At 60.5% G+C, this 56817-nt stretch carries 55 protein-coding genes (2 of these 55 cut by a window edge); 36 read left to right on the top strand and 19 right to left on the bottom strand.

Annotation, left to right across the window (positions count from 1 at the left end):
• The 23 genes from era to B5F98_RS03115 all read left to right on the top strand — a co-directional run.
• On the top strand, window positions 1-854 hold the 3' portion of the coding sequence (gene era / locus B5F98_RS03225) for a GTPase Era (RefSeq protein ID WP_087369584.1). The gene continues 43 nt to the left of window position 1, outside the view; 854 of the gene's 897 nt are visible here — the last part of the coding sequence; the start codon falls outside the window, past its left edge; the stop codon is at window positions 852-854.
• A gap of 170 nt (window positions 855-1024) precedes the next feature.
• Window positions 1025-1525, top strand: a complete 501-nt coding sequence (locus tag B5F98_RS03220; protein ID WP_087369583.1) for a GNAT family N-acetyltransferase — start codon at window positions 1025-1027, stop codon at window positions 1523-1525.
• Window positions 1516-2292, top strand: coding sequence for a DNA repair protein RecO (gene recO / locus B5F98_RS03215; protein ID WP_087369582.1), 777 nt, complete (start codon window positions 1516-1518; stop codon window positions 2290-2292). Before B5F98_RS03220 ends, recO begins: the two co-directional genes overlap by 10 nt.
• Window positions 2276-4660, top strand: coding sequence for an endonuclease MutS2 (locus B5F98_RS03210; RefSeq protein ID WP_087369581.1), 2385 nt, complete (start codon window positions 2276-2278; stop codon window positions 4658-4660). The genes recO and B5F98_RS03210 overlap by 17 nt, the downstream gene beginning before the upstream one ends.
• Window positions 4661-4828: 168 nt before the next feature.
• Window positions 4829-5092 (top strand): HPr family phosphocarrier protein, encoded by a 264-nt coding sequence (locus B5F98_RS03205; protein WP_087231242.1) that lies wholly within the window; start codon window positions 4829-4831, stop codon window positions 5090-5092.
• A gap of 60 nt (window positions 5093-5152) precedes the next feature.
• A complete protein-coding gene (uvrC, locus tag B5F98_RS03200; RefSeq protein WP_087369580.1) occupies window positions 5153-6973 on the top strand; it encodes an excinuclease ABC subunit UvrC in 1821 nt (606 codons plus the stop codon).
• 9 nt (window positions 6974-6982) lie between these two features.
• Window positions 6983-7528: a 16S rRNA (guanine(966)-N(2))-methyltransferase RsmD gene (gene rsmD, locus B5F98_RS03195; RefSeq protein WP_087369579.1), complete on the top strand. Its 546-nt coding sequence runs from the start codon at window positions 6983-6985 to the stop codon at window positions 7526-7528.
• A 4-nt stretch (window positions 7529-7532) separates the two neighbouring features.
• Window positions 7533-8024: a pantetheine-phosphate adenylyltransferase gene (gene coaD / locus B5F98_RS03190; RefSeq protein ID WP_087231249.1), complete on the top strand. Its 492-nt coding sequence runs from the start codon at window positions 7533-7535 to the stop codon at window positions 8022-8024.
• A gap of 13 nt (window positions 8025-8037) precedes the next feature.
• Entirely contained in the window at window positions 8038-8550 is a 513-nt protein-coding gene (locus B5F98_RS03185) for a hypothetical protein (RefSeq protein WP_087231252.1), read from the top strand.
• A 305-nt stretch (window positions 8551-8855) separates the two neighbouring features.
• Window positions 8856-9272: a division/cell wall cluster transcriptional repressor MraZ gene (locus tag B5F98_RS03180; RefSeq protein WP_087369578.1), complete on the top strand. Its 417-nt coding sequence runs from the start codon at window positions 8856-8858 to the stop codon at window positions 9270-9272.
• Between the two features lie 3 nt (window positions 9273-9275).
• Window positions 9276-10208, top strand: coding sequence for a 16S rRNA (cytosine(1402)-N(4))-methyltransferase RsmH (gene rsmH, locus B5F98_RS03175; protein WP_087369577.1), 933 nt, complete (start codon window positions 9276-9278; stop codon window positions 10206-10208).
• A 26-nt stretch (window positions 10209-10234) separates the two neighbouring features.
• Entirely contained in the window at window positions 10235-10771 is a 537-nt protein-coding gene (locus B5F98_RS03170; protein WP_087231261.1) for a hypothetical protein, read from the top strand.
• A 141-nt stretch (window positions 10772-10912) separates the two neighbouring features.
• Window positions 10913-13333 (top strand): penicillin-binding transpeptidase domain-containing protein, encoded by a 2421-nt coding sequence (locus tag B5F98_RS03165; protein ID WP_087369576.1) that lies wholly within the window; start codon window positions 10913-10915, stop codon window positions 13331-13333.
• The gene (locus B5F98_RS03160) at window positions 13287-13844 is read left to right on the top strand and encodes a hypothetical protein (RefSeq protein ID WP_143482724.1); all 558 of its coding nucleotides are present in this window, start codon (window positions 13287-13289) and stop codon (window positions 13842-13844) included. Before B5F98_RS03165 ends, B5F98_RS03160 begins: the two co-directional genes overlap by 47 nt.
• Before the next feature lie 31 nt (window positions 13845-13875).
• Complete coding sequence (mraY, locus tag B5F98_RS03155) at window positions 13876-14862, top strand: phospho-N-acetylmuramoyl-pentapeptide-transferase (protein WP_087369574.1); 987 nt, start codon at window positions 13876-13878, stop codon at window positions 14860-14862.
• A 66-nt stretch (window positions 14863-14928) separates the two neighbouring features.
• The gene (gene ftsW, locus B5F98_RS03150) at window positions 14929-16155 is read left to right on the top strand and encodes a putative lipid II flippase FtsW (RefSeq protein ID WP_242961584.1); all 1227 of its coding nucleotides are present in this window, start codon (window positions 14929-14931) and stop codon (window positions 16153-16155) included.
• A 10-nt stretch (window positions 16156-16165) separates the two neighbouring features.
• Window positions 16166-17275, top strand: a complete 1110-nt coding sequence (gene murG, locus B5F98_RS03145) for an undecaprenyldiphospho-muramoylpentapeptide beta-N-acetylglucosaminyltransferase (RefSeq protein ID WP_087369573.1) — start codon at window positions 16166-16168, stop codon at window positions 17273-17275.
• Window positions 17276-17331: 56 nt separating this feature from the next.
• Window positions 17332-18585: a UDP-N-acetylglucosamine 1-carboxyvinyltransferase gene (gene murA, locus B5F98_RS03140; protein ID WP_087369572.1), complete on the top strand. Its 1254-nt coding sequence runs from the start codon at window positions 17332-17334 to the stop codon at window positions 18583-18585.
• 23 nt (window positions 18586-18608) lie between these two features.
• Entirely contained in the window at window positions 18609-19529 is a 921-nt protein-coding gene (locus tag B5F98_RS03135; RefSeq protein WP_087369571.1) for an FtsQ-type POTRA domain-containing protein, read from the top strand.
• Between the two features lie 215 nt (window positions 19530-19744).
• Complete coding sequence (gene ftsZ, locus B5F98_RS03130; RefSeq protein WP_087231282.1) at window positions 19745-20797, top strand: cell division protein FtsZ; 1053 nt, start codon at window positions 19745-19747, stop codon at window positions 20795-20797.
• A gap of 70 nt (window positions 20798-20867) precedes the next feature.
• Window positions 20868-21794, top strand: coding sequence for a tRNA glutamyl-Q(34) synthetase GluQRS (gene gluQRS, locus B5F98_RS03125; RefSeq protein WP_087369570.1), 927 nt, complete (start codon window positions 20868-20870; stop codon window positions 21792-21794).
• Between the two features lie 58 nt (window positions 21795-21852).
• Window positions 21853-23328 (top strand): IMP dehydrogenase, encoded by a 1476-nt coding sequence (guaB, locus tag B5F98_RS03120; RefSeq protein ID WP_087231288.1) that lies wholly within the window; start codon window positions 21853-21855, stop codon window positions 23326-23328.
• A 336-nt stretch (window positions 23329-23664) separates the two neighbouring features.
• Window positions 23665-24696 carry a glycoside hydrolase family 25 protein gene (locus B5F98_RS03115; protein ID WP_158099765.1) on the top strand — a complete coding sequence of 344 codons (1032 nt, stop codon included), beginning with the start codon at window positions 23665-23667 and terminating at the stop codon, window positions 24694-24696.
• 68 nt (window positions 24697-24764) lie between these two features.
• Here the strand turns inward: B5F98_RS03115 and B5F98_RS03110 are convergent, their stop codons facing one another.
• Window positions 24765-25826 carry a WYL domain-containing protein gene (locus B5F98_RS03110; protein WP_242961583.1) on the bottom strand — a complete coding sequence of 354 codons (1062 nt, stop codon included), beginning with the start codon at window positions 25824-25826 and terminating at the stop codon, window positions 24765-24767.
• A gap of 172 nt (window positions 25827-25998) precedes the next feature.
• On the opposite strand from B5F98_RS03110, the gene B5F98_RS03105 reads away from it, so the two are divergent.
• The 11 genes from B5F98_RS03105 to B5F98_RS03060 all read left to right on the top strand — a co-directional run bounded on the left by B5F98_RS03105 (window position 25999) and on the right by B5F98_RS03060 (window position 39534).
• Window positions 25999-26688 (top strand): tetratricopeptide repeat protein, encoded by a 690-nt coding sequence (locus B5F98_RS03105; protein WP_087369567.1) that lies wholly within the window; start codon window positions 25999-26001, stop codon window positions 26686-26688.
• 14 nt (window positions 26689-26702) lie between these two features.
• The gene (locus B5F98_RS12655) at window positions 26703-26876 is read left to right on the top strand and encodes a BC1881 family protein (protein ID WP_158099764.1); all 174 of its coding nucleotides are present in this window, start codon (window positions 26703-26705) and stop codon (window positions 26874-26876) included.
• Window positions 26877-27095: 219 nt separating this feature from the next.
• Window positions 27096-28148 carry a reverse transcriptase family protein gene (locus tag B5F98_RS03100; protein WP_087369566.1) on the top strand — a complete coding sequence of 351 codons (1053 nt, stop codon included), beginning with the start codon at window positions 27096-27098 and terminating at the stop codon, window positions 28146-28148.
• Between the two features lie 22 nt (window positions 28149-28170).
• On the top strand, window positions 28171-28743 hold the full coding sequence (locus B5F98_RS03095; RefSeq protein ID WP_087369565.1) for a DNA-3-methyladenine glycosylase: 573 nt from the start codon (window positions 28171-28173) through the stop codon (window positions 28741-28743).
• A gap of 21 nt (window positions 28744-28764) precedes the next feature.
• Window positions 28765-29565: an agmatine deiminase family protein gene (locus tag B5F98_RS03090; protein ID WP_087369564.1), complete on the top strand. Its 801-nt coding sequence runs from the start codon at window positions 28765-28767 to the stop codon at window positions 29563-29565.
• Between the two features lie 73 nt (window positions 29566-29638).
• Window positions 29639-32920, top strand: a complete 3282-nt coding sequence (locus tag B5F98_RS03085) for a PD-(D/E)XK nuclease family protein (RefSeq protein ID WP_087369563.1) — start codon at window positions 29639-29641, stop codon at window positions 32918-32920.
• Window positions 32910-36470, top strand: coding sequence for a helicase-exonuclease AddAB subunit AddA (addA, locus tag B5F98_RS03080; RefSeq protein ID WP_087369562.1), 3561 nt, complete (start codon window positions 32910-32912; stop codon window positions 36468-36470). Before B5F98_RS03085 ends, addA begins: the two co-directional genes overlap by 11 nt.
• Window positions 36471-36578: 108 nt before the next feature.
• Window positions 36579-36779, top strand: coding sequence for a 50S ribosomal protein L31 (gene rpmE / locus B5F98_RS03075; protein ID WP_087231297.1), 201 nt, complete (start codon window positions 36579-36581; stop codon window positions 36777-36779).
• Window positions 36780-36885: 106 nt separating this feature from the next.
• On the top strand, window positions 36886-37392 hold the full coding sequence (locus tag B5F98_RS03070) for a flavin reductase (RefSeq protein WP_087369561.1): 507 nt from the start codon (window positions 36886-36888) through the stop codon (window positions 37390-37392).
• Window positions 37393-37611: 219 nt separating this feature from the next.
• Entirely contained in the window at window positions 37612-38901 is a 1290-nt protein-coding gene (gene hflX / locus B5F98_RS03065) for a GTPase HflX (protein WP_087231303.1), read from the top strand.
• A gap of 6 nt (window positions 38902-38907) precedes the next feature.
• Complete coding sequence (locus B5F98_RS03060) at window positions 38908-39534, top strand: YigZ family protein (protein WP_087369560.1); 627 nt, start codon at window positions 38908-38910, stop codon at window positions 39532-39534.
• Here the strand turns inward: B5F98_RS03060 and B5F98_RS03055 are convergent.
• Window positions 39512-40168 (bottom strand): TIGR01906 family membrane protein, encoded by a 657-nt coding sequence (locus B5F98_RS03055; RefSeq protein WP_158099762.1) that lies wholly within the window; start codon window positions 40166-40168, stop codon window positions 39512-39514. The two genes, B5F98_RS03060 and B5F98_RS03055, sit on opposite strands and share 23 nt — an antisense overlap.
• An 88-nt stretch (window positions 40169-40256) precedes the next feature.
• Between B5F98_RS03055 and B5F98_RS03050 the strand changes: the two genes are divergently transcribed.
• A complete protein-coding gene (locus B5F98_RS03050; RefSeq protein ID WP_158096755.1) occupies window positions 40257-41522 on the top strand; it encodes an MFS transporter in 1266 nt (421 codons plus the stop codon).
• A gap of 39 nt (window positions 41523-41561) precedes the next feature.
• Here B5F98_RS03050 and B5F98_RS03045 read toward each other — a convergent pair whose 3' ends face one another.
• The 8 genes from B5F98_RS03045 to B5F98_RS03015 all read right to left on the bottom strand — a co-directional run bounded on the left by B5F98_RS03045 (window position 41562) and on the right by B5F98_RS03015 (window position 46519).
• Window positions 41562-42137, bottom strand: a complete 576-nt coding sequence (locus B5F98_RS03045) for a hypothetical protein (protein WP_143482181.1) — start codon at window positions 42135-42137, stop codon at window positions 41562-41564.
• Between the two features lie 14 nt (window positions 42138-42151).
• On the bottom strand, window positions 42152-43192 hold the full coding sequence (locus tag B5F98_RS12650) for a hypothetical protein (RefSeq protein WP_143482180.1): 1041 nt from the start codon (window positions 43190-43192) through the stop codon (window positions 42152-42154).
• 161 nt (window positions 43193-43353) lie between these two features.
• Window positions 43354-43833 (bottom strand): hypothetical protein, encoded by a 480-nt coding sequence (locus tag B5F98_RS03040; RefSeq protein ID WP_087369557.1) that lies wholly within the window; start codon window positions 43831-43833, stop codon window positions 43354-43356.
• Window positions 43834-43867: 34 nt separating this feature from the next.
• On the bottom strand, window positions 43868-44323 hold the full coding sequence (locus B5F98_RS03035; RefSeq protein WP_087369556.1) for a helix-turn-helix transcriptional regulator: 456 nt from the start codon (window positions 44321-44323) through the stop codon (window positions 43868-43870).
• 196 nt (window positions 44324-44519) lie between these two features.
• A complete protein-coding gene (locus B5F98_RS03030; RefSeq protein ID WP_087369555.1) occupies window positions 44520-44849 on the bottom strand; it encodes a hypothetical protein in 330 nt (109 codons plus the stop codon).
• A 77-nt stretch (window positions 44850-44926) separates the two neighbouring features.
• Window positions 44927-45265 carry a hypothetical protein gene (locus B5F98_RS03025; protein ID WP_087369554.1) on the bottom strand — a complete coding sequence of 113 codons (339 nt, stop codon included), beginning with the start codon at window positions 45263-45265 and terminating at the stop codon, window positions 44927-44929.
• Between the two features lies 1 nt (window position 45266).
• Window positions 45267-45566, bottom strand: coding sequence for a DUF2089 family protein (locus tag B5F98_RS03020; RefSeq protein ID WP_087231325.1), 300 nt, complete (start codon window positions 45564-45566; stop codon window positions 45267-45269).
• A 101-nt stretch (window positions 45567-45667) separates the two neighbouring features.
• Window positions 45668-46519 (bottom strand): LysR family transcriptional regulator, encoded by an 852-nt coding sequence (locus B5F98_RS03015; RefSeq protein ID WP_087369553.1) that lies wholly within the window; start codon window positions 46517-46519, stop codon window positions 45668-45670.
• A 146-nt stretch (window positions 46520-46665) separates the two neighbouring features.
• On the opposite strand from B5F98_RS03015, the gene B5F98_RS03010 reads away from it, so the two are divergent.
• Entirely contained in the window at window positions 46666-49239 is a 2574-nt protein-coding gene (locus tag B5F98_RS03010; protein ID WP_087369552.1) for an FAD-dependent oxidoreductase, read from the top strand.
• Window positions 49240-49535: 296 nt separating this feature from the next.
• On the opposite strand, the gene B5F98_RS03005 is transcribed toward B5F98_RS03010, so the two are convergent.
• The 9 genes in view from B5F98_RS03005 to B5F98_RS02965 are tightly spaced (at most 19 nt apart) and all read right to left on the bottom strand, a layout consistent with a single transcriptional unit that may run on beyond the window.
• Complete coding sequence (locus B5F98_RS03005) at window positions 49536-49922, bottom strand: NADH-quinone oxidoreductase subunit C (protein WP_087369551.1); 387 nt, start codon at window positions 49920-49922, stop codon at window positions 49536-49538.
• A 19-nt stretch (window positions 49923-49941) separates the two neighbouring features.
• On the bottom strand, window positions 49942-50943 hold the full coding sequence (gene hypE, locus B5F98_RS03000) for a hydrogenase expression/formation protein HypE (RefSeq protein ID WP_087369550.1): 1002 nt from the start codon (window positions 50941-50943) through the stop codon (window positions 49942-49944).
• Between the two features lie 6 nt (window positions 50944-50949).
• A complete protein-coding gene (gene hypD, locus B5F98_RS02995; protein WP_087369549.1) occupies window positions 50950-52041 on the bottom strand; it encodes a hydrogenase formation protein HypD in 1092 nt (363 codons plus the stop codon).
• Window positions 52031-52255, bottom strand: a complete 225-nt coding sequence (locus B5F98_RS02990; protein WP_206418074.1) for a HypC/HybG/HupF family hydrogenase formation chaperone — start codon at window positions 52253-52255, stop codon at window positions 52031-52033. Before B5F98_RS02990 ends, hypD begins: the two co-directional genes overlap by 11 nt.
• The gene (gene hypF, locus B5F98_RS02985) at window positions 52252-54489 is read right to left on the bottom strand and encodes a carbamoyltransferase HypF (protein ID WP_087369547.1); all 2238 of its coding nucleotides are present in this window, start codon (window positions 54487-54489) and stop codon (window positions 52252-52254) included. The genes B5F98_RS02990 and hypF overlap by 4 nt, the downstream gene beginning before the upstream one ends.
• Window positions 54482-54949, bottom strand: a complete 468-nt coding sequence (locus B5F98_RS02980) for a hypothetical protein (RefSeq protein WP_087369546.1) — start codon at window positions 54947-54949, stop codon at window positions 54482-54484. Before B5F98_RS02980 ends, hypF begins: the two co-directional genes overlap by 8 nt.
• Complete coding sequence (locus B5F98_RS02975; RefSeq protein ID WP_087369545.1) at window positions 54946-55395, bottom strand: NADH-quinone oxidoreductase subunit B; 450 nt, start codon at window positions 55393-55395, stop codon at window positions 54946-54948. The genes B5F98_RS02980 and B5F98_RS02975 overlap by 4 nt, the downstream gene beginning before the upstream one ends.
• 14 nt (window positions 55396-55409) lie before the next feature.
• On the bottom strand, window positions 55410-56372 hold the full coding sequence (locus B5F98_RS02970; protein WP_087369544.1) for a complex I subunit 1 family protein: 963 nt from the start codon (window positions 56370-56372) through the stop codon (window positions 55410-55412).
• 14 nt (window positions 56373-56386) lie between these two features.
• On the bottom strand, window positions 56387-56817 hold the 3' portion of the coding sequence (locus B5F98_RS02965; protein ID WP_087369543.1) for a proton-conducting transporter membrane subunit. Its footprint extends 1510 nt past the window's final position; the window shows 431 of its 1941 coding nt (coding positions 1511-1941); its start codon lies off the right edge, out of view; it ends in the stop codon at window positions 56387-56389.

Raw genomic sequence — 56817 nt, 5'->3', positions numbered from 1 at the left:
GCCCCAACGTGGGCAAGTCCACCCTGACCAACACCCTGGTGGGGGAGAAGATCGCCATTGTCTCCTCCAAGCCCCAGACCACCCGTAACCGCATCTGTGCGGTGTTGAACCGGGGAGACACTCAGTTCGTCTTTGTGGACACCCCCGGCCTGCACAAGGCCCGCACCCGCCTAGGCGACTACATGGTGAAGGTGGTGCGCCAGTCCGTGGCGGACGTGGACGGCGTGATGCTGCTGGTGGAGCCGGTGGACCGCATCGGCCCCGCCGAGGAGGAGCTCATCGGCCGCATCAAGGCCCTGGGCGCCCCCGCCGTGCTGGTCATCAATAAGATTGACACCATCGAGAAGGAAAAGCTGCTGTCTGTGATGGCCGTGTATGGCGCCGCCCACAACTGGGACGCCGTCATGCCCATTTCCGCAAAAACCGGGGAGGGTGTGGAAGAACTGCTGGACCTGCTGGCCAAGTGGATTCCCGAGGGACCCCAGCTGTTCCCCGACGATGTGGTCACCGACCAGCCCGAGCGGCAGATCATGGCGGAGATCGTCCGGGAGAAGCTGCTGCGCAACCTGGACCAGGAGATTCCCCACGGCACCGCCGTGGAGGTGACCCGATTCACCCAGCGGGACGACGATATCATCGACTGCCACGTCACCATCTACTGTGAGAAGGACTCCCACAAGGGCATCATCATCGGCAAGAAGGGCTCCATGCTCAAGAAGATCTCCACCCAGGCCCGGGAGGACATGGAGGCCTTTATGGGGGCCAAGGTGTACCTGGAAACTTGGGTGAAGGTGAAAGAAAACTGGAGAGACAATATTAATCTTATCCACAATTTTGGCTATACTGAGGAGTAAAAATTCCCAGTTATAAACGAACACATCCCCTCTCACCCTAAAGGGTAGAAAGGGGATGTGAAGCGTGAAGCCATTGGGGAACTGGGAGCTGTTTTGGAAGACCGGGCTGCCCGAGGCGTGGCTCATGACCCGCTGGGAGCGCCCGGAGACGGAGAAAGAAGGAAAGACCAATGCTCAAACGTGTCACCCAGGTGGAGCCGGAGACGGTGCGCCGTCTGGTGGACCTCTACCGGGAGTCCATGGACCAACTGGCACGCCATTTTGAATCGCCCCAGGCCATGGAACAGGCTTATGAAGAGTTTTTGAAAGAATTTGTCACCCACCACCGCCAGATGGTGCTGGTGGAGGAAGTGGACGGCGTGTGGGTCAGTGCCCTGCGCTGCGTAGAGAGTGCCCCGGGGGTGTGGTTCCTGGAGGCCCTGGAGACCGCTCCCCAGGCCCGAGGCAAGGGCTGGGCCAAACAGCTGATAAAGCACACCCAGGAGCTGCTCACGGGGCAGGGAGCGGGTGAGCTGTTCAGCCTGGTCTCCCCCCGAAATGCCCCCTCCATCGCCACCCATGTGGCCCGCGGCTTTGTGGCCACGGATCGCCAACCCATCAACGGCTGGGGAGAGGAGGAGCCGGGCATGATTGTGTATGCCTGGCAATCGGAGGACACCCCATGTACCTGACCACCACAGCCCTGGTCCTGCGGGAAGTGGAGTACAAGGACTCGGATAAGTTGCTCACCGTGCTCACCCCGGAGCAGGGCAAGCTCACCCTGTCTGCCCGGGGCGTGCGCAAGAAAAAGGATGCCACCGCCGCCGCCTGCCAAGTGCTGACCTGGGCCGAGTTCACCCTCTCCCAGCGCCAGGGCCGCTGGCAGGTGAAGGAGGCGGTGACCCAGCGGGCCTTTCGTGGGGTGCGGGAGGACTTGGACAAGCTGGCCTTGGGCAGCTATTTTGCCCAGGTCACCGAGACTCTGTGCGAGGGGGAGCAGCCCGAGCCGGAGCTGCTGGCCCTCACTCTCAACGCCCTCCATGCCCTGGATGAGATGTCCGTGTCCCTCACCCAGGTGAAGACCGCCTTTGAGTGGAAGGCCATGGCCCTGGCGGGCTATGAGCCCATGGTGGGAGAGTGCGGGGTGTGCGGCTGCGAGACCCCGGAGGCCCCCTGCCTCCACCTGCGGGAAGGGGTACTCCACTGCAAGGGGTGCCGGGAGAAGCTGGGGGAGGGAGTGTCCATGCCTCTGACCGGGGCGGCTCTGGCGGCCCTGCGATACATCATGTGGGGCAACCCCAAGCGGCTGTTCTCCTTTACGCTGGACAAACCGTCCCTTAGAAAGCTGGCGGACGCCTCCGAGGCCTATCTCATGACCCAGTTGGAACGAGGATTTCATACCCTGGACTTCTATAAGTCCTTGCATACGGAGACTATGACATATGACAGAACTACTTGAAAAATCCATACAGACCCTGGAACTGCCGCGGGTGCTGGCCATGCTGGCTGACGAGGCGGTGACCGAGGAGGGCAAGGAGACCTGCCGCAAGGTGCGACCTCAGACGGTGGTGTCCGACGTGTCCCGGCTGCAAAAGCAGACCTCGGCCGCCTTTCAAATGCTGGTCAAGCACGGCACACCCTCCTTTTCCGGGGTGCGCCCGGTGGCCGCTGCCTTGCAGCGGGCGGACCGGGGCGGCGCATTGAACACCCGGGAGCTGCTGGACATCGCCCAGGTGCTGCGCTGCGCCCGCAATGTGCGGGAGTACGGAGTGGGGGAGAGCACGGAAAAGACCGTGTTGGACGGCTATTTCCACAGCTTGTCCCCCAACCGCTTTTTGGAGGAGAAAATCAGCGGCTCCATCCTCAGCGAGGATGAGATCGCCGACTCCGCTTCCCCCGAGCTGGCGGACATCCGCCGCCACATCCGGGCGGCGGCGGGGAAGGTGCGGGACGTGCTCAACCGCCTCATCTCCTCCAACCAGTCCAAGTATTTGCAGGAGTCCATCATCACCATGCGGGGTGGCCGCTACGTGGTGCCGGTGAAGAGCGAGCACAAAAACGAGATTCCCGGCCTGGTCCACGATGTGTCCGGCTCCGGCGGCACCTTCTTCATCGAGCCCATGGGGGTGGTCAACGCCAACAATGAGCTGCGAGAGCTGCAAATGAAGGAGCAGAAGGAGATCGAGCGCATTCTGGCGGAGCTGTCCGCCGACTGTGCCGGGTTCCGGGAGGGCATCGAGGACAACTACCGCACCCTCATCGCCCTGGACGTGATCTTCGCCCGGGCCAAGCTGTCCACCCACATGGGGGGCATGGAGCCGGTGTTGGGGGACTACATTGAGCTGAAAAAAGCCCGCCACCCCCTGCTGGACCCCAAGACTGCCGTGCACAACGACCTGTACTTGGGCCGTGACTTTGACACCCTGGTCATCACCGGTCCCAACACCGGTGGTAAGACGGTGACCTTGAAGACTCTGGGCCTCTTGACCCTCATGGCCCAGTGCGGCCTCCACATCCCCGCCATGGACGGGTCCACCATTCGGGTGTGCTCGGCGGTGCTGGCGGACATTGGCGACGAGCAGTCCATTGACCAGTCCCTGTCCACCTTCTCCTCCCACATGGTGAACATTGTGGCCATGCTGGAGCAGCTGGATGAGGACACCCTGGTGCTCTTCGACGAGTTGGGGGCGGGCACCGACCCGGTGGAGGGCGCCGCTCTGGCCGCCGCCATCATCGAGTCCGCCCGTCAGCTGGGGGCCCGTGTGGCCGCCACCACCCATTACGCCGAGTTGAAGGTGTACGCCATGACCACCCAGGGGGTAGAGAACGCCTCCTGTGAGTTCAACGTGGACACCCTGGCCCCCACCTACCGGGTGCTCATCGGTATCCCCGGCAAGTCCAACGCCTTTGCCATCTCCCGCCGCCTGGGGCTGCCCGACTACATCATCCAGCGGGCCGCCGACCGGATTGATGCGGAAAACGTCCGCTTTGAGGATGTCATCAGCCAGCTGGAGAGCCAGCGCCAGGCCATGGAGCGGGAGAAGGAGAAGGCCCAGGAGCTGCGCCGGGAGATGGAGCGCACCAAGGCCGAGGCGGACCACTACCGGGAGCGCATCGAGGAGGAGCGGCGGAAGGCCACCGAGAAGGCTCAGGCCGAGGCCCGTGCCATCATCCAGGAGGCCCGGGACACCGCCGATGCCGTGTTTAAGGAGCTCAACGCCATGCGCCGCCGCCAGGAGAAGGCCCGCGAGTGGGTGGACGACAACCAGCAGCGCTCCGACCTGCGCCGCACCCTCAACGAGGCGGAGAACGCCCTGGGCGCCAAGGGCGAGGAGCTGGAGGCTCCCGCACCCACCCGCCCGGCGGTGGTGGGAGACATGGTGGAGGTGCTGAAAACCCACACCCAGGCCCAGGTGGTGGGGGTGAACAAGGACGGCACCCTCCAGCTCCAGGCGGGTATTTTGAAGCTCAAGGCCAAGCAGGACGAGGTGCGGGTGCTGGAAGAGGCCACCGCCCGCCACAAGCAGAGCCAGAAGGACAAGGCCCGCAAAGCCACCGTCACCCGCCCCTTCCGGGCCGCTGCCGCCAAGGCGGAGCTGGACCTGCGGGGTATGATGGTGGACGAGGCCCTGGCCGCTGTGGACATGTTCCTGGACAACGCCCTCATGGGCAAGCTGGAGACGGTAACCATCATCCACGGCAAGGGCACCGGCGCTTTGCGCAAGGCAGTGCGGGAGCACCTCAAGCACAGCCGATATGTGAAATCTGCCCGCCCTGGTGCATATGGTGAAGGAGAGGACGGCGTCACCGTGGTGACCATGAAATAACCAAGGAACGGGTGAATCGTACTTTTCACCAAACGGACCGCTGCGATTTGTACAAAATGCTGTTGACGTTACTTGCCAAATTTGGTATGCTAGGAATGCAAAATATTTTCGGGGAAAGCGCGGGATAGTACTCCCCCAATCCAAGCAAGAATATGGAGGGAATCTCTTATGGTAACGAAAGAGACTGTTGTGAACAACCAGGTTGGCCTGCACGCTCGTCCGGCCACCTTCTTTATCCAGAAAGCCAATGAATTCAAGAGCTCCGTGTGGGTGGAAAAGGAAGAGCGCCGTGTCAACGCCAAGAGCCTGCTGGGCGTGCTCTCTCTGGGCATCGTGAAGGGCACCGCCATCACCCTCATCGCCGACGGCCCCGACGAGGAGGAGGCTGTCAACGCTCTGGTGGAGCTGATCAACTCCGATTTTTCTGAGTAAGCCAGACAAATAGATGAAAGCGCCGCAATTTGCGGCGCTTTTTTCGTGGGGAGGGTATCTATGACCTTTGAAGAGCTGCGGGACAAGGCCCACGCACTGCCGTTAAAGCCCGGGGTGTATATCATGCAAAACGCCGCCAGTGAAGTGATCTACGTGGGCAAGGCCAAGGCGCTGAAAAACCGGGTGAGCCAGTATTTCCAGGACCAGAGCCGCCACAATGAAAAGACCCGGGCCATGGTCTCCCAGATCCACCACTTTGACGTCATTGTGGTGGCCACGGAGTTCGAGGCCCTGGTGCTGGAGTGCGCCCTCATCAAGCGCCACCAGCCCCGGTACAACATTCTGCTCAAGGACAGCAAGGGCTACCCCTATATCCGCCTCAGCGTTCAGGAGGAGTACCCCCAGTTCTCCCTCACCTCCAAGGTGGCCCGGGACGGGGCCCGATATTTCGGTCCCTACGGCACCCGGGGGGCCAGCCAGGGCATCATCGACGCCCTGCTCTCCGCCCTGCGCCTGCCTACCTGCAAGCGGAAGTTCCCCCGGGACATCGGCAAGGAGCGCCCCTGCCTGAACTTCCACATGGGCACCTGTGACGGCTATTGCCGCGCCGATATGGACCAGAGCCAGTACCGGGCCAACATGGACAAGGCGGTGCAGCTGCTGGAGGGCAAGCTGGACCAGGTGGTGGCGGAGTGGACCGGGGAGATGGAACAGGCCGCCGAGGACCTGCGCTTTGAAAAGGCCGCCCAGTACCGGGACCGCATCCGGGCGGTGCAGCTGCTGGCCAAGCGGCAGAAGGCGGTGGTGGGCTCTCTGGCGGACACCGACGTGGTGGGCTACCACCGGGGCGAGGCCAAGAGCTGTTTTGTGGTGCTCCACTATGTGGACGGCGAGCTGGCGGCCAAGGACTGGCAGCTGCTGCCCCTGCCCATGGAGGAGGACGAGGGGGAGAGCGTGGCCACATTGACCGCCCAGTATTACCAGGGCCGCCAGGCCCTGCCCCGGCAGATTCTCCTCCCCCTGGACTTTGACGGCCAGGTGGAGCTGGCCCGGATGCTCACCCAGGCGGTGGGCCGGAAGGTGGAGCTGCTCACCCCCCAGCGAGGGGCCAAAACCGAGCTGGTGGCCATGGCCAACCAAAACGCCGCCGAGGAGGTGCAGCGGGCCACCTCCGCCCAGGAGCGCACCTCCAAACTCATGGAGGCCCTGGGGCGGCTGTTGGGGCTGGCAAAGCCTCCACACCGCATGGAGGCCTTTGACATCTCCAACAGCGGTAACGCGGACATCGTGGCCTCCATGACGGTGCACGTGGACGGCAGGCCTCTGAAACGGGACTACCGCCACTTCACCCTCAAGGGGCTGGAGCACGCCGACGACTACGCCTCCATGGAGCAGGTCATTTCCCGCCGCTTCCGGCGGTATCTGGACGGGGACGAGAAGTTTGGGGAGATGCCCGACGTGCTGCTCATAGACGGCGGCGTGGGACAGGTGCGGGCGGCGGCCTCTGCCCTGAAAGAGCTGGGCCTCAGCATCCCCATCTTCGGCATGGTCAAAGACGACCGACACCGCACCCGGGCCCTGGTGGACGGGGAGGGGCAGGAGATCGGCTTGCAGCAAAACCAGGCCCTCTTTGCCCTCATTGGCCGCATCCAGGAGGAGACCCACCGCTTTGCCATAGAATTTATGCGCTCTAGGCAGGGCAAGCGGATGAAGGGCTCGGTGCTGGACGAGATTGCCGGGGTGGGCCCCACCCGCAAGACCGCTTTGCTCCGCCATTTTAAAAGCATTAAGGCCATTCGAGGAGCCTCGGTGGAGCAGCTGCGAGAAGTGGTGCCTCAAAACGCCGCCCAGGCGGTATATGACTATTTTCATAAGGAGTGAGACGTTACCATGCGTGTCATCACGGGAACGGCCCGGGGAAAGCGGCTCAAGGAGCTGCCCGGCATGGACACCCGCCCCACCACCGACCGGGTGAAAGAGGGGCTTTTCAACATCATTCAGTTTGACATTCCTGGCAGACGGGTGCTGGACCTGTTTGCCGGCACCGGACAGCTGGGCATTGAGTGCCTGTCCCGGGGGGCGGCCTGGTGCGACTTTGTGGACCACTCGCCCGCCGCCATGAAGATCGTGCGGGACAATGTGAAGGCCTGCAACCTCACCGACCGGGCGGCTTTCCACCAAACCGAGTTCGACGCCTTCCTGGCCAGCGCCAAGGGGCCCTATGATCTGGTGTTTCTCGACCCGCCCTATGCCTCTGACTGCATAAAACAGGCCCTGGAACGCATGACGGCAATTGACATTGTGTCGAGAAATGGTATAATAGTATGCGAGTCTCCAGTGGAAGCCCAGCTTCCGGAGCTTGCGGCCCCCTATGAGAAGGGGCGTGACTACCGGTACGGGAAGATCAAGCTGACCTTGTACCGCAGGAGTGTGTGACCCAATGAAACGAGCCATCTACCCCGGCAGCTTTGACCCGGTGACGCTGGGGCATTTGAACATCATCAAGCGGGCGGCCGCCATCTTTGACGAGCTCATCGTGTGTGTGATGGTCAATTCCAGCAAAAACGGCCTGTTCACCCCGGAAGAGCGGGTGGAACTCATTGAGAAAGTGACGGAAGGACTACCAAATGTGAAGGTGGACTGTTCCCGCCAGCTGCTGGCCGACTACGCCAGACAGCATGGGGCCAAGGTGCTGGTGAAGGGTTTGCGGGCCGTGTCCGACTATGAGTCTGAGATTCAAATGGCCATGATCAATGCCAAGCTGTATGAGGAGCTGGACACCGTGTTTTTGTACACCAGTCCCAAGTACGCCTATCTCAGCTCCACCGTCGTGAAAGAAATGGCGAGATACGGGGCAGACCTATCGGAATTTGTCCCGAGACAGATTATTACCCAGGTACAGAATCGGGTCAATGGGGCCCAGGAACAATAAGGAGGAATTACCTATGGCAACTTCTGTGGAAGAATTGCTGAATATGCTGTTTGATATGGTGGACGAGGCCCGCAATGCGCCTTTGAGCTCGGAAAAGTGCGTCATCGAGCGGGACAAGGCCCTGGACCTCATCGAGGACGCCAAGGCCCAGCTGCCCGTGGAGCTGGCTGAGGCCCGCAAGGTGCTCAACAACCGCAACGAGCTGCTCTCCAGCGCCAAGCGTGAGGCCGAGGAGCTGCAGAAGCGGGCGGAGAACGAGGCCCGCCGCCTGGTCAGCGAGACCGAGGTGATGGCAGTGGCCCGCCAGAAGGCCAGCGAGATGATGGCCCAGGCCGACCAGAAGTCCAAGGAGATGCGCACCGTTGCCAACCAGTACTGTGAGGACGTGATGCGCCGGGCGGAGGAGGCTCTGGGCGAGGCCCACGCCGAGATGCGCCGGGTGCAGAGCAAGTTCCACGAGGCCCTGGGAATTCCCAGCAGCACAACCTCTGCCAACCGCGCCTACGACGCCGAGGCAGATCAATAAGAGAGATTTGAATGGAGGACCGCAGGATGGCGCACATTCTGCGGTCCTTTCCAATTTTAAACCCTTCGTTGGGAGGCACATGCTCTGTGGTCCTCCATTTTACTCCACCACCCGGGGCGCCCGGGAGGTATGGAACGAATAAGTGACCCAATTCCCGGCGTTTGGCAGAATAAACAGTGGAATCCGTGATTTTATTCAAGAAAACTTCATATTTTTCCAGGAAAAAAGTCCTTGCAATTTCCACCAGGGGGATGTATACTAGGGATAACTTGGAGTGAAATGGAGTGAAATGGAGGGGACGCGGGATGACTGGCACCTACGAGCATAGTCTTGACAGCGCCGGGCGTCTCATTGTGCCGTCCAAACTCCGGGAGAAATTGGGCTCCCAGTTTTACCTGGCTGTGGGGGTCAAGGAGAACTTGACCCTGTACCCCATGGCGGCGTGGAACAAGCTCCAAGAGCGGGTGGCCAACCTGACCACCGCGCAGGCAGCCTCCATGGATGTCTTCTTTGCCTCGGCTCAGTTGTGTGAGCCGGACAAGCAGTGGCGCTTTCAGGTGCCCTCTTATTTGAAGGACTACGCCAAGATTGATCGGGATGTGGTGATCACCGGCAACAACGACCGGGCCCAGATCTGGAGTGCGGAGAACTGGAAGGCCAAGACCGCACAGCAGCTCAACCCCGAGCACATTGCGGCACTGTTGGAAGGACTGGGGATTTAATCCATGGAATATACACACAAGTCTGTGCTGCTCCAGGAGTGTCTGGACGGCTTGAACATCAAGCCCGACGGCATCTATGTGGACGGCACGTTGGGCCGGGCGGGGCACTCGCGAGAGATTGCCAAGCGCCTGACCACTGGCCGACTCATCGGCATTGACCGGGACGCCGCCGCTCTGGAAGCCGCGCCGGCCCGATTGGAAGGGCTCATGGATCGGGTGACCCTGGTGCGTGGGAACTTCAGCCAGGTGGGGGAGATTCTCCGCAAGTTGGATATCCCCGCCGTGGATGGTATGTTGTTTGACCTGGGTGTGTCCTCGCCCCAGCTGGACGAGGCGGCCCGAGGTTTTTCCTATTTACAGGATGCCCCTCTGGACATGCGGATGGACCAGTCCGCCGCCCTCACCGCCTATGAGGTGGTCAACGAGTGGTCTCAGGAGGAGCTGAAACGAATCTTGTGGCAGTACGGGGAGGAGCGTTACGCCGGCCCCATCGCCGCAGCCATTGTACGCCACCGGGCCCAGGCTCCGGTGCGCACCACCCTGGAGTTGGCGGATTTGATCCGCAGCGCCATGCCCGCCAAGGCGTGCCGGGAGAAACAGCACCCGGCCAAGCGGTCCTTCCAGGCCATTCGCATTGCCGTCAACGACGAGTTGGGGGAAGTGGAGCGGATGCTGGATACCGCCCTGGACCTCTTGAATCCCGGCGGACGGCTGGCCATCATTTCCTTCCACTCCCTGGAAGACCGCCTGGTGAAGACGGCCTATGCAGGGTGGGCCAAGGGTTGTACCTGCCCCCCGGACTTCCCCGTGTGCGTGTGCGGGAAGACCCCCAAGGTGCGCCTGGTGGGGAAAAAGCCCATTGTTTCCACCCCCCAGGAACTTGAAGAGAATCCAAGGGCTCGCAGTGCCAAGTTGCGTGTGGCAGAGAAGCTGTGAGTGAGATAATAAAAGGAGACATCACTATGGCAACCCAGCGCAAAGTTAGACAGTACGCCACCTATGGCAACGTAGCTTATAAAGTAGACAACACCGCCCCCGCCCGGGAGCGGAGAAGAGAGGTGGAGCAGCCCCGGCGGCCCAGAGTCAGACCCCGGGAGCGGGTGGCCACCCGGCCTCAGGTACAGGTCCGGGCCCAGAGCGCTGTGGCGCCCTTCACCATTGTGGGATTTGTGGCAGCCATCGCCTGTGCCCTGTTGCTGGTGGTGTGCAGCGCCCAGCTGGCCATGGTCAACGCGGAGACGGTAGAACTGCGTTCTACCCTGTCCGAGTTGCAGGACGAGAAAAAAACACTGATGGCCCAGTATGAAAAGACCTTTGACCTGACGGCGTTGGAGCAGCAGCTCACCGCTGACGGTTCCATGGTGGAGGCGGGCGCAGGCCAGACCGTCTACCTGGACTTGTCCCAGGACGACAGTGTGGTGTACTACCAGGAGGCTCGGGAGGGAGTCTCCGGCCTGATTCGCCAAATTGAGGAATTTCTGAGCGGCATGCTGTCATAATGGCCGCCCCAGAACACATACAATGAAATGCGGACATAAGAGAGAATGAGGGGCGTAAGAAAACTTTGACCGGTTTCTTACGCCCTTCTTGTCCCGATATGCCGCCACGCCAAACCGGAATATATATAGGAGCGAAGACATATGCAAAAACCCAAATCCAACCCACGCCGCTCCCCTGGGCGGGGAAACCGCAGCCTCTTCCACCGCACGGTGTTTTTGCTGGCGGTGGTGGGGGTGCTGGCCTTTGTGCCCCTGGTGGTCCAGCTGGTGAAGCTGCAAATCTTCCAGCACAACGAATGGGAGCAGCGGGCGGCCAACCAACAGACCCTGGACGTGGCGGTCAACGCCGGACGGGGTGCCATCTACGACGCCCAGGGCCGCACCCTGGCCCGGTCCGGCACCGTCTATCAGCTGATCCTCTCCCCCCGGGACGTGGTGGTCTCGGTGAACAAGAGCAGCTATGAGGACGAGGACGGCAACCTGAAGCAGGGGGAGTACGAGCAGGCCATCGAGGACAAGCGGGACCTGATCGTGGACGGCCTGGTGGACCTGCTGGGGCTCAACGAGGACCGGCTGCGCCAGCGCATCGAGAACACCGACTCCGCCTATGAGCCTCTGGCCTACGAGCTGGAGGAGGAGGAGACCACCGCGGTGCGGGAGTTTATTAAGGAGAACAAACTCTCCTCCATGCTCTACTTCGAGCCCTCCAGCAAGCGCTATTACCCCTACTCCTCGGTGGGCGCCCATATCCTGGGCTTCATGGCCTATACCGAGAACAGCGGCAGCGTGAAGGTGGGGGCCCAGGGTGTGGAGGCCCTGTACCAGGATGTGCTGTCCGGGGCCACCGGACGAGTGGTCACCTCCAAGACCGGAGCCGGCACTGAGATGCTCTCCACCTATGAGGAGTACATCGACGCCGAGAACGGCGGCAACCTCCACCTGACCATTGATGCCACCATCCAGTCCATGCTGGAGCAGACCCTGGAGGAGGGCATCCAGACCTATAACGTGAAAAAAGGCGGCTTTGCCATTGCCCTGGACCCCTCCACCGGGGCGATTCTGGGCATGGCCAGCAGCCCCAACTTTGACCCCAACGAGTACGCCAGCGTCTTCGACCAGGAGCTGCTGGATGAGCTGAAAGCCCTGGCCGAGGAGTACGGCGAGGACAGCGACGAGTACAACCAGGCCGTCAGCGACGCCCTTAACCTCCAGTGGAGAAACAAAGCCCTGTCTGACACCTATGAGCCCGGTTCTACCTTTAAACCTCTGGTGGTGGCGGCAGCCCTGGAGGAGGGGGTCATCTCTCCCAACGACCACTTTTACTGTGACGGCGGCCAACAAGTGGCCGACTGGTTCATTACCTGTCATAAGCGGGCAGGACATGGAGATCAAACATTGACCCAGGTGCTGGAGAACTCCTGCAACGACGGTATGATGCAGATTGTCCAGAAGTTGGGAGCAGACACCTTCTGGGACTACCTGGAGAATTATGGCCTGTTTGACTCCACCGGTATCGACCTATTTGGCGAGGGAACCAGTGTCTTCTGGCCCGGCGGCAAGGACTTTTTCACCAGCATCTACGGTGAGACTTCCGTGGCCACCGCCTCCTTCGGTCAGACCTTTAAGATTACCCCCATTCAGATGGCCACTGCATTTGCCTCTATGATCAACGGCGGCCATTTGTTGGAGCCCTACGTGGTGCAGTCGGTGAGCGACGACGACGGCAACAGCACCTACTACCACCAGGTGCAGGAGGTGCGCCAGGTCATCAGCGAGGAGACCTCTTCCACCCTCCGCGGTATGCTGGAGAGCGTGGTGGCTGGCCCCTCCGCCTCTGGCCGCAACGCCTATATGGCAGGCTACCGCATCGGCGGTAAGACCGGTACCTCCCAGAAGCGAGATGAAAAGACCGGCGACCTGATCTGTTCCTTCATGGGCTTTGCCCCTGTGGATAACCCCAAGGTGCTGGTGCTGCTGGCCTACGACTCCCCCGAGCAGTCGGCCTCCAACTCCAACTACACCCCCTCCGGCACCTACATCAGCGGCGGTAACATCGCCGCCCCCATGGCCGGACAGCTGCTGGCCGACATTCTGGACTACATGGGTGTGGAGAAGCAGTATACCACCGACGAGCTGGAAGCTTCGGACACCACCATGATCAACGTCACCGGCTATGAGCTCACCGTGGCCAAGGGCCTGCTCACCGACCGTGGCATCCGCTGCCGCACTGTAGGCAGTGGCAACACCGTCACCGGGCAGCTGCCCGCCTCCGGTGTGACCATCCCCGGCAGCTCCACCGTGATCTTGTATCTGGGCGAAGAGGTGCCAAAGGACAAGGTGAAGGTGCCCGACCTGGAGGGGTTGAGCCCCTCGGAGGCCAAAAATACCCTGGAAGAGATGGGCCTATTCCTGCGAGCCACAGGTGTTACTGACGACGGCGGCAACCTGGAGGCCATCAACCAGAGCATCGCCGCCAATACCCAGGTATCACCGGGCACCGTGGTGGAAGTGAGGTTTGTCAGCAGTGTTATCGACTACGCCGATCAAGAACTCCCAGATTGATGACCCCATTGCCGTGGTGGGGCGGGGCAACACCGCCACGGCCTACCTGCTGCGCCGTTTGACCGGGGCACCGGTGGTGGAATTGACCCCCTATGAGGCCGCCATGGCTGGGGACGACACGTCCCGCTACCAGGCTGTGGTGGTGGAAAACTTCGAGCCCCGGGACCGCCGCACCCTATCCCCCTGTGCGGTGGCCCGGTGGGAGCTATCCCGGCGGGCCGGGGTCACCGTGGTGGCCCTGGACGACGGGGAGGGGCGGCGGACGGCCCGGGCCATGAGAGGCCGGGTGTTCGCCTACTCCGACGGCAGGCCCCAGGCGGACCTCACCGCCAAAAATGTCTGTCTGCGCCGCCAGCGGGTGGAGTTTGAGGCTCTCACCCGAGACGATTTGCTCCGGGTGCGGGTACCCCGGGGTCAGGGCGGCCTCTATGAGAGCCTGGCTGCCTTGGCGGCGGCTGTGGCGCTGGGCGTGCCGCTGGAGCAGGCGGCCCAGCGTTTGAACCAATCCTAGATACAAAAGAGAGAGTGGAGGTTTATAAACCATGATGAGTTTCGCAGCGGCGGCAACCGCCTTTCTGGTCACTGCGGTGGTGGGTAAGTTTCTGATTCCCGTCCTCCGGGCCATGAAGGCCGGCCAATCCATCAAAGAGATTGGCCCCAACTGGCACATGACCAAGCAGGGCACCCCCACCATGGGCGGTATTATGTTTATGGTGGGCATCACAGTGGCGGTGCTGATCTTCTGTTGGAAGGACATGATGAGCGGAGACTATTCCGCCCTCATCGTGCTGGGCCTGGCCCTGGTGTACGGGGGCATTGGCTTCATCGACGACTTTGCCAAGGTGCGCAAGCACGAGAACACCGGCCTCACCGCCGGGTGGAAGCTGCTGCTGCAGCTGGCCGTGTCCGTGGCCTTCCTGGCCCTGATGCGTAATTTCGGCTATCTCTCCCCCAACCTGTACGTCCCCTTTGCCAACATCGACATCCCTCTGCCCTGGGCGGTGTACCTGGTGTTTGCCGCCTTCGTGCTGGTGGGCTGTGTCAACTCGGTGAACCTCACCGACGGCCTGGACGGCCTGGCGGGCTCTGTGACCCTGCCCGTGGCCATCTTCTTCTCCCTGCTGGCTGCCTGGTGGGATAAGGGCAGCGTGGGGGCCTTTGCCGCCGCTCTGGCCGGAGGCATTCTGGGCTTCCTCATTTACAATTTCTATCCCGCCAAGGTGTTCATGGGGGATACCGGCTCCCTGTTTTTGGGCGGCGCCGTGTGCGGCATGGCTTTCGCTGTGGACGCACCCCTCATCCTCATCCCCGTGGGTATCATCTACATCGCTGAGACCATGAGCGATATCATCCAGGTGACCTACTTCAAGCTCACCCACGGCAAGCGTATTTTCCGTATGGCCCCCCTCCACCACCACCTGGAGCTGGGTGGGTGGAGCGAGGTGCGCATTGTGCTCACCTTTACCGCCATCACCGTGGCCTTCTGTCTGCTGGCCTTTGCTGGCGCGATGTACCGCTACGGGATATAACAGCCCCTCTGGCCCGGTTAGACGGGCTCTACTTCGCATTTTTCGTTCCGGGAAGGAGGCGCACCCGTGCGCAAAATAGCCAAACGAGATCTCACCATAGAGCAGCAGCTGGCCCGGGGGCCGCTGGACCTGCCCTATCTGGCCCTGGTGCTGTTGTTGACGGCCATCGGCCTGATCATGCTGCTCTCGGCCTCCTATGCTTCTGCCTACTACAACTTGGACCCCAGCGTGGACACCGGCGGCAACCCCTATTACTACTTTTTAGGACAGCTGAAGTTTGCCGTGGCAGGTGTGGTCGGCATGTATATCGTGTCGAAAATGGACTACCAGTGGTGGCGGGGGCTGTCGGTACCCGCCCTGGCGGGAAGTATCTTCCTGCTGATTCTGGTCTTTACCCCTCTGGGACGGGCCAGTAACGGCGCACGGCGCTGGCTCTGGCTGGGATTTTCCTTCCAGCCCTCCGAGCTGGTGAAGGTGGCGGTGATCCTCTTCTTTGCCGCCCGCCTGTCCAAGCGGAAGGACCAGATCAAAGCGCCCCCCAAGAAGTGGGATCGGCGCACCCTCCGAGGCCGCATGGGGGAGTTTGCGGAGAACATCGGCCTGCTGGAGCTGGTCCCCTACGGCATCATTTTGCTGATCATCCTCTTTTTGCTCTACAAGCAGCCCCACATGTCGGGTATGATCCTGGTGTGTTCGGGGGCGGCGGCGGTGCTGTTCGCCTCAGGCATCCGGCTGTACTGGTTCGTGGGGGGCGGGGCCATCGTGGGCAGCGCCCTGTTCTTCCTCATCACTCAGACCGAGTACATGACCGCCCGGATGCAGTCCTGGCTCAACCCCGGCAGCGACCTGCAAGGGGACGGCTACCAGCTGTGGCAGTCCCAGATCGCCATCGGCTCCGGCGGCCTGCTGGGCACCGGGCTGGGCAACAGCCGCCAGAAGTACATGTTCCTCCCCGAGGAGCACAACGACTTTGTGTTCGCCATTGTCTGTGAGGAGCTGGGGCTCATCGGCGCCTGCCTCATCATCGTCCTCTTCGCCCTGCTCATCATCCGGGGCTATTGGCTGGCCCTCCACGCCCGGGACCGCTTCGGCAGCCTGATGATCGTGGGCATCAACACCCAGCTGGCTGCCCAGGTCATCCTGAACATCGGCGTGGTCACCGGCGCTCTGCCCACCACCGGCATCTCGCTGCCCTTCTTCAGCTACGGCGGCACCGCTCTGATGGTGCAGCTGGCGGAAGTGGGGCTGATCTTGGCGGTGTCCAGGCAGATCGTGGCGCCAAAGGAAGAGTAGGAGGGGGAGCATGAAGATACTGTTTACCTGCGGCGGCACGGCAGGGCACGTCAACCCGGCCCTGGCCGTGGCCCAGACCTTTGAGAAATACCATCCCGGCTGTCAGATCCTCTTTGTGGGGGCCGAGAAGGGGATGGAGAAACGGCTGGTGGAGCAGGCGGGCTATCCCATTCGCTGCGTGAAGGTGTCCACCTTTGAGCGGCAGCTGAGTTGGAAGATCATCCGCCACAACTTCAAAAGCGTGTTTAAAGTGCCGGTGGGGCAGTGGCAGGCCGCCCGGCTCTTGAGGCAGTTCAAGCCTGACCTGGTGATGGGAACCGGAGGCTACGCCTCCTTCCCGGCCGTGCGGGAGGCCACCCGCATGGGTATTCCCACCGCCATTCACGAGTCCAATGCCTTCCCTGGCCTCACCACTCGGGTGCTGGCCAAGCGGGTGGACCTGGTGATGGTGGGCTTCCCCGAGGCGGCGGAGTACTATACCCACGCCAAAAAAGTGGCGGTGACAGGTACCCCGGTGCGGGGTGCCTTTTTCCGCCTGGACCGGGCCCAGGCCCGGCGGGAGCTGAGGCTGGACGACGACAAGCCCCTGGTGGTGTCCTTCTGGGGCTCCCAGGGGGCTCGGGACATGAACCTCATGACCGAGGACTTTGTGCAGCGGTGGGTGGAGGAGGGCAGACCCTTCCACTACATCCACAGCGGTGGCCGGGACTATGAGACCATGGCCCAGCACCTCAAAGAACGCGGGGTGTCGGTGACCGACCAGGAGGTCCGTCCCTACATTGACAACATGCCCACGGTGATGGCAGCCGCCGACCTGGTGATCTGCCGGGCTGGGGCCTCCACCCTGGGCGAACTCACCGCCATGGGCAAGCCTGCGGTGCTGGTGCCCTCTCCCTATGTGGCTGCCAACCACCAGTTCAAAAACGCCAAGGTGTTGGCGGACCGTGGGGCGGCGGAGTTGCTGGAGGAAAAAAACTGCTCCGGCCAGAGCTTGTACGACACTGCGGTATCCCTGCTGGCCAACGCCGACAAACGCCGGGAGATGAGCCGGGCCATGAAGGAACTGGCTACTCCCCGGGCCGCCGAGGACATCTACAAGGCTCTGATGGAGCTTCTTTAACCCTTTTCCCTTTTCTTTCATAGAATGTGCCAATGGAAGAAAAGGGAGGCATTTTCATGAGCGTCATGTACATACAGGGCGGCGCCCCACTGGAGGGGGCATGGCGGGTCCAAGGGGCGAAAAACAGTGTGCTCCCGGTTTTGGCGGGGTGCCTGCTGGCCCCCCAGCCGGTGGTGATTCGCAACTGTCCCCGCCTGTCCGACGTGGACGCCGCCGTGGACATCCTCCAACACCTGGGGGCCAGCTGCCGCTGGGAGGGGGAGGAACTGGTGGTGGACGCCGGGCAAGCCTCGGGCACTGCCATTGACGAGGGCCGTATGCGGGCCATGCGGTCCTCCATTATGTTTCTGGGCCCTCTGGCCGCCCGGATGGGGGAGGCCACCCTCACCTATCCCGGCGGCTGTGAGCTGGGCCCCCGGCCCATTGACCTGCACCTGGAGGCCCTGCGGGCCATGGGGTGCCAGGTGGAGGAGCAGGACGGCACCATCACCTGCCGGGGCCGTCCCCGGGGCGGGGTGGTGACCTTGAAGTTCCCCAGTGTGGGAGCCACGGAAAATGCCATGCTGTGCGGGGCAGGGGCGGCGGAGGACACCACCATTGTCAACGCCGCCCGGGAGCCGGAGATTGTCCAGCTCCAGCAGTTTCTCAACGCCCTGGGCGGTGAGGTGACGGGTGCCGGAGGCAGCGTCATCACCGTCCGGGGCGGGCGACCCCTCCACGGCGGAGCGATCTCCATTTTGGGCGACCGCATTGTGGCGGCCACTCTGCTGTCCGGGGTGGCGGCGGCAGGGGGCGAGGTGGAGCTCCAGGGCGTGGACTGGCGGCACCTGTCCACGGTGCTCCAGCTGTTCGAGCAGGGGGGATGCCGGGTGCGCAGCGCACCGGGCCGCATCTGGTTTTGCCGTAGGGGAGATATCCCCATGAAGTCGGTGGGACCGGTGGCCACCGCCCCCTATCCCGGCTTTCCCACCGACGCCCAGGCTCCGGTGATGGCGGCCTTTGCCACCGCCCGGGGCACCACCATTTTTCAAGAGACCATGTTCTCCCGCCGCTTCGGCCACGTGCCGGAACTGCGGGAGATGGGAGCGGATATCTCCCTCCACGGCCAAGGGGCGTGGGTGCGGGGAGTGAAGCGGCTCCACGGGGCCCAAGTGTCCGCCACCGACCTGCGGGGCGGGGGCGCACTGGCCGTGGCCGCCCTGGGGGCCCAGGGTGAGACCCAGCTGCGGGGCGTGGAACACATCGACCGGGGCTATGAGCGCCTGGAGGAGATGTTCAACCGCCTGGGGGCCCAGATACAGCGCAGATAAATTTACCACAGAGGTGATTTGGCATGGCACGTGAGCGGAAGCACCCCCGGCGCACCAGGCGCCGAGGCCGGTTTCGGTTTTTCTATAAATTGATCTCTCTGGTGGCAGTGGTAGCAGCCATTGTCACCGCCTGCGTCATCTTCTTCCGCGTCAATGAGGTGAAGGTAGAGGGCAACTCCCACTACACCGCCCAGGAGATCATTGACGCCTCGGAGATCGAGATGGGGGATAACTTGGTGACCCTGTGGACCTGGCAGATCAACCAGCTGGTGGGCAGCAAGCTGCCCTATGTCCAGCGGGTGGTGGTGGGCCACACCTTCCCGGACAAGGTGACCCTCCAGGTGGTGGAGCGCACGGTGGCCGCCACCGTGGAAGGCAATGGCCGCCAGTGGCTCATGGCCTCTGACGGCTATCTGCTGGAGACCACCAACCAAAACCAGGGCATTGCCATTGTGGGCCTGGAGGTGGTGGACCCCCAGGCGGGCCAGCCCATGCAGGTCAGCGAAGCGGACCAGTCCAAGGGGGAGGCCATCGTCCCTCTGATGGAGGCCTTGGACCAGGCGGGGAAGCTGAGCCAGTGTACCCAGTTTGACTGCTCGGCGGCCTCCTCCATCCTGGTCAGCTACGGCATCCATCAGCTGCGGTTCCCCCTCCACGGGGACTATGCCCAGATGCTCAACCTGTTCCAGGCGGCCTTGGACAGCGGCAAGCTGCCCCAGGGTGAGGTCCGGGTGTTTGACTTCACCGTTTCCGACAACAAGGTGTTTGTCCAAAACCCCAAGCAGTCTGCTCAGCCCGAGCCCAGTGCCAGCCCGGACCCGGACGCCACAGCTTCGGACGCTCCGGACCCCGCGGCCTCCCAGTCTCCGGACCCTGAGCCTTCGGCCTCCACAGAGCCCGCAGCCTCGGCGTCCCCGGAGCCCTCTGCCACCCCGGAAGCGTGAGACCCATGAGTCCCCATCCCGCCCATGTGTGCGGGGTGGGGCTTTTTTCGTTTTATTGGCTGGAACTGCCAAAAGGACGCGACAAAATTCTGCAAAAAAACTTGCATTTCACTATTGACCCCGTGAGGAAAAGCCGCTAAAATAAAATGTGATTTGTAGTCTGGATTATTGCAGGCATTGACACAAACTGTTTTGGATATAGGAGGGTCATATTTATGGCTTTTGTCATGGATTCTGAGGTAAAAAGTGGCGACACCTTGAAGGTCATCGGTGTCGGCGGCGGCGGTTGTAACGTGGTCAACCGCATGGTGCGTGTGGGCATGCAGGGTGTGGAGTTCATTGCTGTGAACACCGACCGTCAGTGCCTGGCCGCCTCCGAGGCCACCCAGAAGCTGCCCATCGGCGAGAAGCTCACCGCCGGTAAGGGCGCTGGCGCCAACCCCGAGGTGGGCCGTGAGTCTGCCAAGGAGAGCAAGGACCAGATTTCCGCTCTGCTGGACAACACCGACATGGTGTTCGTCACCGCCGGTATGGGCGGCGGTACCGGCACCGGCGCTGCTCCCGTGGTGGCTGAGATCGCCAAGTCCCGTGGTATCCTCACTGTGGGCGTGGTCACCAAGCCCTTCAGCTTTGAGGGCCGCCGCCGTATGGACCAGGCCATGAAGGGCATTGAGGAGCTGCAGTCCAAGGTGGACTCCCTGGTCATCATCCCCAACGACCGCCTCCAGTACGCCACCGATGAGAAGATCACCTTCGCCAACGCCTTCGCCATCGCCGACGACGTGCTGCGTCAGGCTGTGCAGTCCATCTCCGACCTGATCACCACCACTGGTCTGATCAACCTGGACTTCGCCGACGTCACCGCCGTCATGAAGGACGCCGGTCTGGCTCACATGGGCGTGGGCCGTGCCGCTGGCAAGAACCGCGCGGAGGAGGCCACCCGTCTGGCCATCAACAGCCCCCTGCTGGAGACCTCCATCCAGGGCGCCAAGGGCATCATCGTCAACATCACCGGTCCCATGGACATCGGTCTGGACGAGGTGGAAGTGGCCGCCGAGATGGTCAAGGAAGTGGCCGATCCCGACGCCCTGTTCATGATGGGTGCCGCCTTTGACGACTCCCTCCAGGATGAGATTCGGGTCACCGTCATCGCCACCGGCTTCGGCGGCGTGAGCAACCCCACTCCCGGCAAGGAGGAGGCTGAGCAGCCCAAGGAGAAGGAGAAGGACCCCTTCGACGACATCTTCCAGATTTTCCAGAATAAGTAATCCATATTCACTCGTGCCGCTGCTTTTTGCAGCGGCACGAGCGCTATTTTATCAACAGGAGAGATGGACCATGACGGTACGGGGACGGTTTGCCCCCAGTCCCAGCGGGCGGATGCACCTGGGCAACCTGCTGGCGGCGCTGCTGGCCTGGCTGGATGTGCGCAGCCAGGGCGGGGTGATGGTGCTGCGCATGGAAGACCTGGACCCCCAGCGGTGCTCTCTGGATAAGGCAGCCCAGCTGGTGGAGGATTTGCAGTGGCTGGGCCTGGACTGGGACGAGGGCGGCTTAGAGCCGGAGTATTGCCAGTCCCGCCGCTGGGACCACTATGAGGCGGCGTTCCGCCGCCTGGAGGAGTTGGGACTCATCTACCCCTGCTACTGCACCCGGGCGGAGCGCCTGGCCGCCTCGGCCCCTCACGCCTCGGATGGGGCGGTGGTGTATTCAGGCCGCTGCGCCCACCTCACGGCCCAGCAGCGGCAGGACCTGGAGGCAGCGGGGAGACGCCCGGCCTTCCGGGTGCGGGTGCCCCGAGAGGAGATTACCATAGAGGACGGCCACATGGGCCCCTACACCCAGCAGCTGGACCGGGACTGCGGGGACTTCATCGTCCGACGCTCCGACGGGGTGTGGGCCTATCAGCTGGCCGTGGTGGTGGACGACGCCCTCATGGGAGTGAGTCACGTGGTGCGGGGCTGTGATCTGCTCTCTTCGTCCCCGGCCCAGGCGTGGCTCCACCGGACCCTGGGGTATGAGCCACCCCAGTTTTACCACCTGCCTCTGATGGTGGACACCCAGGGGCGGCGGCTATCCAAGCGGGACCGGGACCTGGATATGGGGGTGCTGAGAGAGAAATACACGCCCCAGGAGTTGGTGGGCTGGCTGGGCTGGCTGGCGGGTTTGCAAGATACGCCAAAAAGTGCCACACCGGACCAGCTGATTTCCCGGTTCCACTGGTCAAAAGTGCCGAAAACGTCCATTGTTGTCGGTTCAACTTGACACCCTTTTTTCCAGAGCGTAAAATAAAATATCAATACAATTTTGGAGGAGTGGTAAAATGTCGCAGATTCAATACAATGACAAATTTGTAAAAATGGGTCTGACCTTCGACGACGTGCTGCTGATTCCTGCCGAGAGCAACGTGCTCCCCGCAGACATCGACCTGCACACCCGTCTCACCCGCAAGATCACCCTGAATATCCCTGTGGTGAGTGCCGCCATGGACACGGTCACCGAGTCCCGGATGGCCATCGCCCTGGCCCGGGAAGGCGGTCTGGGTATCATCCACAAGAATATGTCCATCGGCGCTCAGGCCGAGCAGGTGGACATGGTCAAGCGCAGTGAGAACGGCGTTATCACCAACCCCTTCTTCCTCGGCCCAGGCCACACCCTGGCTGAGGCAGACGAGCTGATGGCGAAGTACCGCATCTCTGGTGTGCCCATCTGCGACAACGGCAAGCTCATTGGTATTATCACCAACCGTGATATGAAGTTTGAGACCGACATGTCTCAGCTCATTGACAACGTGATGACCAAGGACAACCTGGTCACCGCTCCCGAGGGAACCACCCTCCAGGAGGCCCGTGAGATCCTCCGCCGCCACAAGATTGAGAAGCTGCCCATCGTGGACAGCGAGAACCACCTGAAGGGCCTGATCACCATCAAGGACATCGACAAGGCCCAGGTGTACCCCAACTCCGCCCGTGATGAGAAGGGCCGCCTGATGGTGGGTGCCGCCATCGGCGTCACCGCCGACGTGCTGGACCGTGTGGCCGCCCTGGTGGAGGCTGGCGCCGACGTGCTGTGCCTGGACTCCGCTCACGGCCACTCCCAGAACATCCTCAACTGCGTCAAGCGCATCAAGAGCCTGTACCCCGACGTGCAGCTCATCGCCGGCAACGTGGCCACCGCCGAGGGCACTCGCGCCCTCATCGAGGCTGGTGCCGACTGCGTGAAGATCGGTATCGGCCCCGGCTCCATCTGCACCACCCGTGTGGTGGCTGGTATCGGCGTGCCTCAGATCACCGCCGTGTACGACGCCGCCCGTGTGGCTGCTGAGTACGACGTGCCCATCATCGCCGACGGCGGCATCAAGTTCTCCGGCGACATCGCCAAGGCCATTGCCGCTGGCGGCAACGTGGTTATGCTGGGCTCCCTGCTGGCTGGCTGCGAGGAGTCCCCCGGCGACACCGAGGTCTACCAGGGCCGTCAGTTCAAGGTCTACCGTGGCATGGGCTCTCTGGGCGCCATGGCCTGCGGCTCCAAGGACCGTTACTTCCAGCAGAACAACAAGAAGCTGGTGCCCGAAGGCGTGGAAGGCCGCGTGCCTTACAAGGGACCTGTGGCCGACACCATCTATCAGATGATGGGCGGCCTGAAGGCCGGTATGGGCTACTGCGGCTGCGGCACCATCGACGAGCTGCGCACCAAGGCCCAGTTCACCCAGATCACTGCCGCCGGTCTCCGGGAGTCTCACCCCCACGATATCTACATCACCAAGGAAGCTCCCAACTACACCGTCAATCCCCAATAATTACTTCTCGAAAATGCGAGCATTTTCTCGAGGGGATGCAGCCCGCTGCATGCATAATCGGGTCAAAGGGCGACCCGATTCCACACTGGCGGGCTGAGAAGTGTTTTTCCCGATGCGCATGTCCTCGGAAAAAACGCCATTCCAATTTATTTTCCTGCCAGCGGGCGGGAAAACTCTGCCGAGGGCTTTGGCCTATGCAAGCAAGTCCGAACTTCTTGTGTGGACGTTGGCTTTTTGACAGTCTTCATCTGCCACAGAGGGAAACCTCTGTGGCAGATTTTTTCATTGCATTCACAGGGGAAAATCCATATAATGTGGGGAAAGGAGGGATACCCGTTGGAACATCAGATGTTAGACCAGGAGAGAGAGACAGCGGAGGAGACCTCTAAACGGCTGGGGCGGGCACCTCAGCGAACCCCACAGAAACAGAAATGGCCGGGGAAGAAATGGGCGTTGGCTTTGTGTGTGGCGGTGGCCATCTTCGGCGGCCTGTGCCTGAAGGTATATCAGCTCCACAACCGGGTGGAGTGGCTGCTGGAGAACACTGTGGCCAAGAGCACCATCCGGGACCTGGCCTACCAGTACGGCCTCACCACCACCTTTCTCCAAAAGCTGTTCCCCCAGTCCTATGTATATATGGGGGCCAACGGCATCACCATTTCGCCCCTCAAGAACGACCTGACCCAGCACAGCTACGACTGGAGCGGGCTGAGCGAGGAGAATGGCCGATACCAGTACACCGCCCCAGACGGCACCCAGGCCCTGGCAGGGGTGGACGTGTCCACCTACAACGGGGACATCGACTGGGCGGCAGTGAAGGCCGACGGCATCTCCTTTGCCATGATACGCCTGGGCTTCCGGGGCTACGGGGAGACGGGCAACTTGGTGCTGGATGACAAGTTCCAGCAAAACATCCAGGGAGCCACCCAGGCAGGGCTGGACGTGGGGGTGTACTTCTTCTCCCAGGCCGTCACCGTGGACGAGGCGGTGGAGGAGGCGGAGTATGTGCTGGACGCCCTGGAGGGGGATTCCATCACCTACCCCGTGGTATTTGACCTGGAGCAGGTGGCCCATGACGAGGCCCGCACCGACGATCTGAGCGTGGAGACTGCCACGGAAATCACCCAGGCCTTTTGCCAAACCATTGCCCAGGCGGGCTATCAGCCTATGATCTACGGCAACGTGACGTGGCTCATGGACCGCATTGACCTGACCCAGCTCACTGAGTACCAGCTGTGGCTGGCCCAGTACCAGAGCACCCCCACCTTTCCCTATCAGTTTACCATGTGGCAGTACAGCCACCAGGGCAGCGTGGCGGGAATTGAGGGGAATGTGGACCTGAATCTACTGCTGACGACCTTGTCCTGAGATGCGTACAACAACCAAAACCACCCATCTGACCTTGCTCGGATGGGTGGTTTTCTTCGTTATAGTGATCAATCGAAGGAGGGAATGGCGTGGTAGTTGGATAGGGCTTGTTCCAGACTTTCCGCCACACGCTGTGCAAGGGGGAGGGGCTTTAAGACGGTTACATCTGGGGAATAGGTTTTGGCAAAGTGTTCAATGGCCATTTCGTTGGCATAAACGGTCATTGTGACATGGGAGTCTGTCTCATCGTGAAAATCCACCTGGTGGCCGAACAGGTCGATCACATCGCTGACCATGAATTTGGAAATACGCAGACTTGCATGAATGTTTTCACTGGAATACATGTAGGGGTGTTGTCTCATGTAGGTGGCCAAATCCAGAGAATCACCATTGGCCCATTTTAGTTGAGAAAACGGCTTTGCTGCCTCATCCAGAATGCGCAGGTTTAGAATACGATCCAGACGGTAGTTGGAGATGTCATCGTATTTGTCATGATTGCATATGAGGTAGTACTTGCCCTCTCTGGCGGCCATTTGATAGGGGCTGATGACATATTCCCGAGCTGACCCATCGGGACGTTTGCGCACGTGTACTTTTTTATCCGTTCCATATTCGGTATACTGGAAGGAGACCTTTCGGTGCTTGCTGATGGCCTCATCCAAGAGCTCAATGGTGTAGAACAGCTGCTTGTTATGTCCAACATCCTGGGGCATCCGGGCAATATGCTTGACCCGGGAGCGAAAGTAGACGTTGGACAACCCTTCCAGCTTGCCAATCAGGTCTTTGCACTGGTTGTGTGGAATGTGGCCGGAAAACAGGAGGCTGTCAATGAGCAGCCGGAGTTCTCCGGCGGTAAAGTCCCGTTTTAGGTAGAAATCGGACCAGAGATAGCTCTCTTCCTGGGTGGTTTGCCCGGTTTTAGGATTGGTGACCGGAACCATGCGGACGGTTTCGGTGTACTCGATGTCATAGCCGCAGTCCATCAGGTTGAGCAGATTGCGCCGAATGGATTTTCGATCGGCACGCATGGAATATTCCCGTTCCAGGATATCGGCAATCTGCTTTTGGCTGAGTCGATGCTCTTCATCGGTGTATCGCTTAAGAATGTCCAGAATATTGAGAATCAGCATTTTTTTCGGCTGCTTGGAGTACATGGTAGCCCCACCTCTCAAGGTATATGAGTTTATTATATCGCATATGCCAGGTTTGACAAGGAGATGGGTGGGGAGAAAATGCCCCACGGTATGAGGTATTCTGTTCGTAAGCTTAAACCAGCACACGTTGGAATAGGAGTGGTATGTCATGGATGTGGAGATTTCTCAGCAGGTTCAAGATTGGGTGGAGTTGTGGCAGGATGCCAACCGAAAGAATGACCCCAGGGCGCAGTATCGGTTGGCCACGTTGTATGCGGCTTCCGCCGATGTGGAGGCAGAGAAGAAGGCGTTTGAGTGGTACAAAAAGTCAGCCGCTCAGGGATTTACAGATGCCTGCTTTTTCCTAGGAAAATGCTACGAGGATGGGAAAGGGACGAGAAAGAACTATCGTCAGGCCGTCCGATGGTACAAAGCAGCCCAGCGGGGTGTATCCGACGATTTAATGGAACATCCGGCGCCCATGGACCGCATTGAGGACGCTATGGTACAGCGATATATGGAATATGAGGCATATGCCCAGAGCGTGGACGAAGTGCTGGAGGCCCAAGGTAGTCCATGGGAGGATTCCTTTCAGAGAGATCTAGAGGAGGCTGAGAATGGGGATGCGGAGGCCCAGAATCGACTTGGACATCGGTATCGGTATGGACAAGGAGTGGAGCCGGACATGGAACAGGCGGTGTACTGGCTCTGGAAATCCGCTCAACAGGGGTGTGAAGCGGGAATCTCTCATTATGCGACGTGCATGGAAGAGAGAAAAGAGTACAAAGAGGCGGCAAAATGGCACCGCAAATATGCACAGATACTCATCAAGTGGAGAAAACGGCGATTGGGCTGGTAAATGAAAAGAAGGGAATGAGCTACATGGATTTATCCAAGGTGTCCACTCAGGAGCTGGTGGAAGAGTTGAGAAAACGGGAGGCGGTGGAGGTGGTGCAGATACTGCCCTATCAGGAGTATCGCATTTTGGTGGGAGACCGAGAGACCCGCGACAGCGGTCCCGCCCTTCTTCTGCGGGTCTGGGATTAACTTTGTGTTGCTGGACTTGGGGGGCAGTGGTAGAATAAACCTACAAGCAGGATGCTTTGCGGTAGAGTACAGGGAACGAAAGGTTCAAGGGGCGGCGAGTCGCCGTCTGGGGTTTCGATGCAGTGTTCGACTTTGACTGGGCAAAGTCGGTGGCTTGAATGGATATTCAAGTATTTTGGTACCGCAAGGAATCATGGTTTGTGAGTGGTGGGGAAATGTATGTATATCCGAGAGAATGGCACCATTTATTTTCATGAATGGGATAGACCGTTTGTCGCCAAGTTTGGGGAGCACACAGCCACTCAAATGGTGCTGGCGTTCCAAGCCGAACACCGTGGCCTACCATTTCTCTATGACACTCACCAGCTGGCTGCGTTCTTACAGATGAACCGCAAACGGCTGTTCGATCTAGTAAAGCAAGTGGATGAGCATTATGACCAGGTGAAAATAGTCCAAAAGAACGGAAAAATGCGAGTGCTCCATGTTCCGGATGGAGCATTGAAGGCGGTGCAGCGTCAAATTCAACGAAACATCCTGATGCACTTTTTGCCCTCCCCGCATGCCACGGCGTACATCCGCCGGAGAACTCTGGTGGACAATGCGGCACCTCATGTGGGGAAAAAGTACCTATTAAAGTTGGATATCACCGACTTTTTTGGCAGTATCCAATTTGCGCAGGTGTACCGCAGTGCCTTTTGCAGCCCCTATTTTCCTAAGCAGGTGGGGGTGTTGCTCACACGTCTGTGTTGTTGGCAGGGAGCTTTGCCCCAAGGCGCACCCACATCTCCGGCCCTTTCCAATTTGGTGATGAAATCCTTTGATGTATACCTGGGAGATTGGTGCCAGAAGCATGCCATTGCCTATACCCGTTATTGCGATGACATGACCTTTTCCGCAGACCGTCCCCTGTACATGGTCTACCAGAAGGTACAAATCATGTTGGAGCATATGGGGTTTTCCCTCCACGAGGACAAAACCTGTTTTGTCACCCGAGCTTCCCGGCAGTGTGTCACCGGACTTACCGTCAATGAAACCGTGTCGGTGTCCAGGGTGTACAAACGTCGACTTCGCCAGGAGCTGTATTACGCCCAAAAGTTTGGTTTGGCGGACAGTCTGAGGCACACCCAAAGAGGGGGGTTCTTCACAGGTGATACGCCAGATGTGGAGAGATATCGGAATCACCTGCTGGGTCAGGTGGGATTTGTCCTCCAAGTGGAGCCGGAAAACCGTTGGTTTCAACACGCAAGGAATGCGTTGAAAACAATGAGATAAACGAAAAAGGAGTGACCATAACATGAGCAAACCGGAGTGGATGACGCAGAAGGACTTTGACAAAAAGATGAAGGAGAAGGATCGAGATTTCTTCAAATGTCCCGCAGAAGAGTTGGCCCAAAAGCTGATCGGTAAGAATCTGTGCCACGTTGTCGATAAAGACAACAAGGACGAAGGACCCTTTGTGATTAAGGCTCGGATTCGGATCGCAGAGGCCTATCCAGAAAAGGACAAATTCACAGACGGGAATCGGGAAAAGAACAAGACCTCCCAGGCGTTGGAGGGTGGGCATTTGCACCTACATACCAAATGCTGCGAGGGTCGAAAGCGGTTGGATGTGGTAGCCAATAAGGTTGATGTATCCGAAGGGGTTTTGATCTGTGGCCTCGACCCCTATGAGGATGGACCTCAAAGAGTGGTATGGGCAATGGAAATTCTGGACAGTGCCGATGGCATGGATATGCTGAAAGATGACGCCGAAATCTGGATCGAGGACGATGGCACCCAGGCGGAGTTGAAGGAGCCGACGAAACGAAAGAACATCCCCGACGACAAGCCCCTGCGCTTCGAGGCAAAGCGGTTTATCTTCAAGTGAGGGGGAGGGGGGAGAAACCGAATGCTCTATCTTTCTTCTTTGCTCCAAACAACCCCCATTTATCAAGCTGCGGCGGACAGATTGTCCGCCGCACTTGCGTCTCAACAGATTCCATATCGGTTTTTGACCGGGACCAAGGACATCTGGCTGCGAGATTTCATGCCGGTCCAAATTCGAGATGGCACCTTTGTCTCCTTTCGCTATGACCCGGGGTATCTCCAAGACACTCCCGAGCTGAAAACCGATTATGAGAAGGACATTGCCCCCCAGCTTTCTTTGGCTGCGACGTATTCCTCCATCAACCTGGACGGCGGAAATGTGGTGTTCTCCCCATCCAGGGAACAGGTGGTCATCAGCGATCGGGTGCTGGGAGAAAATCCTGCATATGCGCCCCAAGAGCTGGTGAAGGCACTAGAGGAGCAGCTGATGGCCCAGGTGATTTTGATTCCATCCCTACCCAGTGATATGACCGGTCATGCGGACGGAATGGTTCGGTTTGTGGATGAGAACACCGTGGTGGGTAATCGTGTTCCCTCCAAATATGGCCTGGAGCAGCGCATCAAGCGGGCGTTGCGCACCTACCACATAGAGGTCATTGACTTTCCCTACTTCTCCTCTCCCAAAGACAGCGCCGTGGGGTGCTATCTCAATTTTCTGGAGACGGACACTTGCATCTTCCTACCTGTGTTCGACGTTGCCATGGACGAGGAAGCGGTGGCACAGGCACAAGATATCTTTTCCAAGCCCGTGGTACCGGTGTGTATCAATGAAATTGCAAAACAAGGCGGTGTCCTCAACTGCATCAGCTGGGAGATGCCGTAAGGTTTCACGGATTGCTTTCCCGGTACAAATCCGGTAGAATGAAACCCATCAACCCACGAGAGGAGGGTGCGCCATGCTCACCCTATTGTATGCCCGGGCGGGGCAGGAAATACGAAGAGAATTGCTGGAGCGGCTGGGGGCGTCCCCGGCCCAGCGTCGGCTGCTGCTGGTGCCTGAGCAGTACTCCCACGAGAGCGAGCGGGCCATGTGCCAGGTGCTGGGCAACGGGGCTTCCCGCACCTGTGAGGTACTCTCCTTCACCCGGCTGGCCGGACGGCTGCGGGAGGTGGCAGGGGGCGGGGCCGCCCCGGTGCTGGACGGGGGCGGGCGGATGCTGCTGATGTATGCCGCCCTGCGCCAGTGCGCGCCTCAGCTGCGCATCTACCGCTCCCCCTCCCGCAAGCCCGCCTTCCTCACCCACGTGCTGGCCACCATCGACGAGTGCAAAAGCTGCTGTGTGCAGCCTCAGCAGCTCTTGGAGGCCGGGGAGGAGCTGGGCGGCCAGCAGGGGGACAAGTGGCGGGACATTGGCCTACTCTACGCCGCCTATGAGGCCCTGGCGGCTCAGGGAGCCGCCGACCCCCGCAGCCGCCTGGACGTGCTGGCCCAGCAGCTCACCGAGACGGGCTGGGCCCAGGGCAAAGAAATCGCCGTATTCGGCTTCACCGACTTCACCCCCCAGGAGGAGCAGGTGCTGGAGCAGCTCATGCACCAGGCCCATGTCACCGTGGCCCTGGTATGTGACCCGGACAACGACCCGGAGGGCATCTTTGAGCCCGCTTTGCGGGCGGCCTCCCGGCTCAAGCGTCTGGCCCGGCGGGGCAGGGCAGGGGTGGAGGAGCATAGCCTCCACCGCCCCCAGCCCAGCCACTCCGCCCTCTCCTGGATGGAGGGGCACCTGTACGGCCCTTTACCTGACCCTTGGACAGTGGAATGCCCTGTGACCCTGGCCCAGGCCGCCACCCCTCGGCAGGAGGTGGAGTGGGCCGCCAGTGAGATCGTGGCGTTGCTGCGCACGGGAGACGTGCGGTGCCGGGACATTGTGGTGTGTCCCCGGCGGCTGGAGGGGTACGGGGAGCTGGTGGAGAGCGTCTTTGCCCAGTACGGCATCCCCGTCTACCTCAGCGCCATGGAGGACGTGCTGCGCCACCCGGTGCTGGCCCTGGTCACCTCCGCCTTGGCGGCCGCTGCCCAGGACTACCCCTATGAGGAGCTGTTCCGCTACCTGAAAACCGACCTCACCCCCCTGACCCAGGACCAGCGGGACATCCTGGAAAACTACGTCCTCACCTGGAACATTAAGGGGAGCCTGTGGACCAGGAAAAAGCCCTGGAACATGCACCCCCAGGGGTACGGCCTCCCCTTCTCGGAGGAGGACACCGCCCTGGTGCAGCGGCTGGACAATCTGCGCCGCCAGGTGATCGCCCCTCTGGAGCGGATGCGTAAGTGCCCCGATCAGACGGGAGCGGGGCGAGCCCAGGCCCTCTATCAGGTGTTGGAGGACATCGACCTGCCCAAACGTCTGGAGGAGCGGGCGGCTAGCCTGGAGCGCCGGGGCGACCTGAACACCGCCGCCCAGTACCGCCAGCTGTGGGACATTGTGGTGGGTGGCCTGGAGCAGTGCGCCCTGCTGCTGGGGGATACCCAGCTGGAGATGGAGGAGTTTGCCCGCCTCTTCGCCCTGGTGCTCAGCCAGTACGACGTGGGAGCCATCCCCGTGTCCCTGGACCGGGTCACGGTGGGCGAGGCCCCCCGCATGGCCCACAAGGAGTGCAAATACCTGTTTTTCCTGGGGGCGGACTCCACCGCCATTCCCAGCTGTGCTCCCGCCGCGGGCCTCTTCTCCGACCAGGACCGGGACGCTCTGGCGGCCTTGGAGGTGGAGCTGGCCTCTCGGCAGGAAGAGCAGCTGCGGCGAGAATTGACCATCGTGTACGAGACCTGTGCCCGCCCCACCCAGGGGCTGTACGTCAGCTACGCCCAGCAGGACGGGGCGGGGCAGGAGCGGGGGCCCAGCTTCCTCTATGAGCGGCTCACCCAGCTGTTTCCCACTGCCCGACACGGCGACCCCGCCGACGTGGCCTGTCGTCTGGCCGCCCCCGGCCCCGCCTTAGAGGCGGCGGGACGAGTGGGGCAGGTGCGGACGGTGTTGTCCCAGCTGCCCGACATGCGGGACCGGGTGCAGCGGCTCCAGGAGGCGGGACAGTGGCGGCGCGGCCGCCTGTCCCCCCAGGGGGTGCGCACCCTGTACGGCAAGGCGGTGCCCATGTCCGCCACCCGACTGGATTTGTACCAGTCCTGTCACTTCTGCCACTTTCTCCGGTTTGGCCTCAAGGCCCAGCCCCGGAAGCGGGCCAAGTTCGCCCCCTCCGACTACGGCACCTTTGTCCATGCGGTGCTGGAGGAAGTGCTGGGCCAGCACCCCGCCCCGGAGCAGTGCCGGGCTCTGGCCAAGGAGGCGGCGGACCGCTATGAAACCGAGGTGCTCCAGGGCCTGGAGGATGAGACCGCCCGGTTCCGCTGGCTCTTCGACCGCATGAAACAGTCGGTGCTCACGGTGGTGGACAGCGTGGCCGGGGAGCTGTCCGCCTCCCAGTTCGTCCCCGTGTGGCTGGAGCTGGGCTTCGGCAAAGGGGAGCAGCTGCCCCCGGTGGAGGTGGAGCAGGACGGCATTACCCTGCGTCTGTCCGGCTTTGTGGACCGGGTGGACAGCTGGGAGCACGAAGGAAAGCGCTACCTGCGGGTGGTGGACTATAAAACCGGAAAGAAGGCCTTCGACTTTGCGGAGGTGGAGGACGGGCGGGGCTTACAGATGCTCCTCTACCTCTTCGCCCTCAGCCGCAACGGTGAGGCACTGTTTGGAGACCAGACCCTTATCCCCGCCGGGGTGCTGTATGTGCCTGCCCGCACCGCCCTGGTGGATGGCAGCCGCAACACCGACCCTCAAGCGGTGGCCCAGGAGCAGGAGAAACAGCTGCGCCGCCAGGGGTTGGTGCTGGATGACCCGGCGGTGATCGACGCCATGGAGGAGGCTCCAGACGGCAAATACCGCTATCTGCCCATCAACTCCCGCAACCGGGACTGCCTGGTGAACGAAGAGCAGATGCGGGAGCTGGACGAGTATGTCACCCAGGTACTGCGCCAGGCTGCCAGCCAGGTGGCGGTGGGCAACATTGACGCTGACCCCTATTGGCGGGACGCCCAGCACAACGCCTGTCAGTGGTGTGAGTTCCGCTCTGCCTGCCACTTTGAGGAGTGCCTGGGGGACACCCTGCGCCGGAGACGGAGCAAGCGGGCGGTGGAATTTTGGAATTGGATGAAGGACCGAATGGGAGGTGGAGACCATGGCAATTGAACTCACCCGCCAGCAGCAGGCGGTGGTGGATAATCGGGGGGGCGACCTGCTGGTGTCCGCGGCCGCCGGGTCCGGCAAGACCCGGGTGCTGGTGGAGCGGCTGATGCAGCGGATTGAGCAGGGGGAGGACGTGGACCGGTTTTTGGTCATCACCTTCACCAACGCCGCCGCCGCCGAGCTGCGGGACCGCATTGCCGCCGCCATCCACGCACGGCTGGCCCAAAGACCCAACGACCGGCACCTGCGCCGAAATGCCACCTTGGTGTATCAGGCCCAGATCTGCACCATTGACGCCTTCTGTCTGGACTTTTTGCGCCAGTGGGGCCACCTGGCGGGGCTGGACCCGGACTTCCGCCTGTGTGACCAGGGCACCGGGGAGGAGTTGCGGAGGGAGGCCCTGGAGGAGGTGCTGGAGAGGCGGTATGCCAACATTGCAAACGATCCGGGCTTCCAGGCCCTGGCCGACAGCATGGCCGGGGACCGGGACGACCAGACCCTGGAGTCGGTGATTCTGGATATCCACGCAAAGGTCCAGAGCCAGGCAAGCCCTCTGGACTGGCTCATGGAGCGCAAGGCGGACTTTAATTTGAGCGGGGAGACCGCCCCGGAGGACACCCCCTGGGGCAAGCTGCTCCTCTCCGATGCCCAGGAGCTGGCCCAGTATTGGGCCCACACCCTGCAAGGGGTGTTGCAGGAGCTGGAGGAGGACCCCATTTTGTGGAACAACTATGGAGGCACCTTGGGTACCACCATTTACGGCCTGGAGCGGGTGCGGGAGGCCCAGGGCTGGGACGAGCTGGCCCAGGCCTTGCAGCAAGTGGCCTTTGAGCGCCCCAAGGCCAAGCGGGGGGACTGCGACGAGGCTCTAAAGGAGCGGGCCAAGGGATTGCGGGAGAGTTGCAAAAAGCAGCTGGAGAAGCTGAAACAGCGCTTCCAGGTGTCCGCAGCGGAGGCCATGGAGGACCTGCGGGCCATTGCCCCCGCCATGACCGCCCTGTTGGACGTGGTGGCGGAGTTTAACCAGGCCTTTGTGGCCCTCAAGGGCCGACACCGCCTCATTGATTTTGCCGACGGGGAGCACCTCACCGCTGCCCTCCTCACCGACGGGGAGGGGAACCCATCCCCCCTGGCCCTGGAGTGGCGCAAGCGGTATGTGGAGATCATGGTGGACGAGTACCAGGACACCAACGGGGTGCAAAACGCCATCTTTGACGCCCTGTCCCAGGGGGACAACCTATTTTTAGTGGGGGACGTGAAGCAGTCCATCTACCGCTTCCGCCTGGCAGACCCCACCATCTTCCTGGACAAGTACCGCCGCTTTGCCCCCTGGGAGGAGGCGGAGAAGGGACAGGGCCGTACCATCCCCCTGTCCGCCAACTTCCGCTCCCGCCCGGAGGTGCTGGACGCTACCAACTTTGTCTTCCGCAACGTGATGACCCAGGCGGTGGGAGAGCTGGACTACGATGAGGACCAGGCCCTGCGCCACGGGCGGCAGGATTTGCAGCCCGACCCCCAGTACGCTACCGAGCTGTGCTGTGTGGACCTATCCCAGCTGCCCGACCAGGAGGACAAGGTGAACAAGGACCTGGTGCAGGCCAGGCTGGTGGCCAAACGCATGAAGGAGCTGCTGGCCTCGGGGCTGCCCATCGGGGACCGACCCCTGCGCCCCGATGACATGGTGATCTTGCTCCGCTCCCCCGGCTCCACCCTGCGGTGGTATGCCGCCGCTCTGGACGAGGCGGGCATCCCCTGGAGCGCCGAAGGGGGGAGGGAGTTCTTCGGCACCACCGAGATCTCGGTGGCCATCTCCCTGTTGCAGGTGGTGGACAACCCCCGGCAGGACGTGCCCCTGCTGGCCGTCCTCCGCTCCCCAGTGTTGGGATTCTCCCCGGACCGTCTGGCCCAGCTGCGGGCCGGGTGCTCTGGCTGGGTGTATGAGGCGGTGGAGGCGGGAGCCCAGCGGGAGGAGGCGGACTGCGTGGCCTTCCTGGCCCTCTTGGGGGAACTGCGGGCCCTGGCCGCCGAAGAGAGCAGCCACAAGCTGCTGTGGTACATCTACCAGCGCACCGACCTGCCCGCCATCTTTGCCGCCATGCCCCAGGGCGGGGCTCGCAGAGCCAACCTCATGGCCCTGTACGAGGAGGCCAGGCGGTTTGAATCTGGAGGCCACAAGGGCCTCATGGCCTTTCTCATCCACCTCACCCGCCTGGCGGAAAACGGCCTGCCCGTCCCCGTGGAGGGGGAGAGCGTGGGGGGCGTGCGCATTCTGTCCATCCACCGCTCCAAGGGCCTGGAGTTCCCCGTGGTGTTCCTGTGCGGCTTAGAGCACCAGTTCAACACCGAGGACACCCGGTCCACCATCCTCTTCCACCCGGACTTAGGCCTGGGGCCCAAGCGGGTGGACCGGCAGCGGATGCTCCGCTACTCCACCATTGCCCGGGACGGGGTGGCCCTGCGTTTGAGCCAGCAGCTCATCGCCGAGGAGATGCGCCTTTTGTACGTGGCCATGACCCGGGCCGAGCACAAGCTCATTCTATTCACCAGCGTCAACGGCAAGAATTTGAAGCTGGACAAGCTGGCGGCCCAGGCCCAGTGCCCGCCGCCGCCCCGGCAGGTGGCGGGGGCCTCCTGCATGGCCGAGTGGGTGCTCACCCCCGCTTTGTGCCGGGAGGACAGCCAGCCCCTGTGGGATGAGCTGGGGCTCCAGCGTCCGTGCAGTGCCCCCCAGCAGGGGTACCGCTGGGACGTGAAGCTACTCACCCCTACCCAGGAGGACGCGGCCCGGGTGGGCCCCCTGGAGATGGGTGGGGAGGCAGAGCAGGGGGTGGAACTGCCCGCCGGGTGGCAGGAGGCTCTCACCTGGAGCTATCCACACCAGGTATCTGCCCAGATGCCCTCCAAGCTTACCGCCACCCAGCTCAAGGGCCGGGATAAGGATGCGGAAGCGGCCCAGGACGGGGTGGAATATGCCCCCGCCAAGCCCACAGTGACCCTGCGCCGCCCCGTGTTCCAGGGCCAGCGGCCTCTCACCCCCGCCCAGCAGGGTACCGCCCTGCATATGGTGATGCAGTATCTGAACTTTGACCGCACCCATACCCTGGAGGAGATTCAGGAAGAGATTGCCCGATTGGTAGCTCTGCAGTTTATCACACCCCAGCAGGGGGAGGCAGTGGAGCCAGGGCGGGTGCTGGCCTTCTTCCGGTCTCCGCTGGGCCAGCGGCTGGTGGCCTCGCCCCAGATGGAGCGGGAATTTAAATTTTCCATGCTGGTGCCCGCCGCCGACTACTACCCCAACGCCGAGGCGGGGGAGGAGGTGCTGCTCCAGGGCGTGGTGGACTGCTGGTTTGTGGAGGAAGACGGCACCGTGACGGTGCTGGACTTCAAGACCGACCGGGTCAGCGAGGCCACGGTGGAGCAGCGAGCCAAGGAATACCGCCCCCAGCTGGAGGCCTACAGCCGGGCTCTATCTCAGGCTTTGGAGCTGCCCGTGGGCCGTTGTACCCTGTGGTTTTTCAGCCTGGGGGAAGAAATCAGCTGGAAAATAAAATAATTTGAAAAAGCCCTTGCTTTTTTCCCCTAAGCGTGGTAAGATACATGTTGCGTTTACATGGAGTCATTGGGCTCCTGGACTTATTTTCGAAAGAAAGAGGTGAATTCCATGAAGGAAGGCATCCATCCCAACTATCAGCAGACCACTATTACTTGCGCCTGTGGCAACGTGATCGAGACTGGTTCTACTAAGAAGGACATTAAGGTGGAAGTCTGCTCCAAGTGTCACCCCTTCTACACCGGTAAGCAGAAGATGGTGGACACCGGCGGACGTGTCAGCCGCTTCAACAAGAAGTTCGGTTTGGGCTAATCTTATGGTTTCTTTCAAGGAGACGTTGCAGTGTGCAACGTCTCCTTGTCTTTTTATGCAAAGGTGCATATAATGAAACTATCAAAGATACAAGGAGGCTACCATCATGTTGAAAAAAGTGGAACCCAAGGAGTTGGACTTTAACGTGTTTTCCGCCATTGGTGACCAGTGGATGCTCATTACCGCCGGGGACAAGGAGGACTGCAACACCATGACCGCCTCCTGGGGTGGCCTGGGCATCCTGTGGGGCAGCCCCATTGCCATTGCCTATATCCGGCCCCAGCGGTACACCAAGGAGTTTGTGGACCGTGAGGAGTATTTCACCCTTTCTTTCTTTGGCCCTGAGTACCGTCCTCAGCTGGCCCTGTGCGGGTCCAAGAGCGGCAGATATGTGGACAAGGTGGCGGAGTGCGGCTTCACCGTGGCCACAGCAGCGGGGGACGCCCCGTATTTTGAAGAAGCGGACATGGTGCTGGTGTGCCGCAAGCGCATGGCCCAGCGCATGAATCCCTCCTACATCCCGGAGGACGTGCGGGAGAAGTGGTACCCGGAGGGAGATTACCACACCATGTACATCGGGGAGATTGTGGAGGCCCTGGTCAAACACCATTGAACGGACACCATGTGCCCGTTCAATGGTGGAGTGTTGCAGCCCACTGCGCGCAAGGCTTGCCCAAAGGACGGGCAAGCCTCACACTTGCGGGCTGAGAAGTGTTTTTCCCGATGCGCATGTCCTCGGGAAAAACGGGATTTCAATTGATTTCCCCGCCTGGGGGCGGGGAAACTCTGCCGAGGGCACGGTCCGAGCAAGACGAATGTTAGAGGAGTTTCTATGTTCGAAGATACACAAGTAAAAGAAATTAACCGCGCCATCCTGGTGGGGCTCAACGCTCCCAGCCTCACCAGGGAGGAGAACGCCACCGAGGAGACCCTGGAGGAGCTGGCGGCTCTGTTGGACACTGCTGGGGGCACCTGCCTGGGCACCGTGCTGCAAAATCGGCCCAATCCCGAGCCCCGCACCTTCATCGGCGAGGGCAAAACCGCCGAAATTAAGGAGCTGGTGGGGACCCTGGGAGCGGACATTGTCATCTTTGACAACCCCCTCTCGCCCTCTCAGCAGCGGGTGCTCACCGAGGAGCTGGGGGTGACGGTGATGGACCGGGCTGCCCTCATTCTGGACATCTTCGCCAAGCGGGCCCGCACCAGCGAGGGCCGCTTGCAGGTGGAGCTGGCCCAGTACAAGTATCTATTGCCCCGCCTGACCGGCATGTGGAAGCACCTGGAGCGGCAGGAGGGCGCCATCGGTACCCGTGGCCCTGGTGAGACCCAGCTGGAGAGCGACCGCCGCCACATCCACCGGAAAATTGCCAAGCTGGAGGATGAGCTCAAGGACGTGCGCCGGGTGCGGGCCACCCAGCGGGAGCGCCGGGAGAAAAACGAGGTGCCGGTGGTGGCCATCGTGGGCTACACCAACGCCGGAAAGTCCACCTTGCTCAATGCTCTCACCGGGGCGGACATTCCCGCCAACAACCGCCTCTTTGACACCTTGGACACCACCACCCGGATGCTGGAGATCTCGGACACCTGCACCGTGCTCATCTCCGACACCGTGGGCTTTATCTCCAAGCTGCCCCACCAGCTGGTGGACGCCTTCAAGGCCACCCTGGAGGAGCTGACCTTTGCAGACCTGCTGCTCCACGTCATCGACACCTCCGACCCCCTGTGGCGGGAGCAGGCGGACGTGGTGGACCGGCTCATTCTGGAGCTGGGCGCTGCGGAGACCCCCCGCCTGGAGGTCTTTAACAAGTGCGACCTGGCCCCGGCGGAGATTCTCCCCCACGGGGAGGACATTGTGTCCATCTCCGCCCGCACGGGAGCAGGACTGCCCCAGTTGCTGGAGGCCATTGGCCGCCGCCTGGACACCGGGGCACGCCGGGTCACCATCCACCTGCCCTACGACCAGGGCGGCCTGCTGGACACCCTGTACCGGGAGAGCAAGGTGGAGAAAGTGGACTACACCGAGACCATCGACGTGGTGGCGGTGTGTACCCCCAAGACCATCGGACGGCTGGGCCCTCTGGTGGAGGGGTGGAAGCCCCACAAAGAGGACTGGGAGGACTGAAGCAACATGAGTGAATACCTCATCCCCACCCGGGAGGCCCAGGCCACCCTGGTGGAAAAGCGCTCGGAGTTCATCGGCCACGTGTGGCCCATCGAGACCGAGGAGGAGGCCCGGGCCTGCATCGAGTGGGCCAAGAAGAAATATCACGACGCCCGGCACAACTGCTGGTGCTACATCGTCAAGGACGGCGCTGTGCGCTACTCCGACGACGGCGAGCCCCAGGGCACGGCGGGCCAGCCCATGCTGGGGGTATTCCAAAAAGAAGGAGTGACCAACGTCTGCTGTGTGGTCACTCGCTACTTTGGCGGTATTCTGTTGGGGGCCGGGGGCCTGGTGCGGGCCTATACCCAGGCCTCGAAAATGGCCCTGGATGAGTCGGGCATCTCGGTGGTGCGCCGCTGGGTGGAAGTCACTGTGGACTGCCCCTATAACTTCTTCGAGCGGGTGAAGCTGGAGGTCACCGCCCTCAATGGGGTGGTGGGGGATGTGGACTATACCGACCACGTCACCGTCCACGCTCTACTGCCGGAGGGCCAGGAGGTGCCCTTCGGGGCTAGAATCACCGAGATTTCCGCAGGAGGCTTTTCCGCTGTGGAAGTGGGGGAAGTTTTTAAACCCGTGCCTTTGGCCTGACGAAATCCCAGACAATCATCCCGATACATCCCACCAGCAACAGCCCTAAAATCAAGAGGGCACAGTTGCGGAAAAACACCTGGGGAAGAATGAAAATAATGGGGTCGGTGTTGGGGTTGAAGAGCCAGTTGTCTTTGCCGGGGAAGAACAGGTGGTGAAAGACCACAAAGGCCCGGTCAAAGTCCAGGGCGGCCAGGCCGCCGATCACGGCGAAGCTGACCCCCAGCCCGGCGCCTGCCCAGAATCCGGGCCCACGGCCCAAAATGGGCGCACATCGGCGTTTTAGAAGGCGGGTGAGGACGAAGAGCACCACACACGCCGCCACACTCCCAGCCAACAATCCCAGGTCCAGCAAAAACAGGCCCCGCACGTCGGCAAAGTGGCTGGCCCCTTCCTGGGAATGGGGGAGGATGCCGGTGGAAAAGGTGTCGCCGCCGGTACAGTAGTCCATCATCTCGTTATAGGCCCGGCGGATTTCGGTCTCAGATAGTCCGATCTGCTCGGTGAGGTCCAGCGCGTCGATGTGGGCATAGTAGAAGGAGCGGCACAAAATAGGGGCGGCAATGGCTCCGGTGAGCACCACCACAGCCGCCAGCACCGCCCACAAGAGAGTGAGGATTTTACTTCGTTTCATGGGAGGACCCCTCCTTGGTGGATTCCCTGACAGTATACCACGCATTGAGGCGTTTTCCAATCGTATTGTTCTGCGAGAGAGGAGAGTTTTGAGTACCCCGTCTACGTTGTGGACCCGGGACTTCACCATCATCACATTGGGCAGTGTGGTGTCTATGGTGGGCAGTACCTTGTCCGGCTTTGCCATGAGTATCATGGTGCTGGACTACACCGGGTCCACCCTTTTATACGCAATTTTCAACATCGGTTTCCAGCTTCCGGTGCTGGTGGTCCCCCTGTTGGCGGGGCCGTACCTGGACCGGATGAGCCGGAAAAAAGTGATTTATCGGCTGGACTTTCTGTCCGCCTTTCTCTACCTGTTGATGTTCCTGCTCATGAGTCAGGGCTGGTTTAACTACCTGGTGCTGCTGGCCTTCTGCCTCATTACAGGCGCCATCAACAGCGTGTATTCCGTGGCCTATGACAGTTTCTATCCCAACCTCATCACGGAAGGGAACTTCTCCAAGGCCTATTCCATCTCCAGTCTGCTCTGGCCTCTGGCGGCCATGACCTCCCCCATTGCGGCCCTCATCTATGACCGTATGGGTACCATCCTGCCCTTGTTGGCCCTGGATGGTGTGAGCTTTTTCATTGCCGCCTGCTTTGAGCGCACCATCCGCTACCAGGAGACCCACATGGACAAGGCCGCCCCGGTGCAGAGTCAGAACCCTCTGCGGCAGTTCGGCGTGGACTTCAAGGAGGGCATGTCCTACATTCTCTCTGAGAAGGGTCTACTGGCGGTGACGCTGTACTTCACCGTGAGCAACTTTGCCGGAAGCGGCGGCGGCACCCTGCACCTGCCCTTTTTCCGCAGTCATGCTTACCTGTATATCATGTGGCCGGTGGCGGCGGTGACCCTGTATGCCATCGTGTCCAACGCTGCGGTGATCGGGCGGCTGATTGGCGGCCTCATCCACTACAAGGTGCATTTTCCCACCCACTTGAAGTTCCGCATTGCCCTGTGCGTGTACGTTGTGGTGGGACTGAATGCGGCCATGGAGCTGTATCTCCCCATCCCCCTCATGGCCCTGGCCTTTTTCATCACCGGGGTGCTGGGGGTCACCAGCTACAACATCCGCATTGCCGCCACCCAGTCCTATGTGCCGGACACGAAACGGGCCCGGTTCAACGGCACCTTCCAGATGCTGTGCTCCCTGGGCGGCGTGGCGGGCACCCTGTTGGCCGGAACGCTGGCCGAGGGCATGGATGAGCGCCACGTCATCCTCCTGCTGGAGGCGGTGGACCTGGCGGCCATCCTGCTGTTTATGGTGGGGGGCCGGAAGTTCGTGGCCAAGCTGTACAATCGAGATCTATAGATAAGAAAGCCCTTCTGCCATGGAGCAGAAGGGCTTTCCCTATTGAAATAGATATCCCGGTGGCTGAACCTGCTCCAGAGTCTCCCAATCTAGGACGGAAATCAACTGGAAATACAGGTAGGCGTTCATTTCATCCAAGACCATGGCCATCTCTTCACAGTAGGCTGGGTCAGAGAGCAGCTTGGGGTGAAAGGGCATCTCCCGCCACAGGCGCAGGCCCAGCTGGGGGAACAGGTACTCCGTGCTGAGCTGTTCATCCTCCAGATCATAGATACAGGCGCTGTGGGCTTTTAAGGTGTTTACCAGGTCTTCCGCCGGGGTTTGAAATACCTTCAGTCCATGCAGGAGAATGGGAAGGTGGTGGCTCAGTTCTCCGTCTACCCCGATCTCCACCGCCCGGTCCTGGTAATAGTGTACCAGAAAGAAGAACTCATCCCCCTGGTAGCGGATGCAGGTGAGGGGACCCACTGTTTCTCTGGATATGTCCACCGGGGTGGAGGTGGGAAGCTGGGCCTCCGCACGAAGCTGTTCCACGGCGGTCAAAATCTCCTGGGGCGACATTCCCAGCTTTAAGGGGCCGATGCCCTGATGATAAGCTATACTAAGAGATTTCATATATAATCTGTTCATTAGCGTAAACCAAACAGTTTTTCATACTCCACCAAACAGGTAACCACTTCGTTATAGTATTTTTGCTGCAAGCTACCGTGGTAACCTTCCGAGTCCGGTTTGGATTTTAAGTCATTGACCTCGTGTTGAAGTGCTTCACGATACTTTTTTGCTTGAAGAAGGGAGGTTACTGTAGCGACATATGAAGAATTACCACAGCTTCCGGTTTTTTTGTGATCGGCTACCATCATGCGAATACAGTAGGCTGTATTTGTATTAAAACCATTTCTCAGTAAAGAATTTGCAGGTATAAAATGATGGCGATTACCTCCATTTGCAGTAAATTTATTATAGGGTTGTGCATCAAAATTATATCGAACTCTGTCTTCTTTGTTTTTATTGTTATAGGAGTGTTCTCTGCCATTATCATATACCCGGGTAGAATATTCAAACTTTTCCTTAACACCCCATTTTGTTATATTCCATGTGGAAATAACACCGTTTGTTACATTAGACTTAGAGAAAACAGTAGAGCTACGAAGCTGCCAGGTCGTATTGTTTAAAGTGTAGCACATAAGGGTACCAGAAACAACGCCAAGTGGATTGTCAGCATCAACCATGGCTGCTTTGACTGATATCGATTTGTCTGTAATTGGATAATAAATATACCATATGTCGATGATTGAACCGCGTGAGTTCTTTTCTACATACAATGTACCATTGTCGATAGTTCCGGTTTCGGTCTCGGAAGGAAGAGAAAGAGCATACTGCTCTGAAATTTCTTGAACGTCACTTGGACTAACATCGGAGAGAATATTAGTACTGTTTGTATAGTTGGATGCAGTTTGATAGAAATATGCCCTTATTTCTTTTTGTGCTTCAAGCAGTTCTGTCATTTCGCCCGTATCGTTTAAAAAGTCTACGATGGATGAATCTGCAAGGGCTTCTGGAACAGATAATTGAGAAATAACAACGGAATTATCACTTTCACTAGCAAATGAAAGTAACGATGTTGATAAAACCATACACAAGGATAACAATATTGTAATAAATTTTTTCATAAAACAACCTCCTCTCAACTAACTATAAATCAGTTTGCGAACAATAAGTTTATGCCTTGAAGATTTATTTCCTGAAAATAAGGCCAACTTGCTGTCGATGGCAATTTAAAAAATAAATTTCTGCATTTCATATCCCTACTTTCTCGTAATGCACCTATTTGTCAGTAGTAGACAAAACCCATAATTTGAACAGATACGTTAGAGTTGTTCCGAAAAGCTAAGTAATACTTCCCAGTTTTACGCACTCGAATGGTCTTATTTATGGTGCCAGAATTCTCAGTAAAACTATAAAAATACCCATTACTATCAATTAGACCAGCAGAAATAGACGAGCTTCTTGGTGAGTAGGTGAAGTTCATGGAAACCGTTTCCCCAACCTCTAGAGAAAACGGAGTGTCAGCTTTGAGAAGCTTTCCTGCATCGATGGTAATGTCCAAACGATTGGTTGCCCGGGTATTATCCAGATTAAAACTATCTATGACGGAGATAATCTCAGCTTGTTGCTCTATAGATTGGACATATGATACAGTCTCGGAACAAGGTGCATCGATGTATACTGTGGCAAAGGCTCCAGTACAGCATAGGACTACCATTCCAAGAGAAAGGGACGAAATAAGAAGTTTCTTTGTAAGCTGTTTCATGATTTCCTCCATCGTGATTTCAGATTATAGTGTGTTAGTCAAACCCAAAGTTTCCATCTGGAGCGACAGTACCTTCTTGTTGAAGGTGATCTATGTCTACAAGATTTTCATTTTGAGAACGGTTCATACGCCACAGACAAGTAGATAGCAAGAATACAAATACCAGGAACACGATAGCGGCTACAATGGAAATTCGTTTCCTGAATAAAACAGTAATACCTATTCTTTGCTTCTTGGGAACAGCCTTTGGAGGCTCGGGCTGACTTTCAGGAGAAGATGGCGTTTTTCCTTCTATATCGTGCCCCACCAATTCATCCAGAGACACCCCGTACAGGCGGCTGAGCTCCAGCAGGTTCTCTGTGGAGGGGACAGAACTGCCTACCTCCCACCGGGAGATGGCCTGGCGGGACACGTTGAGACACTCCGCCACATACAGCTGGGAGTATCTGTGCTCTTTCCGCAGTGCCGCTAATTTTTCTGACAGTACCATATTGACACCTCAAATCTATCTAATATCGAACCCAAATGAAACCACATCGGGGTTGCATTTGGGCAAGTATTGGTTGCAACCCCCAGTTTACATGCTCATGGAGCCTTTGTCCAGCAGAGAAAAAGGCCCGCCCCCTGGAATGGCACCATGCGATTCCAGGGGGCGGGCCTTATTTGTGGGGGTAAAACCATCCCGCTCAATTCATTTCAACCAAGATATAGTCGTCTGGGTCAAAGGGGGTGACGCTGCTCAACAACCACTGAGAGACCTCCTCAAATGTAATGTCCTCCCGCTGGCTCAGCACGACATAGTGGGAATCTGCTTGGGCATTTGGCAGGGTCCCGGTGAGCTCCAGACGGTACGGGTACACGGTGTCCTCACACTTCCAGGTGCCGTCTTTCAGCTCCTGGTAGGTGACCATCACACTGTCCTGGCCGCTCTCATAGGTCTTGACCACGTTGGAGGCGGAACAGCCAGCCAGCAGAACCAGGCTCAGGGCCAGGCCCATCAACCATTGCTTTCTCATGGGGAGACACTCCTTTCCTGGGTGGGGGCGGTTGCCCCTCAGATTCAAGTCCAGTGTATCCCATTCTGCGGGGGCCGTCAACCGTCCAGGTCTTGAATGTTCATCTTGTCCAGCTGTTTTTTCCGGCTGTACTTCTCCCGACAGGCGGAGTAGATGCCCAACAGCACCAAGGTGGGAATGTTGTACATCAAAAACAGCAGGAGGGTGGGGACGAGAATGTCACCAAAGCTCTGATGCTCCGTGGGAATATAGGCGTATAGGGCGGCCCCAAAGGTGACGCACAGGCTAAAGAGGAAGGTGAGGCTGGGCAACACCAGCCCCGGCCATCGGCTCTCCCGGCGGGAGAGAAAGATTTGCAGCAGAACGATGCCCACCAGCAGGGCAAGGGTGATGAGGGCGTTTATGGGATTGAACATATCATGGTCCTCCTTGTTGTTTTTTGTACTGGGTGATGAGCAGCTTGGCGGTGTCAAAGTCCAGCTTATCCTGGAGGGCCAGCCGCTTGATGAGGGCGATGTACGGCTCGCCCTCCACCTGGTCGCTCAATTGTATTTTTTGAATCAGGCGGTCCAGCCGCAGCCGCACCGTGGGGTAAGTCACCCCATATTGACGGGCCATCTCCTTCAAAGACCCGGAGGAGAGAAGAAACTTTTTGATAAACACCAGGTCTTCCTCCTCCAGATTGGCCATCCACTCGGGCATGATATCCAGTGCCACGAGGCATACCCTCCTTTCTTTAACAATGTTCATTATATACTTTAATAAAATTAAAGTCAATATGAAAGTAAGAGCTGCCGCATCTGCGACAGCTCTTGGGTTTACTCCTGGAGAAAGAGCCGGATTTTCTCCTGTGGGTCGGTATTTTTTAAGTATACAATGTTAAATTCCCGGATAATGGGGTCTCCCTCCATCCAGAACTTGCCCAGCTGGGGGTCGCTGTCCGCCAAAGCCTCATAGACAAAGCTGACCCCCAGGTTTTGCTTCACTGCATCCAAAATCAGCTTAAAGGAGCTGATGCAGATGTGGCGGTCAAACCGCTCCAGAGACTCGTTGTAGCCCTTGAGCTTCTGTTCCAGAATGGCCCGGGTGCCGGAGCCCGCCTCCCGGTGGATGATGGTGGCGGAGAGCAGCTCGGGCAGTCCCACCTTGCGGCCACAGAAGGGGTGGTTTTTGTGGCAGATCCCCACAAAGGGCTCCTGACGAAACAGCTGCCATTCAAAGTGGGTCTTGCTAAAATACCCCTCTACCACTGCAAAGTCCAGCTGGCCGTCGTCCAGCATTTGCAGCAGGTGCTCGGTGTTGTCCACAATGAAGGTGAGGGCGTGGTCCTGGCTGGTGAGGAAGCGGTTGACCCGGTGGTTGATGACGTAGTCCCCGATGGTCTTGGTGGCCCCCACCTTCAGCTCCAGTACGTGCGGATTGGAGAGTTTGCGCCGCACCTCCAGGTCGTTGTGCTTCACCGAGCGGGCATATTCCTCCAACGCCCGCCCCTGTGGGGTCTGAATCAGCTGCCGCCCGGCGTAGGTAAACAGGCTGCACCCGTACTCGTGCTCCAGAAATTGAATGTGATGGGTGACGGCAGGCTGAGAAAGATGCAGAATTTGGGCGGTTTTGCGGTAATTCATCTCCTCACACAGGATGAGGAAGGTTTCCATTCGATAATCCAGCATAGATATACCCCAGTTCTTTCATAGGTAAAGTGGGTGATTCAGAATTTGAATCGTTGTATCATTAAGTCGAATCAATTATATCATCGAAGGTATGGTATAATCAACACGCTTAATTCTGCGAAAAAATGAACAAAGGAGAGGGAGATATGAACGTGATCGTCATCGGCGGCGTTGCCGCAGGCACCAAGACCGCCGCCAAGCTCAAGCGTGAGAACCGGGACGCCAACGTCACCATCTACACCAAGAGCCAGGACATTTCCTACGCCGGGTGCGGCCTGCCCTACTATGTGGGCGGCAGCATTGAGACCCGGGACGAGCTGATCGTCAACACCCCCGCAAAGTACAAGGGCCTGACCGGCGTGGACGTGGTCACCGGTATGGAGGCCACCTCCGTGGACGCCAACGCCAAGACCGTGACCGTGCGCAACGTGGTGAGCGGTGAGGCCAACACCGTCAGCTATGACAAGCTGGTGGTGGCCGTGGGCGCTGAGCCCTTTGTGCCCCCCGTGGAGGGCGTGAACCGGAAGGGCGTGTACACCATGCGTACCCCCGACGACGCCATCGGTCTGCGTGCTTACGTGGACGATAACCACTGCCGCAACGCTGTGGTGGTGGGCGGCGGCTTCATCGGCCTGGAGATCGCCGAGAACCTCATGGCCAAGGGCCTGAACGTCACTGTGGTGGACATGGCCGACCAGCTGATGCCCAACATCTTTGACGCTGAGGTGGCCGACTACGTCCGCCGCAAGCTCCAGGCTAAGGGTATGCGTGTGCGCACTGGCACCGCCCTCAAGGGCATTGTGGGCACCGAGAAGGCCACTGGCGTGGACACCAGCGCCGGCGTGCTGCCCGCCGACGTGGTGGTGCTGGCCATCGGCATCCGTCCCGCCACCGGTTTCCTGGCTGAGTCCGGCCTGGAGATGGTGAAGGGCACCATCGTGGTGGACGACCACCAGCGCACCAACCTCAACGATGTGTACGCCGTGGGCGACTGCGCCATGGTGCACAACCGCATCACCGGCAAGGGCCAGTGGTCCGCCATGGGCTCCACCGCCAACATTACCGGCCGGTGCCTGGCCAAGAACCTCACCGGCACCGATGCCCCCTACCTGGGCTGCATGGGCACCGGCGTGGTCCGTCTGGCCGACGACCTCAACGCTGGCCGCACCGGCCTCACCGAGGCTCAGGCCAAGGCTGAGGGCTATGACGTGGTCACTGTGACCTGCGTCACCGACGACAAGGCCCACTACTATGCCGACGCCTCCTCCTTCGTCACCAAGCTCATCGCCGACAAGACCACCGGCAAGCTGCTGGGTATCCAGGTGCTGGGCGGCGGCGCTGTGGACAAGATGGTGGACATCGCCGTCACCGGCATTGCCATGGGCGCCAAGGTTGCCGACTTCGACACCCTGGACTACGCCTATGCGCCTCCCTTCTCCACTGCCATCCATCCCTTCGTCCAGGCCTGCTACATCCTGGAGAACAAGATGTCCGGCGCCTTTGAGACCTTCACTCCCGCCGAGTACGCCGCTGGCGCTGCCAAGGACTACCGCGTGCTGGATGCTCACCCCGCCGCCACTCTGCCCGGCGCCACTTGGGTGAACCTGTCCACCGTCAACGGCCCCATCGAGGGCACCACGCTGGACGACAAGCTGCTGCTGGTGTGCGCCAAGGGCAAGCGCGGCTACTTCCTGCAGAACCGCCTGAAGGCCCTGGGCTACACCAACACCCGCGTGTTGGAGGGCGGCGCCTTCATCAACACTGTGAAGATTTCCGTCCCCGGCACCGCTCTGAGCGCCGCTGAGATTAAGCGGGTGAAGGGCCTGGGCTGCCTCCAGGACAAGCGTTACCCCGACGTGTTCAACGTGCGTATCATTACCCGCAACGGTAAGATCACCGCCGACGAGCACCGTGCCGTCATCGAGGCCGCTGAGAAGTTCGGCAGCGGCGAGGTGACCATGACCACCCGTCTGACCCTGGAGATTCAGGGCGTGAAGTACGAGAACATTCAGCCCCTCATCGACTTTGTCAACGAGCGCGGCCTGCTCACCGGCGGCACCGGCTCTCTGGTGCGTCCTGTGGTGGCCTGTAAGGGTACCACCTGCCAGTACGGCCTGCTGGACTCCTTCTCGCTCAGCGACAAGATCCACGAGCGCTTCTATCTGGGCTACCACACTGTGACCCTGCCCCACAAGTTCAAGATCGCCGTGGGCGGCTGTCCCAACAACTGCGTCAAGCCTGACCTGAACGACCTGGGCATCGTGGGTCAGCGTGTCCCCATGGTGGACCTGTCCAAGTGCCGTGGCTGCAAGGTGTGCCAGGTGGAGAACGCCTGCCCCATCAAGGTGGCCAAGGTTGTGGACGGCAAGGTGATCATCGATCCCAACGAGTGTAACAACTGCGGCCGCTGCAAGGGCAAGTGTCCCTTCGGCGCTCTGGAGGAGTACACCGAGGGCTACAAGGTCTACGTGGGCGGCCGCTGGGGCAAGAAGGTTGCCCATGGCCACCCCCTGAGCAAGATCTTCACCAGCGAGGAAGAGGTTCTGGACGTGGTGGAGCGCGCCATCCTGTTCTTCCGTGACGAGGGCATCACCGGCGAGCGTTTTGCCGATACCATTGATCGTCTGGGTATGGAGTATGTGGAGGATAAGCTGCTCAACCAGGCCATCAACAAGGAAGCCATCCTGAACAAGACCGTTAAGGGCGGCGCCAGCTGCTAATTATACATCCAAGAATAGAAAAGGACCCTTTCCCAGGCCGTCGGCCTGGGAAAGGGTCCTTTCGTCTTTCAAACAACCACAAGACAATGTCAGAAGAAAAAAGTGTCATGTATGGTCAAAAAGCCCTCGGCAGAGTTTTCCCGCCCGGGGGCGGGAAAATCAATTGAAATCTGTTTTTCCCGGGGACATGCGCATCGGGAAAAACACTTCTCAGCCCGTCAGTGTGGCCTTGGGTCGCCCTTTGACCCAAGGATGCATGCAGCGGGCTGCACTCACTCTTAAAAATGCTGGCATTTTTAAGAATCTAGGTTGTTTTCCTTGCGCAGCACGTCAATGGGGGTGACGGTGATCTGCCCCTCGCCGCTGAGCAGGTTGTCCGGCATAAACAGCCGCTGGCTGCAATCCAGGCCCTCAAAGGTGATGGGGACCAGCTCCGCCACGTCTCGCTCCGCCCACTGGGCGGCGGCGTCGTAGATGTGGGAGATGGTGGGCACGGTGGCGTGGCCCCGCACCTCGTAGCTCAAAACATTGGGGCCGTCGTCGTAGTCGTAGGTGACCACGGGGGTGCCGTCGTTTTCAATGTGTCCGTGAATCATGATGAGCAGCCGCCCCGCCTGCCGCATTTTCTCTGCGGTGGGTACGATCTCTTCGGGCTGAATTTGAATTTTTTCATTGGTCTGCATGGTGACATCCCCTCACTTTTTAACAGATTCTCGGCAACTGTGCGCCGGATAGCTTGGATAACACGCGGTGGGCTCCAAAGACGGTTTTCAGTACCGCCCGGCCCGGGAATTGGGTGGTGATGGAGCCGATGATGGCGGCGTTCTCGCCGCCGGGAGTGCGGTGTAGGGCCTCCAGCACCGCCGGAGCGGTCTCGGGGTCCACCACCGCCAGCAGCTTGCCCTCATTGGCGCAGTACAGAGGGTCCAGCCCCAGAAGGGCACAGGCGGCCTCCACCTGGGGCCGCACCGGCACGGCGTCCTCCTGCACCTGGGCACACAGGGGGGTGCCCTCCACAAACTCATTGAGCACCGTGGCCACGCCGCCCCGGGTGGGGTCACGCAGCACCCGCGCGCCGCCCACAGAGAGAGCCGCAGCGGCCAGCTGATTCAGAGGCATACAGTCAGAGACCAGTTCATCCCCCTGGAGCATCCCGCTTCGAGCCAGCATCACGGCGGTGCCGTGGTCGCCCACGGTGCCGCTTATAAGAATTTGATCTCCCTCCCGGATGGCCTGGGGGGACAGCCCCAGCCATTTCACTTCCCCAATGCCGGAGGTGTTCAGGTAAATCCCGTGGCCGTGTCCTCGCTCCACCACTTTGGTGTCCCCGGTGACTACCTGCACCCCACAGGAGGCGGCGGTGGCAGCCAGAGAGGTGATGATGCGCTTTAAATCTTCCACCGGGAAGCCCTCTTCCAAGATCATGCCCAGGCTCAGATATTTGGGCACCGCTCCGCACATGGCAAGATCGTTGACGGTGCCGCACACGGCCAGCTTGCCAATGTCCCCGCCGGGGAAGAAGATGGGGTCAATGACAAAGCTGTCGGTGGAGAAGGCCAGGGGGCCGCTCACATCCAGCAATGCCCCGTCCCCCAGGGGGGCCAGGTGGGGGTTTTGCAGGGCGGGGAGAAGCAGCTCCTCAATGAGCTGGGCGGTGCGGCCTCCGCCGCTGCCGTGGTCTAAGGTGATATATTCTGGTTCCATCCTGGGTCATTCCCTTCCATAGAGATAGGCGGCGGCGCAGGCTCCCTCCCCGGACACCATACACGGCCCCACCGGGTTGTCCGGGGTACACACGGTGCCGAACAGAGGGCACTCACGGGGGCCAATGCGCCCACAGATCACATCCCCGCACCGACAGGGGGAGGGGGTAGTCTGTGGGGCAGGGGAGAAGCCAAAGCGGGCGGCGGCGTCATAGGCGGCAAATTCCGGCTTCAACCCAAAGCCGCTGTTTGGAATATTACCCAACCCCCGCCAGGTGTCGTCTTTTGGGTCCAGCACCTGGGCCATCACTCCCTGGGCCATTTGGTTGCCCTCACGGGACACCGCCCGGGTGTATTCGTTTTCCAGCTTGGGGGCGTGATTCTTCACCTGGGTGATAAGCAGGTGGAGGGCCGCCACCAGGTCCCCCGCCTCAAAACCCGCCACCACGGCGGGTTTTTCATATTCCTGGGGGAGGAACAGGAAGGCATCCGCCCCCAAAATGGTGGCCACATGGCCGGGGCACAGAAAGCCGTCCACCCCGAAGTCCTCTTGGCTCAGCAGAGCCCGGAGGGCGGGGGGCGTGGCTTTCAGCAGGCACAGCAGGGAGAAGTTTTGGAGCCCCTGCCGTTGGGCCTCCAGCACCGCCAGGGCGGTGACGGGGGCGGTGGTCTCAAATCCAACCCCCAGGAACACCACCTGTTGTTCCGGGTGGGCTTTGGCCAATTCTAAGGCATCCATGGGGGAGTATACCACCTGGATGTCTGCCCCCAGGGCCTTTTGCCGCCGCAAATCAAACCCAGGCTTGGAGCCTGGTACCCGCATCAAATCCCCGTAGGTGGTGAGGGTGACCCCGGGCAGAGCGGCTATGCGCAATACCTCGTCCATCACATTGGCGGGGGTGACACACACCGGACAGCCGGGCCCGGAGATCAGCTTCACCTGAGGGGGCAGCAGCTGCCGCACCCCGGTGCGGGCCAGGGCCATGGTGTGGGTGCCGCACACCTCCATGAGACGCATGGGGGGCAGGTGTGGGTCACGGATGGCCTCCACCAACCGCTCCAGGCCCTGGGGGCGGCGGAAATCCGCTTCACAGAGCATTGGCCACCTCCTGGAGGGCTTGCAGGTTTTGCAGCGCCTGCTCCTGGCTGAGCCGCTCCATGGCAAACCCGGCGTGGACCAGCACGTAGTCCCCCACCTGGGGGTTGCGGATGAAGTCCAGGCGCACCGAGCGGCGAATGCCGCCCGCCTCGGCGATGCCCTCCTTGTTGTGAATTTCCATGAGCCGCAGGGGCACGGCCAGACACATAGTCATCCTTCCTTTCTCCGCGCTGCCGCGGCGATCAGCTGTCCCAGGGCAATTCCCTCGTCGTTGGTGGACACCCGGGAGTGGTGATAGGCCCGGAACCCCTGGGCGGCCAGTGCGTCCAGGATGCGGGGCAGTAGATACATGTTTTGAAAGACGCCGCCAGAGAGTACCACCCGATTGAGTCCGGTGTGCTTCCGGGCGAATTGGCACTGTTTCACCGCCAATTCCACCATGGCGTTCATAAACTGGGCCGCCAGCAGGTGGGGGGAATCGCCCGCCGCTTTGCGTTCCATCAGGGCGGCGGTGAGGGCGGGGGTGTTCAGGCGGCACACGCCGTCCACCGTCTCCACCTCCACCGGGAGGGCCTGGGTGATGTCATCCTGGGCCATGTGCTCCAGGCGGATGGCGCTCTCCCCCTCGTAGTGGACGGGGGAGGAGCCCCCCAACAGGGCATACACCCCGTCAAAGAGCCGCCCCATGCTGGAGGCAGGGGGACAGTTGAGCCCGGCTTTCAGCTGTAGGGTGAGCAGCTGGGCCTGGGGGGCGATGGAGTGTTCTTCCAGCCCTGCCTCCACCAGCAGGCTGTGGGCGATGCGCTGGGGGTCCCGGGTGCAGGCGTCCCCGCCGGGCAGGCGGATGGGGGAGATGGAGGCCAAGCGGGTGAAGCCGTGGGCGTCTCCCGCCAGACACTCGGCCCCCCATATGGTGCCGTCTGTACCCAGCCCCGTGCCGTCCCACACAAGGCCGATGCAGGGCCCTGTGAGGCCGTTATCCGCCATGCAGGAGAGCATATGGGCGTGGTGGTGCTGTACTTGGAGCAGGGGAACATTTAGCTCACGGGAGAGCTGTTGAGCCACCTGGGTGGACAGATAGTCCGGGTGGAGGTCGCAGGCCAGCCCTTCCACCTCCACCCCGAAGAGGGTGCGGAAGTGGTGGAGCTGGGTTTGGTAGTGCTCCAACGTCTCCATGTTTTTCAAATCCCCGATGTGCTGACTCAGCAGGGCATCCTGGCCCTTGCCCAGGGCAAACCCCGCCTTCTGTTCCGCTCCACACCCCAGCAGGCCGTGGACGGGGATGGGTACCTCCAACGGTTGGGGCACATAGCCTCGGCTGCGGCGCAGGGGGTACTCCTTCCCCCGGAAGATGCGGAGGAGGGAGTCGTCACACCGGGTGACAATGTCCCGGTTGTGGAGGAGAAAGCCGTCGGCGATGCCTTGGAGGCCCTCCACCGCCGCCTGGTTACTGATGAACACGGGGCAGTCCGAGGGGTTGGCGCTGGTCATCACCAGAGCGGAAAAGCCCTCCATGAGCAGGTAGTGCAGGGGAGTGTAGGGGAGCATAATCCCCAACTCCGGGGTGTGGCTCAGGACATCCGGGGCAGGGTTCCGCTTGCGCAGCAGCACAATGGGCCGCCGCCAGCTGCCCAGCGCTTTTTCCTCTTCCGGGGAGAGGTGGCACAGGGCACGGGCGGCATCTACGTCGGCGCACATGAGGGCCAATGGCTTCCCTTCCCGCTCTTTGCGCTGCCGCAACCGGGAAGCGTACTCGGGCAGACAGGCCAGGTGGAAGCCACCCAGCCCCTTCACCGCCACAATCCCGCCCTGTCTCAGCCGCGCCTGGGCTAGCCGGATGGGGGCGCCCTCCACGGCCTGTCCCGCCCCGTCCAGGTAGGTGAGGGTGGGGCCGCAGTTGGGGCAGCAGGTGGGCTGGGCGTGGTAGCGGCGGTCGGTGATGTCGGTGTACTCGCCTTGGCATTCTTCGCACATGGGGAACACCCCCATGGCGGTGCGCTTCCGGTCATAGGGCACGCTTTGGACAATGGTGAACCGGGGCCCGCAGTTGGTGCAGTTGAGAAAGGGGTGGCGGTACCGCCGGTCCTTGGGGTCTCGCATCTCCCGCAGACAGTCCTCACAGATGCCCACGTCCGGGCTTACCTGGGTGTCCGGGAGGGTTTCCCCCACGCTGGGCAGAATGTGAAAGCCCGTCTCTCCGGTGGGGGGAATGGAAACGGTGCTGACCCGGCGAATGCGGGCCAGCACCGGGGCCTGTTGCTGCAATTGTGGGACAAACTGGGTCACCTGGTCCGGCTGCCCCTCCAGCTCCAGCTCCGCCCCCTGGGAGGTGTTGCGGATGAAGCCGGACAGGCCCAGCTGGGTGGTGAGGCGGTGGACGGTGGGACGAAACCCCACCCCCTGCACCAGCCCCTCCACCTCCAGGCGAATGCGGGAGCGCTCAGCCATCGGCTTTCTCGGCTGCTGCCTTGGCGGCTTTGGCGGCCTCTGCCTTGGCCTTCAGCTCGGCGATCTGCTCCGGGGTCAGCTTGGGGGGCGGCGCCTTCTTGATGAAGGTGCCGGAGACCAGGAAGTCCTCGGGCTTGGTGCCCACGATCATGTAGTCGTCACTGAGCTCGATGGACTTTCGGGCGCAGAAGTCCGCGCACATGGAGCAGAAGGTGCAGCTGGTCAGGTCAAAGGTGAGGGTGATTTTCTGGTCCCCGTTGGGCAGAGGTTCCATGGTGCGCTCCATGCACTGGGGGGCGCACACCCGCATACACATCCCGCAGTTGACGCAGGTTTCCGGGTGGTAGATGATGCGGCCCCGGTAGCCGGGGGCTGCCTTGGGGGGCTCTCCCTTGGGGAACTTCTCGGTGGCCGGGGCGCGGAACAGGTTGCCCAGAGCTTTTGTGAGGTAGGGAATCATGCCTGACGCATCTCCTTCCGCTTTTCAGCCAGTATTTCGGCGGCCTTGGCCAGAGCGGCCATGATGGCCTCGGGCTTGGGGGTGCAGCCGCCCACGGACACGTCCACATGGGTGTACTTCTCCAGGGGACCGTCCACACAGTAGCTGCCCTTAAAGACGTTGCCGGAGCGGGGGCAGGAGCCCAAGCTCACCACCACCCGGGGTTCGGGGACCTGGGCCAGGGTGCGCACCAGGCGGTCACGGGTCTGGGAGGTGACGGGGCCGCTGACCACCACGATGTCCGCTTGGCGGGGGGTTCCGGTGAGGCGGAAGCCCAGCCGTTCGGCGTCATACCGGGGGGTGAGCACCGACACCAATTCAATGTCACAGCCGTTGCAGGAGCCTGCATTGATATGGAAAATCCAGGGACTTTTGGCCATGCTCTTGTCAATCATTCGTTGAAACATTTCCTTGTCCCTCCTTACAGGCCCAGCCAGACCAAAATGAGACTGATGAGGGCCAGACCGGCCACCACCGTCCAGTAGAATTTGAACACTTGCTCCACCTTGAACCGGGCGCACACGGCGTGGGGCACGCTCATGGTGACAAAGGTGAGCACCACGCTGAGGACCACCATCACCAGGGCGTCCAGAGCGGCGTACCCGGTGGAGATGCCGCCCAGGAACAGCACGCAGAAGAGGGCGCACATGACGTACATTTTCACGCAGTGGGTGAGCCGGAACAGTCCGGCGGGGGGGCCGCTGTACTCGGCCAAGGTGCCCTCGCAGATCTCGGTCTCCGCCTCGGCGATGTCAAAGGGGTGCATGCCGATCTCACAGGGGATGACGAAGAGCATGGCCAGAGCGGCGGGAATCATGCTCCAGTGGAAGAGCATATTGCCATTGATGGCCTGCCAGTCCACAATGGCCTGGAGGGAGAAGGTGACCCCCAGAGGGGAACCCTCACCCGCCATGCGGCCCACGGCCAGCATCACCAGCACGAAGGGCAGCTCGTAGGAGATCATGGCCACCATTTCCCGGCTCAGGCCCACCCCGGCGAAGGGGGAGCCGGAGGCGGCAGCGCCCACGATCATGGACGCACCCACCACCGTCAGGAGGTAGAGGATGACCACCAGGTCCGCGGAGGTGGAGTACACGGAGTAGGAGAACACGGGGACGAACAGGGCCACGGTGATCAGGGCGGCAAAGCCCAGCACCGGGGCGGCCAGGAACAGTCCCTTGCGGGCGTGGCGGGGGATGATGGTCTCCTTGCCGCAGCACTTGAGGAAATCGTACCAGGGCTGGAGCAGGGGCGGGCCCACCCGGTTTTGCATCCGGGCCACCAGCTTGCGGTCCAGGCCCGCCAGTAGCACCCCCACCACTACACAGAACAGCAGGCCGGGGAATACCAGCACATGGAAGATCGTCCAGAGAAGATTTGTCATGTCAGGTACCCCCTTTACAGAAAGATGACGCACAGCACCAGAGCCACAGCCATGGCGGCGGCGCCGTACAGGGTGTAGTCGTTGACCACGCCGCTGTGCCAGTTGTGCATGAAGGAGAAGTAATGTCTCCAGTTGTGTTTGAAGCCCCAGAACAGGTCGCTGCCTCCCACCTGGGAGTACACGCTGGCCTCACCGGAGAAGAAGGAGTCGTACTTGGGGTCCGTATCCGTGTCGGCGGTGATCTGGGAGGTGACGGTGGCCTTCTCGTCTCCGCCCAGCAGGGCCACGATGCACACGGCCAGGGTCACGGAAATGAGCAGCAGCAGCCACATCACAGGCTGCCAGGCCCCGGACAGGGAGAAGCCGGAAACCAGGGAGGATTCCACCCCGTGGGCGGCGGCGTACCCGGTGCCCATGGCGGCGTCAATGTACCCGGAGGCATTGG

The organism is Pseudoflavonifractor sp. An44 (assembly GCF_002161675.1).
GTDB classification, from domain to species: Bacteria; Bacillota; Clostridia; order Oscillospirales; family Oscillospiraceae; genus Enterenecus; species Enterenecus faecium.
Note: the sequence above shows the minus strand (reverse complement) of the source record. Positions and strands in the feature narration are given on the sequence as shown.

Coding starts and splice junctions, on each gene's coding strand:
- B5F98_RS03220 (WP_087369583.1), top strand. CDS start 1,025: ATGCTCAAACGTGTCACCCAGGTGGAGCCGGAGACGGTGCGCCGTCTG.
- recO (WP_087369582.1), top strand. CDS start 1,516: ATGTACCTGACCACCACAGCCCTGGTCCTGCGGGAAGTGGAGTACAAG.
- B5F98_RS03210 (WP_087369581.1), top strand. CDS start 2,276: ATGACAGAACTACTTGAAAAATCCATACAGACCCTGGAACTGCCGCGG.
- B5F98_RS03205 (WP_087231242.1), top strand. CDS start 4,829: ATGGTAACGAAAGAGACTGTTGTGAACAACCAGGTTGGCCTGCACGCT.
- uvrC (WP_087369580.1), top strand. CDS start 5,153: ATGACCTTTGAAGAGCTGCGGGACAAGGCCCACGCACTGCCGTTAAAG.
- rsmD (WP_087369579.1), top strand. CDS start 6,983: ATGCGTGTCATCACGGGAACGGCCCGGGGAAAGCGGCTCAAGGAGCTG.
- coaD (WP_087231249.1), top strand. CDS start 7,533: ATGAAACGAGCCATCTACCCCGGCAGCTTTGACCCGGTGACGCTGGGG.
- B5F98_RS03185 (WP_087231252.1), top strand. CDS start 8,038: ATGGCAACTTCTGTGGAAGAATTGCTGAATATGCTGTTTGATATGGTG.
- B5F98_RS03180 (WP_087369578.1), top strand. CDS start 8,856: ATGACTGGCACCTACGAGCATAGTCTTGACAGCGCCGGGCGTCTCATT.
- rsmH (WP_087369577.1), top strand. CDS start 9,276: ATGGAATATACACACAAGTCTGTGCTGCTCCAGGAGTGTCTGGACGGC.
- B5F98_RS03170 (WP_087231261.1), top strand. CDS start 10,235: ATGGCAACCCAGCGCAAAGTTAGACAGTACGCCACCTATGGCAACGTA.
- B5F98_RS03165 (WP_087369576.1), top strand. CDS start 10,913: ATGCAAAAACCCAAATCCAACCCACGCCGCTCCCCTGGGCGGGGAAAC.
- mraY (WP_087369574.1), top strand. CDS start 13,876: ATGATGAGTTTCGCAGCGGCGGCAACCGCCTTTCTGGTCACTGCGGTG.
- murG (WP_087369573.1), top strand. CDS start 16,166: ATGAAGATACTGTTTACCTGCGGCGGCACGGCAGGGCACGTCAACCCG.
- murA (WP_087369572.1), top strand. CDS start 17,332: ATGAGCGTCATGTACATACAGGGCGGCGCCCCACTGGAGGGGGCATGG.
- B5F98_RS03135 (WP_087369571.1), top strand. CDS start 18,609: ATGGCACGTGAGCGGAAGCACCCCCGGCGCACCAGGCGCCGAGGCCGG.
- ftsZ (WP_087231282.1), top strand. CDS start 19,745: ATGGCTTTTGTCATGGATTCTGAGGTAAAAAGTGGCGACACCTTGAAG.
- gluQRS (WP_087369570.1), top strand. CDS start 20,868: ATGACGGTACGGGGACGGTTTGCCCCCAGTCCCAGCGGGCGGATGCAC.
- guaB (WP_087231288.1), top strand. CDS start 21,853: ATGTCGCAGATTCAATACAATGACAAATTTGTAAAAATGGGTCTGACC.
- B5F98_RS03110 (WP_242961583.1), bottom strand. CDS start 25,826: ATGCTGATTCTCAATATTCTGGACATTCTTAAGCGATACACCGATGAA.
- B5F98_RS03105 (WP_087369567.1), top strand. CDS start 25,999: ATGGATGTGGAGATTTCTCAGCAGGTTCAAGATTGGGTGGAGTTGTGG.
- B5F98_RS12655 (WP_158099764.1), top strand. CDS start 26,703: ATGAGCTACATGGATTTATCCAAGGTGTCCACTCAGGAGCTGGTGGAA.
- B5F98_RS03100 (WP_087369566.1), top strand. CDS start 27,096: ATGTATATCCGAGAGAATGGCACCATTTATTTTCATGAATGGGATAGA.
- B5F98_RS03095 (WP_087369565.1), top strand. CDS start 28,171: ATGAGCAAACCGGAGTGGATGACGCAGAAGGACTTTGACAAAAAGATG.
- B5F98_RS03090 (WP_087369564.1), top strand. CDS start 28,765: ATGCTCTATCTTTCTTCTTTGCTCCAAACAACCCCCATTTATCAAGCT.
- B5F98_RS03085 (WP_087369563.1), top strand. CDS start 29,639: ATGCTCACCCTATTGTATGCCCGGGCGGGGCAGGAAATACGAAGAGAA.
- addA (WP_087369562.1), top strand. CDS start 32,910: ATGGCAATTGAACTCACCCGCCAGCAGCAGGCGGTGGTGGATAATCGG.
- rpmE (WP_087231297.1), top strand. CDS start 36,579: ATGAAGGAAGGCATCCATCCCAACTATCAGCAGACCACTATTACTTGC.
- B5F98_RS03070 (WP_087369561.1), top strand. CDS start 36,886: ATGTTGAAAAAAGTGGAACCCAAGGAGTTGGACTTTAACGTGTTTTCC.
- hflX (WP_087231303.1), top strand. CDS start 37,612: ATGTTCGAAGATACACAAGTAAAAGAAATTAACCGCGCCATCCTGGTG.
- B5F98_RS03060 (WP_087369560.1), top strand. CDS start 38,908: ATGAGTGAATACCTCATCCCCACCCGGGAGGCCCAGGCCACCCTGGTG.
- B5F98_RS03055 (WP_158099762.1), bottom strand. CDS start 40,168: ATGAAACGAAGTAAAATCCTCACTCTCTTGTGGGCGGTGCTGGCGGCT.
- B5F98_RS03045 (WP_143482181.1), bottom strand. CDS start 42,137: ATGAAATCTCTTAGTATAGCTTATCATCAGGGCATCGGCCCCTTAAAG.
- B5F98_RS12650 (WP_143482180.1), bottom strand. CDS start 43,192: ATGAAAAAATTTATTACAATATTGTTATCCTTGTGTATGGTTTTATCA.
- B5F98_RS03040 (WP_087369557.1), bottom strand. CDS start 43,833: ATGAAACAGCTTACAAAGAAACTTCTTATTTCGTCCCTTTCTCTTGGA.
- B5F98_RS03035 (WP_087369556.1), bottom strand. CDS start 44,323: ATGGTACTGTCAGAAAAATTAGCGGCACTGCGGAAAGAGCACAGATAC.
- B5F98_RS03030 (WP_087369555.1), bottom strand. CDS start 44,849: ATGAGAAAGCAATGGTTGATGGGCCTGGCCCTGAGCCTGGTTCTGCTG.
- B5F98_RS03025 (WP_087369554.1), bottom strand. CDS start 45,265: ATGTTCAATCCCATAAACGCCCTCATCACCCTTGCCCTGCTGGTGGGC.
- B5F98_RS03015 (WP_087369553.1), bottom strand. CDS start 46,519: ATGCTGGATTATCGAATGGAAACCTTCCTCATCCTGTGTGAGGAGATG.
- B5F98_RS03010 (WP_087369552.1), top strand. CDS start 46,666: ATGAACGTGATCGTCATCGGCGGCGTTGCCGCAGGCACCAAGACCGCC.
- B5F98_RS03005 (WP_087369551.1), bottom strand. CDS start 49,922: ATGCAGACCAATGAAAAAATTCAAATTCAGCCCGAAGAGATCGTACCC.
- hypE (WP_087369550.1), bottom strand. CDS start 50,943: ATGGAACCAGAATATATCACCTTAGACCACGGCAGCGGCGGAGGCCGC.
- hypD (WP_087369549.1), bottom strand. CDS start 52,041: ATGCTCTGTGAAGCGGATTTCCGCCGCCCCCAGGGCCTGGAGCGGTTG.
- B5F98_RS02990 (WP_206418074.1), bottom strand. CDS start 52,255: ATGACTATGTGTCTGGCCGTGCCCCTGCGGCTCATGGAAATTCACAAC.
- hypF (WP_087369547.1), bottom strand. CDS start 54,489: ATGGCTGAGCGCTCCCGCATTCGCCTGGAGGTGGAGGGGCTGGTGCAG.
- B5F98_RS02980 (WP_087369546.1), bottom strand. CDS start 54,949: ATGATTCCCTACCTCACAAAAGCTCTGGGCAACCTGTTCCGCGCCCCG.
- B5F98_RS02975 (WP_087369545.1), bottom strand. CDS start 55,395: ATGTTTCAACGAATGATTGACAAGAGCATGGCCAAAAGTCCCTGGATT.
- B5F98_RS02970 (WP_087369544.1), bottom strand. CDS start 56,372: ATGACAAATCTTCTCTGGACGATCTTCCATGTGCTGGTATTCCCCGGC.